This is a genomic window from Scytonema hankhaensis NUACC26, from assembly GCF_045865695.1.
Lineage (GTDB): Bacteria > Cyanobacteriota > Cyanobacteriia > Cyanobacteriales > Nostocaceae > Scytonema.
Genome location: NZ_BAACAP010000249.1, coordinates 114,662 through 160,884, shown reverse-complemented (window position 1 = coordinate 160,884; position 46,223 = coordinate 114,662). Strand labels below are relative to the sequence as shown.

The window sequence follows — 46,223 nt, the reverse complement described above, 5'->3', positions numbered from 1 at the left end:
GTGGAAAATCCGCAACGTTCGGCAGTGTTAAAGTTGCTCTCAACTTGGAAGATTAATATAGAAATCAGTGGTGAGATTGATGAAGAAGAGCGGAGGTTACTTATGACATTATCACAAGCTTACTTAGAGTGGGAGCAACAGACTGAGCGTCGCGGACTCGAGCAAGGAATTGAGCAGGGGCAGCGTCTTGTCGTTGAGAACCTTCTCAAAGTTCGTTTTGGGGAATTAGACGAACAGCTTGCTGGTATCATTCCATCATTGTTACGACTTCCAACTGAGGAATATACTCGTTTGCTACTACAGCTGTCTCGCGAAGAGTTACTGGCAAGATGTTAGTATTCATTCAACTAACTTCATCTAGCTATGGCGAGATAGGTGAAAAGAGTTTGTTTAAGAATTTGTACTTTTAGATTCCGATGAATGTGGTTGATGTGCCCTTTCAAGAGGGTTGCTGATTTCCTTGAGATTCTCAAGGGTACAGCGCAAACGGGGCGACTTGGGATCTGATAAATCCAGCTCGTTCCACACAACTCGATATCCCCCCCCATGGATCTTACGCGCTCCAAGTAGACGCAAGACACCCAAGCCAATTGTCCAGGCAGATAAACGCTCCAAGATTGCAGCAGGACCAATGAGATATTCTTGGATCACCCATTCGCCGTTTTGTTGTTCTGCTCGAACTTCCTCAATTCTTCCGATTGGTTTTCCTTGGGAATCGACAACTTTTCTACCCAGTAGTTTTTCTAAATGAATTTCGCGAGTTGCCATTATTTACCTCCTGGAATGCGTTCAATGATATTTTCCCGCAGCCAGTTCTCATATGCTAGGGCTGGTGTCTCGCGAGCATCAAGATCGACATCAACATCAATTCCCACATCCAACACCTTTGACCAGGGAATTCGGAATGGTTCGCTATGCTTGGCACCCCACTTTGACTGAATGGCTGCAACCCATTGTTCTAAACGGGGATGCAGGCGACGAGCCAGAACGGTCATCCCAACTTCAATATAAGCGAGACGAGGGGGTTGGTCATCGCGCAACTCAACCACAATGCCATCGACTCGACCCATTTTGTGTCGATCGCGATCGACCAATTGATTGTCCAGTACATCCCGGATAATATCCATCTCAGCCTCCAAAGACTTCTACATAAATTTCCAATGGAATGGCAATGATTGCCAGAATAAACGATACTCCGATAACACCAATTACCAAGGCGTTACTAAACCAACCGTTACGATGTTGACCTACATAGGATTCATCATTAAGCAAAATCAGAAAGGGAAAAACTACAAGCGGCAGAATGGCTGCTGTAATCGCCATTGTAAAGAGGGTAAGCTTTAGGGGATCGATACCGATCGCGATCAATGTTGCCGACGCAAAAAGAAAGACAGTGTAGAGGGTGCTAAACCGAGCTGCATCCTTCGGACGAAGATTTTCACCCCAATTCCAGCCAAAGGATTGTGCTGTCACATACCCAATATCGAGGGTGACTTCTACAATAGCACCAAAGCAGGTAATCGCTAGTGATGCGGCGAATAGGTAAAAGCCCCAAATACCAAATGGTGCAGTCAGTACTAGTGCCACCTGCTCGTAGCGATCGACTTCAATTCCCCTGGGACCGAGTACCAGCGCTGACACAATCAGAACTCCCAAAGATACCAAACTGCCAAAACTCATCCCAATTCCTGCTACGATGCGATTGATCCCAAGATCCTTCTCAGTCCAATGGTTTTCTACAGCACCGGACGAGTAGAAATAGAACAGGTAAGGACTAATTAATGCACCTAAAATGCCAACCGCAATGAATAAATAGTGAGCAGTATCGTGACGCGGTAAAGTTGGTAATAATCCAACACCAAGTTGCGACAAATTCGGATGAAGTTTAAAGGTGGCAACAACAAAGACCAATGTTACTAATCCTAGTAGAGAGGTGCCGTCCTCAATCGCGTCAAAGTTACCTTTCCAAACTAGTAACCAAGCAGCAAACGCAACGGGAAACGCCCACCACTGAAAGCTGATACCTGTAACAAGCTGAAGAGCAATACAAACTCCACCGATTTCAGCAGCCAAAACTAAAAAATCTGTGGCAATTTCAGCAATGAATGGAAGAATATAAAATGTAAATCCCAGACGTTCGCGAACGGCATCAACGAGCGTGTGTTTGCTGACGGCTGCTAACCGTCCTGACATTTCCACCAGTACAATTACGCAAATCGTACCAAGGACGATCGCCCAAAGGAGCTGAAACCCAAAGGATGCTCCAGCTTCTGCAGCAGTTGCGATCGCTCCGACATCCAGAAAACCTCCTATACTAGTTAGAATGCCGAGCGTTACTTGGAGGAGTTTCTGAGCCTTCATAGCTGCTCCCCGCTTGTTTTCATGAGGCGCTCGAGAGCCTGTTTTTGAGTTGATAGCCGAGCGAGAGAATGGGTTAAGGTTGTGCGATCGTCAGTTTCTACAGCTTTCTCTAAGCTAACGACTGATTGTTGAAGCTGTTGAAACTGTTCAATTACCTTCGTTCTGGCTTGTGCTGGAGCAACTTTCGCCACAGTTTTAGATTCCTTGTCCAGTTCTTTTTGAGTCGTTTGCAGCGTTTGCTTAGCATAAACTGTTGGAACGGAACCTTTGAGCCTTGCTTCACCAACCATTTGGGCTGTAGCCGTCCAAGAGGCAATTGTTTCTAGCTCTTTTGCCAAATCTCTTGCAGAGGGTTGGGAGCTACACGCTGTAATCATGGGAAGCAGTAGTACAAGCTTCCAAAAACTATCGGCTCGCATCTCAAACTATTCCTTGTTGTTGAGAAACTGATGACTCTATTCTCCTCGGTGCTGCTTCATTTATGAATTACCCGCAAGATAGGTATACCTGTGATTTCTTACAAAATTTAAGATCTTACTAAACTTATCTCCCGTTAACAATATCTATTTCCAGTTCCAGTTTTTTATTCTTTCCGGAGGCAGAGAGAGATGAAGGGGATATAGAGATGGTAGATGCACCCTAATTGCCGCCCTCAGTCTGTGGCTGAGGGTTTTTCTATCTAAAGATTTGAGGCAATAAACTTGGAGCCATCCACAAAGCGTAAAAAATAAATCCAAAGAATAAGCTTATTAAAATAGTAAAAACATAACCAACACACATTAATAATCCATCAGATTCTATCGTAGCTACTGCTAAAAGCAATATTCCAACGGTAGGAATGGGATTAGTTAGAGGAATTGGTGAAATCAAAAGAAGAATTAACCAAGAAATACAAAGCCCATTAAATCTCCAAATAAAAGGATGGTCTGCAATTTTTGCCATCCTGGGACGGGTAATTTTTTCTAACAATCTAGTGACTCGTCCCAAGTTTCGTAGAAGTATTTCAGCAAAAGCGCGAGGAAATTTATACTTAGCTATTTTTCGCGGTAGCCAAGGCGATCGCCTTCCCAAAGCCATCTGTACTGATAATATCAAACCAGCACCACCAAAGGGACCTGTTAAACCGGGCGGTATAGGAAATAAGAAAGGTAATACCAATAATATAATCACCAGGCAAAATCCTCGCTCTGAGGTTTCAGCCAAAATATCACCTAGACTGAGCGGCTGTTCGGATAACCGTTGTAGCAGAGACTTAATATCTTGAGAAAACTTAAGATGCATTGAGCTTGAGCAAATGGTCACTGGTCACTGGTCACTGGTCACTGGTCACTGGTCACTGTTTACTGATGGAACTAATACACTTAAAGATTGAGGAAGAACGCGGAAATGAGCCGGAGTATATGTTGTAATCTCGCCATCAGTATTGATAGGACGAGGTTTACGAGTATACACTTCAATTTCTTCACCTGAAAGAGAACGAACTCCAGACCAATGAATGTGTCGCCCTTGCCGCATTGTGGGTATGATGGGAATGATTTGCCACCAGTGTCGAATTTCTAAACTATACAAATCCAATCTGCGATCGTCAATGGTGGCATCATGAACTACTGCCATTCCACCACCATAATAACGACCATTACCTACGGCAATTTGCACAGTTTTCACGCGAATTGATTGACCATTTATATGAATTTCAGCCTTAAAAGGTCGCGATTCCCAAATGACTTCTAAAGCAGTCACAATATAGGCGAATATTCCCCATCGTCGCTTAGCTTCTTTTGTCAGTTTCTGGGTAATTTGTACGCTCAATCCCATGCTAGCAACGTTAAAAAAGTGCTTGTCATTGACTACGCCTAAATCAATGCGTGCGATTTCTCCTTTAGCAATAACTTTGCACGCCTCTGATATGGAGTTGGGAATGCTCAATGTTCGAGCTAGATCGTTAGCAGTTCCTAAAGGTAAAATTCCCAGTGGTAAACGAGTCTCAACTAAAGCATCTACCGCCGCATTGAGGGTTCCATCACCACCACCAATAATGACTAAATCGACTTCTTTTTGGTAGCGGAGAATCATTTCTTGGAGATCTTGTGGTTTTTGGGTGGTTTCTTGAATCAAAACTAAACCCAATTCTTCAAGACAACGAATTGCTTCTGCTAAGCGTTTTTCTCCTTGACGGGCTTGGCTATTAACTAACAGTAGTGCGCGGTTTTTCACGATCATTTTTCGACTCTCAATCCGAAATAGGTTAAAACTAATTCAGTAGAACCGCTATTCACGACTTCATGAAATTCTCCCGGTTCCACAGCAACACAACTTCCTGGAACGAGAGGGTATTCGCGTGAGCGAAGCGCAAGCTGTACCCAGCTTATCGCTCACGCGAATAAATCCAGAGCCTGATTCCACAAAGAAGACCTCACACATATCATAATGTGCGTGAGCTGGGGAAGTTTGTCCGGGAGCAAAACGAGATTGAGAAAAGTTAGTCAGGTGGGGTAAATCCCCAAGCCGAAGCATGACCTTTTTCTTAATTTCAGGATTGTGAGAAACGGGTTCTTCTGGTAAGTCATTGAGAGAAGTAAATATCATTCTGGTTCTTGTTCTGGTCTCAAATCGTCAGATATTTCTACGATACCCCTATATCCATCCATCCTTACTCTCTGACCATCTTGCAGTATCCATGTTACACTTTTAACGTCCATAATTGCGGGTATTCCGTATTCACGAGCAATAATGGCTCCATGAGAAAGCCTTCCACCTGCTTCAGCAATCAATCCACCCGCTCTAACTAACAAAGGAGCCCATCCGGAATCAGTATAAGGAACTACTAGAATCGTATCCTTATCAACATCTACGACGGTTTGTAAGTCTCGCAACACCTTCACTTTGCCTTCCACTTGTCCCGGACTCGCAGGAATCCCTTGCAGAACTCGATCGGGTAATGCGATCGCACTTCGGAAAGGAAATTTTGGGGGATCGTTACCGTAAACTAACAAAGGTACTGGCTCTAACTGACGATCGTGGTCGAGGTCAGTTCGTCGCCATTTTACCAAGTCGTGTAAGCGATCGACAAAATCAGGCTCGAAATCTTCAACAAGACGCCGTACTTCATCAAAATCTAGGAAAAATATATCTCCTGGTTCTTCAAGCAAACCCGATTTTAACCATACCTGTTCTAAAGCAACAAAACACCAACGCAATTCAGCTAAAAGTCGGGAGTATACCTCAGTCACTCGCCCCTTTAGATCGACACGGCTTTGTACAAAACCTCTTTTTTTCTTACCTAGTGGCTTGGGGGGTGCTGGTTCGGGTAACTGTAGGAACTGTACAAACAAATTTCTGACTGCTGATGGTTCTTCCTTCCAAGTGGGAATAGCAATATCGGTTCCTACTTCACTCAAATAACCGTATTGACTCAGCAACTTCTCAAATTGTGCGATAGTCTCTTGTCCTTCAGGTGTTTGCTCTAACTCCTCAAATGCTTTATCTGCATCTAACTCAGGCATAATTCTTCGGGAAGAAGCAGCCAATTTTTGGAGACTTCGCAACGCCGCTATTTCTGGAGTCTTGCTATTATCGAGTTCCTCATCTTTGACTCGAAACATTGCTTGCCGCAATGCCGTACTTAGAGGAGCCATAATACTATAGTAGGTGGCACGACGGAGCAACTCCAAAATATCTTCTATTCTGGCGACTAACTTCACTGGATCGAGGTCTTCTACTGACTCCTGGTTTAACTGAGACAAAGCAGGAGCAAACCGCTTGCGGTTGTCCCATTGAAAATCCATTTTTAAACAGATTTCCCGCCAAATCAGCCGTATCAATCCAGGTAAGTTTCGTAAAGTTGTATCTACCGCAGGCTTACTCATTTTTGATCCCCGTGTCAGGAATTCCAAACTTTCGGGAGGTAAACCCATACGTTGGAAAATTTCTCCCAACAACGAAGCGTTAAAGTAAGCTCTGGAGTAGTGCAAAGTCGCTGTTTTGTTGAAATCTAACCCTACGGAACGTTCGCCCAAAACCAATGCAAAAATTCCTCCCCAAACACCACAAGTTAACGGGCGATTAATCGACCAAGTGAGTGGACGAATCAGTCCGGGAATAACTTCTGCTGCGATTTTCCGAGTCCAAATTGGTAGCAGTGTTGTTATGGGGCGTGCTTGTAGTACCCAGAGAGTTTGACCGTCAAAAGTCCATTCTATGTCTTGAGGAATTCCATGATAACGTTGCTCTATCCGCCGACATAGATATGCAACTTGCTTGATTAAAGCTGCTGGAATGCTGCCTTGACCTTCTAGTTCTATGGAAGTCAGGTTATCTGTATCGGTAATGTAAGCGCGATACTGTTCTGGCGTAGTTCGTCCAGAAACCACCTGAGTTGCATTTCCTGGAAGTGCTTCAATGACGACAGCATCTCCTTGCTTAGTAATGGGATCGCGGGTAAAAGCAACTCCAGAGTAGACTCCTTGTACTTGTTGCTGAACGAGGACTGCCATTGCTCCATTGTACACTCCGCGATCGCTACGGTATTGCTCTGCTGATAAACTATTGTAGGAAGCCTGACAGCGTGCGATCGCATCGCGCAATTCCTTTTTGGTTGTCACATTCAACACCGAGACATACTGACCTGCTGCTGAAGCCTGTTCGGTATCTTCACCTATAGCTGAGGAACGAACGACAAGAGGAAATAAACGCGATGGCTGAAGCAACTCTATTAACGGTTCGGGATCGTCATAAGGAGCCAGTACCCATCCCTTTGGGACTTGATAACCCCATCGCTTCACTTCTGCAAGTCTAGCCGCCTTTTGTCCGACCAAACTAGCATTTAAATCGTCATCCAGAGTTAAAATATCTTGTTCGCCTCGAAAAAATTTAAATGCTGCTTGCGTGTCTGGTTGCGCCTGTTCGATTGGTAAATTCAAATCATCAGGCATTTGTTTGTAAATCCAACCCAGTAAAACTGCTAGCGCCACAGCAGCGACAACGTGAGACGGATCTTCGCTGTGCAATATCCCCACAATCAGTGGAAACAAAATTAAAATACCAAATTTTGCCAGTTGTCTGGAGCGTACAATCGTAAAACTAACACTAGCTAGCAAAAATACAAATGTTGCTGCTAGGGGATCGTGTATGGCAAATCCCCAAACCACATTAGTCGTACCCGCACCTCGACCTGCTATGTATCGACCTAATACTAAGGCAATTAAAGCAACTAACTCCCACGCCGAGCCATCTTTGAAAATAGCACGGGCAAGTAAGACCGCTACAATACCCTTAATCGCTTCCGATAAGACTGCCAGCACACCTACCAACGTACCACCGTGGTAGAAGGCAGATGAGACACCAATGTTGCCTGTCCCCAATTGTGCTATCTTCCGCCTAGCTAGGGCTTGGGTAATCCAGGCAATAAGCGGTAGCGCACCTAGGAGGGGGCAGATAATACAGATAATTACAATACCCCAGAGTTCTAGCATTTTTAATTCTGATTTTAGATTTATTGTTAATCCAAAATCTAAAATCTGAAATTTAAAATTTTCCTAAATTTATAAAATTACAATAGTCGGATCGCAATCTTATCCATGAGCTTTAGTCAGTCGTTCGTCGAACGATAAAACTTAAGCTACCAGTCATCCCGAACTTAACACCTGCGATTGAAAACAGCGAGGAAGTCGGTTCGAGATGACCTCTTAAGGATAACTTAGCTTCTCAATTGTCGAGAGTCCGCTAAATAAAAATTAGTGGACTGCATAGGCGGCTTGAAGCGCCCAAATGATGAGCGCTGCTATCGCTCCCAGGAGTACCACGGAGAAGGTGGTGACTACTCTTGGGGAATCAGCGCCATCGAATTTCATGATTCCTCGATTTAAGTCGGACATAGCTTTATCAGCCTACTCCATATAATTCGATTGACTCGATTTTAATCGTTCGGTTTGCATTTTTCGCAAACTTTCTGCTAATCATTATGATTCAAATTTAGTAGCGTTGACATCGACATATTTACTTATACCCAAAGATAGGGCAGTTTCTTTTATACAGGATATTACTTGGAACTTTTGAAAAAAATAGTGTAAGTTGGAACTCTTTGTATCTGATTATTGTTTACAAAAATTTACTAGGGAGGTTTGTGGTGGTGAAAGTTGTTCTAGTTGTCAGTTTAGCGGTGGTTGTGGGATTATTTGTTGTTCTGGAGGTAGGATTGCGCTGGTTGTTTGGTTTTGGCAATCCCCTCACTTACGTTACAGATGAACAAATTGGCTATTTATTAGCCCCGAATCAGCATACCAAGCGCTTTGGCAATCGTATCGAAATTAATGAGTATTCCATGCGGGGCGCACCAGTACAAAAGTCTCTTCCATCTTCTACCCTACGAATACTGTTATTGGGTGATTCTATTGTGAACGGAGGATGGTGGACTGACCAGGATAAGACCATTTCTAGCTTAATGAGTCATTCCCTACCATCAGCTATTGCTCGTCGTTTCTCACAAGTGGAAGTTCTCAATGCTTCTGCTAACTCTTGGGGTCCGAGAAATGAATTAGCTTATCTGCAAAGGTTTGGGAATTTTCATGCTAAAGTTGTGGTGTTGGTTATTAATACGGATGATTTGTTTGCAACGGCTCCTACCTCTTTACCAGTAGGACGCGATCGCAACTATCCAGATCGAAAACCACCTCTTGCTTTGGTGGAAGTCTTTAACCGTTATGTCTTAAAACCGCAGCCAATTTCGGAGTTAGAAGCTGTACAGAAAGAAGGCGGCGATAGGGTGGGTATTAATTTGGAAGCTATTGGGAAAATTCATGAATTTGCACGTCAAGCAAACAGTGGATTTCTACTCGTGATGACTCCTCTGTTACGAGAAATTGGCGAACCGGGACCGAGAGATTACGAAATTAAGTCACGCGATCGTCTTAGTAAGTTTTGTCAAGAACAAAAAATAAATTATATAGACTTTTTGCCAGTATTTAATTCGACTCAATCTCCTAAGGCTTTATATCACGACCACATTCACTTGAATTTACAGGGAAATCAACTCATCAATCAAGAAATTGAAAAAATTCTGGTTGAGATGTTGAGTTATGCAAGTAGGTTGGGTTGAGGAACGAAACCCAACAATTTGAGCCAATGTTGAAATTCACCATGGAACGAAACCCAACAATTCGATTAGATGTTGAGTTATACAAGTAGGTTGGGTTGAGGAACGAAACCCAACAATTCGATTAGATGTTAGGTTTAGATATAGTAAGAAATAATTAACCGCAGCCTGTAGCAGATGGACGCAGATAAATTTGTACTTCAGCAAACTAGGAAAGGCGATCGCACGCTCTTTATCAAGGAAATACTCCTCACTCTCAGGCTCAATGACGATGAACCAATTCTTATGCTTCTCAATTAACAAGGGTCGGAGACGTTCAAAAATTGGGCGACAACGCTGATAAAACACTTCTATCTCTAACTGGTGTTTTGCTTTTTCTTCATCTGAAATAGTACGTTCTGGAAATAGTTTTCCTCGATGAGGAGTGTGCTTGGAATCTAATTGTGTCATGACCGTAAGGATATTATCTTATTTTTATATTACAATTTATAATAAAATATAGACTTTTGCCAATAACTACGTTTTATAAAAAAAATAATTTTTTTATCTTTTATTCTGAAAACATCTACGTTTAAGATAAAAAATGTAACTAATTGATATCAATTGTATTCATATATTAAGTGTAGTTCCATTAAGGGAATGCTCTGAAATCAAAAAAATATATCAAAATAAATAATACTATAAATGCATTCTCAGAATTCAAGTTGCTAGCAACTCAGTAATTTTCTCTAGTGTGGTTTAAGAGGAAATTTCTTCATTCACTAATTGCGAGGCGGACAATATGGACGTTAATCAACTCCTGAGTCGATATGCAGCAGGAGAACGGGATTTTAATGGTATGAATTTGCATCAAGCAAATCTCAGCGATATTGATTTACGTGGTGCAAACTTTGGCGGAGCAGATTTAAGTGGCGCAAATCTCACGGGTGCAGATCTAAGTGGTTGCGATTTAAGCCGCGCAAATTTAACAGATGCCGATCTGAGTGGCGCAAACCTTATGGCTGCTAACTTAAGTGAAGTCAACTTAATTGGTGCTGACTTAATTAATATTAATTTGGAAAGAACTAACCTGAGTCGAGGCGATTTACGGAGTGCCAATTTAGTTAAAGCAAATTTGTGTGGTTCTAATCTTAGCGAAGCTGAATTGAGTGGTGCAGATTTCAGTGGGGCTAACCTCAGTCAGGCAAATTTAATTGGTAGCAATTTAAATGAAGCTGAATTGAATGGTGCAGACTTGAGCGGAGTTACCGTAGCTGAGAATGAAATGAGCAGTAGTAAGACATACACTGGCTTATCTCATAAATGGGTTACTTGGGCTGGTGGGTGTTAAATGAGGGTTAGTTGATAGTTGATAGTTGATAGTGGTTAGTAGTTAGTAGTTAGTTGAAAAATTTACTACTAACCAATGTACGGGCGCAATGCCTTGCGCCCCTACTAACCACTAACTACTAACTGTTACCAAACATTTATTCAGCAGTGATGTAATTTCTTGTCTATTTAAATTTCTGCCAATTACAACTAACTGATTTTTAGGTGCGGTTGTCCATTCATCAGCATATAAATGGTAACGAGGTCCGCTAAGTTGAAAGATATGGCGTAATTCACTATCATTGAACCAAAGAAAGCCTTTTGCTCGAAAGACTCCTGCTGGCATATCTTCTGTGAGAAATGCTTCAAATTTGTTAACATCAAAAGGGCGATCGCTTTGAAAGGAAATTGACATAAATCCATCATTTTCTAAATGATGGGAGTGATTACCGTGATGGTGGTGATGCTCGTGAGTGTCATCTTCAAAACTACAGACATCGTTTGCATTCAAACCTACGCCTAAAATTAATGCTAAAGGTACTTGACCATATGTAGAGTGCAGAATTTTTGCACTTACTTTGACATTATGGATGTATGCTTCTAGTTCTTGTAGCTTTTTTGGTGTAACAAGGTCAGTTTTATTGAGAAGAATAATATCTCCATATGTTAACTGTTTCAACGCCGCTTCACTTTGGAAGTGTTCGGAGTCAAAAGCTTCTGAATCAACAACAGTCAAGATAGAATCTAAGTTTGTCAGATCTCTGAGTTCTGTTCCTAGAAATGTCAGAACAATTGGTAGGGGATCGGCAATACCTGTTGTTTCTATGACTAAATAATCTATGCGTTCTTCTCGTTCTAAAACTCTATAAACTGCATCGACTAATCCATCATTAATCGTACAACAAATACAGCCATTACTTAGCTCTACCATGTCTTGGTCTACAGAAACGAGTAACTGGCTGTCAATATTGATGTCACCAAACTCATTCACAAGTACAGCGACTTTTAAGTTTTGTTTATTTTTTAGGATTTGATTCAAGAGTGTGGTTTTGCCACTTCCTAAAAATCCCGTAATGATGGTCACAGGCATTCCTCTTTTGGGAATATCGGTAACAGCATTCTTTTCTTGCGCGGTCAGTTGAGTCATGGGAAATTTATCTATGTACAAATAGAAAAGGAATCTTGGAGTTACCCATACCTATTGACCCCGAACCTTTAGTAAAAGGGTGCAGGGTGCATTGATATGTTATACGTTTGATTTTTAACTTGTTTTTAGAATTGCGTCAAGCATGATAATATTTATCGCAACTACTGAGAAAAGTATAGTAAAAAACACGCTAGCAAGAAATAAAGTGTATGCTGTAGCTGTGAGTCACCAAGGCTCCAAGACAAGAGTTATCCCTTGAAAATACTATGTCTCATGTCAGTATCCCGAACACAGTTCACACTTACGACATTATCTGCTTCGGAGATGAAGTTCCTGGCATTCTTGCCTTAGTTTGTGCGGTTAGGGAATACTACCGTCAAAAGAATCAATATCCCCGAACTCTACTCCTGTTTAAAGGAAATGCTAAGGTTGGGATCGGGGGTCATTTAGTACGAGGTCGATGGTCTTATCTCAATCGTTGTATCGTACCTCCTGCAATTCACCAATCACTAGATTTAGAAATGTTTGGCGATCCTCCTGCAATTTATCAGGAGTTCTTGCAACGGGCGGGGGTGGAACAGTATGCTCTCGATCCAGACAAAGCAGATGCTGTTTTGCGAGAGATGTTGTATGAAGCGCATGTGGATATAGAGAGTAATATAGAGATTGACTTTGCGATCGCGGAAGGAAAAAAAATCAAGGGGATCAAACTTACTAAAGATGAGACTTATTTGGGTAAACAGTTTATTGATTGCACGGTTAATGCGGAATTTGCGTTTTCATGCGGAGTGAAAAAACTCAAGGGATTTCAAACTTTTGGTTTGCCAGATTCAGAATTAGCCGTGACTTTAGTTTTTGAAACTTACGGGTTAAGTCTTGAAAAAATCCAGAGTTTAGAGTTAAATTATTTGCAATTTCTAACAAATCCAGTCGATCCAGACGCGAGAAAGTGGATAGATATTGCAGCAGGTGGTAATGCAGCGATCGCAAAACAGTTAAGAGAAGATTTGCTAGATGAAGAAGGTAATCTCAAAACAATGATAGTAGGCAAAGATTATATAGATATACGGAGTAGAGCGATATCTATTGCCTATCATGCTGTTAGAGGAACACCTATCGACTTAGAATCTGGCAATGCTATTTTTGACAAAGGTAAAGTCACAATTTTGTCTAAAGGTCGATTGTCTTGGAATGGATTGTTATATAAAGTCAACGCCGAACAAGCAGAAGGACTCGCACGGGCTAAAGCCAAACCAACATTAGAAATGCTCAATGAGATACTGTTTGTGAGAAAGTGGTTTGAAAGCATTGGTGCTTCTGAAGTTAAGCACGCACCAGAATTGTGTATTCCCCATGCAGGTAATATTTTAGGAGCAGTGAAACCTCTGTGTGGATATGAAATGCTAGCAGGTGGCGTACCGGAAAGAGAAGCTTTAGGAACCTTTGGCTATCATTTTAATACTCGCAATGAAATAGAAGGTTTAGCTCTTAAAGCAACTGAAAAAGGTTTCGATCGCAAGGTGTTAGAGCATCCACCGTTATTTAATATTGGCATTCAACATGCATTGATTAAAGATGTACCTAATTTGGCAGTGGTTAGTCCCGCATCTGGATTTGTTGGTTATGCTTGTCTTCCTGGAAGAATAGTAGAATTTAACTGTGGTGTCGGTCAGGGAGTGGGAATTGCTGCAGGAATTGCGATCGCACAACAGCGAAACCTTGCGGAAATTTCTAATTTAGAAGTGCGAAACGTGTTAGCACAAACAGGACGATTATCTCAAATTTACGGTACGAGCAACGCCCAGAAAGTAGAAGAACTCGAAGATTTTGAACTGGAAATGGCTGTTCAAATTGGTTCCAACTTTACTCTTAACTCAAGAATGTTGTAAAAATGTGTAAATTTTTATACGTAATGTATTTAAAGTAGTATTATGGATAAAAAATTTATTTCATCTTTTGCGAAATAGTCTCCAGTGAATGAGCAATATAAGATATAGTGTCACAAACTTTACCCAGTTTAAGTTTTCAATACTTTAATATGAATGAAGATGTTCAGTTCTTTCGTATATTCGGTTCAATATTTGCGGGTATTGGTAGTCTATTTGCTGCTATAGGTATAATGACTGGAGTAAGTACTCATTCCTTCGTAAACACGTCAATACTAACACAAGGAACAGTCATTACATTAGTGGAGCGTTTATCAACTGATAGCGATGGTAACTCTTCGTTTCTTTACCATCCAGTGGTGAGATTTACTACCAACTCTGGCGAACCAACAATTTTTGAAGCAGGGGGTAGCAACCCACCAGCATTTACTTTAGGTCAGCAAGTAGAAGTACGGTATAGTCCTCAAAATCCAAAGGAAGCCTCCATCGACTCCTGGTTTGAACTATGGTTTTTGCCAGTTATCATTACCAGTACAAGTTTAGTTTTTGTATTGATTGGAGGAATTGTACTTATCAAGTCGTTTCCGCGTTTGATGAAGTATAAGTCATGAAGGTCTGACTAAAGCCTTCTTTACTCCCTTTTCGCTCTAAAATTCCACTCAATTTGTAGGCTTAGTTTTTGCACCACAGGTGTAGTTTCACTAAATCCTTCTCAAAAATTCCAGGATTTGTTTGCTTTTAAACTCTTTCACCAATTGACGTAAATAAGTAGCAAAAGGTACATATTGCTCGTCCAATTTCTCTAATTCTACGGCTCGTTTAGCAATGCTTTTAAGATCGCCTTTCATTGCTAAATGAAGCAAAAGCGCTAGTTCTTCTGCTGGTGGAGTCACAAGGGATTGAGTATCAGCGATTTGGGAAGTGGGAGTATTCAGTTGTACGTTGTTATTTATTTCTTCATAAACCCATTCCAGAGCCAAATGAATTCTTAATTTTTCTAAAAGCTCAGCTTTTTTAATCGGTTTGGGAAGAAAATCATCGCAACCCACTTCTCGGCTTTGCTGTCGCTCGAATTCAAAAACACTAGCAGATACAGCTATCACAACTATATCTTGGAAGTTTGGTAACATCTTGAGGCGACGGGTAGCCTCAAAACCATCCATCACTGTCATCACTAAGTCCATAAAAATAATATCTGGCTCAAATTCCCGTGCTTTATGAATACCATCTAAGCCATCTGTTGCTTCTGCAACTTCAAACCCTAAAGGCTGTAGTAAATTTGCTAAAACAGAACGATTTGCCCATTTGTCATCTACAACCAAAACTTTTCGCCTAGCGCCTAAATAACCAATAATATTTGTCTGAACACTGTTGACACTAGATTGAAGGGTAATTTCGGGTAGCTCCAAATCAAACCAAAAAATACTACCTTTACCTAAAGTACTCTCCACCTTCAGTTCCCCGCCCATCATCTGAACCAATTGACGGCTAATTGTCAAACCTAACCCCGTTCCCTCAGTCTTGCGGCTATGTTCCCCAACTTGCTTAAATGGCAAAAATATTTCCTCTAATTGCTCTAGCGGAATGCCAATACCCGTATCTTCAACCTGAAAGCGAATTTTAGGGGTTGGCGATTGGGAATTGGCGATTGGGGATTGGGTAGACAAGGGAGAATGTGCTACCTTGTCCTCCTTGTCTTTATTCCCCAGTCCCCATTGCCCCTTATCCCCAGAGGGGGCCCCGAGTTCCCCAGTCCTCATTCCCCAGTCCCTAGTCCCCATTCCCCAGTCCCCATTGCCCCTTATCCCCAGAGGGGGCTCCGAATTCCCCAATCCCTCTACCGTAAAAGTTATACTGCCTTTTTCCGTAAACTTGATAGCATTGCTCAGTAAATTCATTAAAACTTGACGCAATCGTTTTTCATCAGCTCGAATAATTATTGGTAGGGGAGAAGGTGTTTGGTAAATTAATGAAATTTTCTTTTGTTCGGTACGGAGACGATAAAGTTGGACAATACTCTCAAGAAATTCTGGAAAATTAAACTCCTTAGAGTAAAGCTCCATTTCCCGCGCTTCAATTTTAGAGAGATCTAAAATATCGTTGATGAGTGTTAGTAGGTGTTCGCCACATTGATGAATAACGTTTATACCCTTCGTTTGCTTATCTGTTAAACTTTTATCTTTCTGAAAAATTTGAGTGTAACCTAATATACCATTAAGCGGTGTGCGAAGTTCATGACTCACGTTTGCAAGAAATTCGCTTTTAGCTTGGTTGGCAGATGCAGCTACTTCTTCTGCTCGTTGACGATCGCGAATTTCTTGTTGCAAGCGTGAATTTTTTACTTGTAGCTCTAAGGTACGCTCTTGTACTTTTGTTTCTAGAGTTCGATTGGAATCTTCTAAATCATTATACAAACGTGCATTCTCAATTGAGATTGCAGCTTGAGAAGATAAAAGTTGTAAAACTTCTAAACGCTCTGGTGTAAATGCTCCAGTAATCAAGTTATTTTCTAAATAAAGAATGCCAATCAGTTTACCTTGATTAATAATTGGCGTGCATAAAATAGATTTTGGTTGATAAGTAATGATATAATCATCTGCTGCAAAAACTTTCTCAGAAGTTGCATTATTTAAAACAACATTTTCATGAGTTCGATACACGTAATTAATGATAGATGTTGGTATGTTTTGACTGGAAGATACGGGAATTGCTCGCTTCACTATGATTTCACTTTGACCGTAATTTCTCGTCGCTTCTATAAATAGCTCTCCTGCTTTTTCTAAAATAAAAGCTCCTGATTCTGCACCAGCATTTTCAATTGCGATTTGCATTAATTTAGCAAGTAATTTGTCTAAAACAATTTCACTTGAAAGCGCCAAAGATGCTTTCATTACAGCAGCTAAGTCAAAAATTTTCTCGCTATTTGTCGTGGTAGAATTAATTGTACTATTTATCTCTAAAATTCTATTTTTTTGATTGTAAAATTGAGATAATAACTGTGGATATTTAGAAGCTAAATATTTAACTTTTGTCGTTGCTCCCCAACACATATATCCATAATAAGCATCAGTTAGATAAATCTGTGCTACTTTTTCTCTTCCACGCTCAAGATAAAATTTTGCTGCTAGTTCGTTAGAGAGTGCTTCCTCTTGAATATATCCCTGTTCTTTAGCTCCACTGATAGCGCGATCGTAAAACTCTGCTGCTTGCCAACATTGTCCTAAAACTCGTGCTTTTTCTGCCTCCACAAGTTCGTACTTGTGCTGAAAGTTCATAGGGGCATATTTTGCCCATTTTTGTATTTTTTCCTGGTTATTTATGACTCTACTTAAAAGGTATTCTTGTTGTAAATGCGATACTGAGCGATATATAGCAAGTTGTGCTAATGAATCGTAGAAATAGAATATTGGTACAATTAACCATCCTCTAACTCCATCTAAATACTGTTCGGCTTTAATGGCATTTTCTGCAGCTTGAGAAAATTCACTGAATAAATAACAGAGGATTAATTTGTTAAGAAACACATGGTAAACTAGCGTGCGCTCGTTAGATTGAATATGAAGTGGTAGAAATTGGTCTTCATTGTAAACATCACCAAGTAAATGGCAAGGATTTTCAGTAATTTTTATTAAATTAAAAACTGCTTGATGAAACATTTGATGTAATTTTAAAGCAGATTCTTGATTAACTAGAGCGATCGCTTGACCATATCTAGCCATATCCTGTTCGAGACTATTTAACTCAAAACCACTCCAATATGAATATTGACAATAATTACTTGCTGAATATCCAGTATGTATCAAATCTCCATGTTCCAATCCACTAGAGTAAGCATCTTCTAGAAGTGGTAAGGTTTCCCTAACATGATGTTTCCAATGGAGTATGAACGTTGCAACCTTAAATAAAGTTTGACTTCTGACCTCGCGAGCATCTAACCGTTCTAATAAATCTAATGCTAATTGTCCAAATTTATAAGCAGTATCAATATCTTCCAAGAATCCACCAAAAATAACTCCATAATCAGCAAACCCACTAGCAGACAGAGGAACATTACCATTTTGAATAGATAGCTTAACTTGCTCGCAAGCCATCAAAATAAATAGTGCAGGTGCAAATTGATAGGCAGCAGGAACCAAACTTGCTATCAGCCGAAAAGCTGCTAACTTATTTGCATCTCTCATAGATGGCAAATCAATTAAATCTTCTATACTTCTATCGGTCAAAGATGCCGTTATTTCCTCAATTGCTCGCTGAATATCCAGAGGAGTTGGCGATTCAGACAGTTCCACTCCCAGTATTTCCAAAGCTTGGAGACCGACCTTCACCGCTTCAAGGAGTTTTCTTTGTACTGCATAAGCTTTGATTCGTAACTCATAAACTTTCACTTTGTCCAGTTGAGTTTTAGCTTGTTGTAGCACAACTTCAACCAATTGCTCCATATACTCAAAATCACCATTAAGAAATACTGCTTCGGTAGTTTCCTGATATAAACTCAACGCCAATTCATAACGTTTCTGCCAACTAGAAGCAGGCAATAATTTTAACCCTAGATTTAAATAACGAACAGCAGAGTCATAAGCAGTTGCTGCTTTTGCTTTCTGACCAGCTATAAGATTGAGTTCAGCCAGTTCATATTTTTGTGACTCTAAAGTTAATAAATCCTGACCGTAATTCAGTTGATTGACTAAAGCAAAAATATCTTCTCTTCGTTCTTCAGGGGTCAAATTTTGTAGTAGCAAATCACCAATTTTTAAGTGAGTTTCCTTTTTCTGTGAATCTGCAATTAGAGAATAAGCTGCTTGTTGAACTCGGTCATGTAAAAACTTGTAAGCGATTGGGAATTCGGGATTAGCGATTGGTGAAGAGGAAGATTCTTGTCCAGCCTCCAGCCCCCAGTCCCCGGTCTCTATTGTTTCCGAATCAAATAGAAGGGGAATTTTATAATACTGACTCAAGGGCAAAACTAAACCTGCTTGTAGAGATTCCCATAAATCTGTAGCTGTTTCTGATAAAGATTTTTGATTAACAATACTGAGAATATCGAGAGTAAACTTATCCCCAATACAAGCAGCTAACTTTAAGACATTCTGGGTTCTTAATGACAGTTTTTGAATCCTAGAAACCATCAAATCAACGACATTTTCGGTAATATCAATATCTTTAAGCTGCTCGATATCCCACTGCCAGAAACCTTCATTAAAATTAAATATTAATAAATCTTCTTGAGATAGAGATTTCAGTAAATGAATTAAAAAGAAAGGATTTCCTTGAGTTTTATTAAATACTAACTCAGAGAATGGTTGTGACTTTTCTTCGTCAGTATGGAAAGCTTCGCTAATTAATTGGTTGACATGATAAAGTAGTAAAGGCTGAAGTATAATATTGTTAATAGTTATACCCAATGATTGAATTTCTTCTAACATCAGCATCAAAGGATGGGATTCATTAACTTCGTTATCTCGATATGCTCCTATAAGTAATAGATATTGGCTATCTAAGTTACTTATGAGCATTTGAATCAATTTTAAAGAAGCTAAGTCTGCCCATTGTAAATCATCTAAGAATATAACGAGTGGGTGCTCTTTTTGGCAAAAAACATGAATGAATTGTTGAAACACCCTATTAAATCGGTTTTTTGATTCGGTTAGCCCTAATTGAGGAACCTCTGGCTGACGACCAATAACCCATTCAACTTCAGGGATAACATCAATAATAATTTGACCGTTAGAATTAAGAGCATTTAGAATTTTTGTTTTCCAAATTGCTATTCTTTCATGACTCTCTGTTAAAATTTGTCGTGTGAGTTCTTGAAAAGCTTGAATTAAAGAAACATAGGGAATATTTCGCTTAAATTGGTCAAATTTACCAGAAATAAAATATGCTTGTTGGCACACAATTGCTTGATGAACTTCATTCACCAAAGAGGTTTTACCAATACCTGAATAACCGCTAACTAACATCATTTCAGTTGCACCAAGACTAACTCGCTTAAAAGCATTTATTAAAGCGGTAACTTCTTGTTCGCGACCGTAAAGTTTTTGAGGAATCAGAAATTGACTGTACAAATCGAGCTGACCGATAAGAAAATCTTCAATTTTTCCTGTTGTTTCTAATTTTCTCAGACATTCTTCTAAGTCAGCTTTGAGTCCCAAAGCACTTTGATATCTCTCTTCAGCAGTCTTAGCTAATAACTTCATGACAATATCAGAAATTGCTTTGGGAATTTTAGGATTCACTTGGCAAACTGGTATTGGTGTTCTAGCAATATGGCAATGAACTAATTCCAAGGGCTCTGTTGCTTGAAACGGTAGTTGTCCTGTTAGCAATTCATAGAAAGTGACCCCTAGAGAGTAAAAATCAGTTCGATAGTCAATGGAGCGGTTCATCCTTCCCGTTTGCTCTGGCGACATATAGGCTAGAGTGCCTTCAAGCAGATGGGAATTATCCATCGTTGAATTTTCCGTTAGCAGAAAAGATGAAAACCTAAAATCTATAATTTGAACTTGACCTGTTTTTATGTTAATGAAAATATGATAGGGTTGAATATCTTTATGAATAATATGATTTTGATGTAACTGAGCTAGAGTTGATGCTAGTTGAATTGCAATTTGCAAAAAACTTTTTAACTCAATTTTTCTTGTATTAATCAAATTTTTTAAAGGTTCTCCTCCAAAATCCGACAAAATAAGTGCCAAACCATTTTTGTAACTGACCTCGGCTAGGGGTTTGACAATTCCTTGTATGTCAAGGTTTTGCAAGATGTTATATTCGTGTCTTAATTGCGCGAGTTGTTTAATGCTTGGGTACTCCGCTTTGAGCGTTTTGATCGTTACCCAAGTTGGTGCAGTCTTCCTTAAAGCACGATAAATTCTGGTATTGGCATCTTCATAAAGGACTTCCGTAAATTGGTACTCGGCAATATTGAGACTCATTTTTATTAGTTAGCTAATGCAACTCGATATTCAGCAGTGCCTTCTATATTAGTTCCTCTAAACTCTAACTTCAGTAGGAGATGTTTCGGAGTAAATACTAGAAGTATAAAAACCAGAACAGGATATGCAATCCTAAATCATTTGTGAAAAGTTAGATCCCCCGACTTCTTTTAAGGATGCTGTTGACGAACAGTCAGTCCGACCTCTCACCTCGTTCCCAGCCAGAGGCTGGGAACGAGAAGCTACAGAGTATTAAATGGGGGAATACTCACTAAAAGATTTCCTATCGTGTTATTCTTGCAGCAGGAATGAGATGCTCGCTAATTTGTACAATCGCCATCGCTTTACCGTAAGCTTCTTCTACGCTAAAACCCTGCCAAACTAACCCTTCTGCATACCGACGACGCTTTAAACCTAGTTCTACATGGGTTCCAGGATTGCGATACAAGGACAGTATTGCGGGGAGTTCTTCCCATTGCTTGTTTTTGAGGATACGACGAATAGAATCAAAATCGCCCTCGGTCATAAATTTACTACCTAAGTTGTAACCAAAACAGAGCAATGCTCCTTTTTGGTTTTCATTCATCTGTTCCCAAAAAGGAACGCTTTGTTCTAAATCTCTCACGTACCGATCGCCTAGCTGCAAGATTAATAATTTATCTGCTCGCTCTTGAGTGATGCGATCGCCAATCTGCCATGAAGATCCATCTTCCTTGATAGTACATCCCCAGCCTATTGTGATAGGTTCATTACCTGAAAGTGGGTCGGGATAAGCATCAAGGAAACAGCTTTCAAACTTTCTGATAAGTTCTACTCCGACACGAGGAAGATTGTTTGAAACTTGAAGGACTGCATATACGGAGGGACAACTGCCAAGGTTCCAATCTACGTATAAGTATCTTGGATCGGTATCGCGCAACCACGCAACGACTTTTCTCATGTCGTTTAACTCATAAGTAACCGGACATCCAACAGAACCAGATTTTCCTTGGTTAGCATTGTGGTCGTTATGAATGACAATTGCAGAGCGTCCCGTTGTACCGGGTCCATCATAAGTTAAAGGAACGCTAACTGGACCAATACCCTCGCCGTGACTGGCATTCCAGTTGTCTTTACCACCAGCCCAAAAAAGATTTTCTATTCTCCAACGTCCTTCTGGTAGAGGTTCGCCACTACCTGAGATGCTATCTATTCCTTTGCGGAAGTACTGCTTTGATGGCTGTCCCGAACGCATATTTATTTCATCAACCACTTGACCATTTTTAAAATACTGGAGTTTAAGGGCTTGGCAACCAAACTGGTCTTTCTCCGGAGTTCGGGTTAATCTCAAGTAGTTCAATCCTAGTTGAGGTTGGGGGGTGGTAGTGTTCTTGAGTTTCAGTAATGCTTTAGCTGTGCTCGCTCCGAGATATTCAGGCTCTTGTAAGTACGATGCTGTTTTAAAGTCAGCAAATGCCTGCTGTGTAGCCGCGTCAGCAATGCCATTAATGGTTACAAAGTAACCTCCATCGCTTAAACATTCCTGCACTTCTATTATCAGTTCTTTAGGGAGTTGAGAGAGCTTTAAATTAGTAGAGTAGGTGGCTAAATCCATGTTGTCTTGTTACCCTGATGCAATATTTCCAGCATCAGAAATTACAGTATTTTTTGGCATCCGTGGGTATCGGGAATTTTACATAAGGATTGTGTGAGGAAGCAATGACCAGTTAGGATAAGATTGGTAGTGCAGTGCAATTAAGATTTATTGGGTTACTCCTAACATATGGCATTTGACATTTTACCGGGCAAAAGCTTTCCAATTGGTGCAACAATTCCGTATTTGATTTTAGTTAAGTGTGTTTGTTGACAAAGATGCTGTTTTACGCATTTTTTCTCAAAAAACTCCGAATTATATTTTAATAAAAAAAAATCTGCGTGAAAAATCGGAAATTGACCGACCAAAGGCTAATCTAATATGCTTAAAAAAGTAATTATTTCAATTTATTTCTCAAAAAAATATGTACCCCGAATTAATAGGCACTTATAACTTACCATTAGTCATACTTTCTTTCATAATTGCAGCGATCGCCTCATACACAGCCCTAGATTTGTCGGGTCGAGTCACCCTTGCCTCGAAATGGCGACGACTGCAATGGTTGCTTGGGGGATCTATTGTCATGGGTGCTGGAATTTGGGCGATGCATTTTATTGCTATGCTAGCTTTCCAGTTGCCTCAACCTGTTAACTACGATCTAAAGATAACCTTGCTCTCGCTACTGTGTTCGATTGTAGCATCCGGTCTGGCTTTGTGGTTGCTAAGTCAATCTGTCAATGTACCGCTTGTTATCACTGGTGGCATTTGCATGGGAATTGCAATTGCGGGTATGCATTACACGGGTATGGCAGCCATGCGGCTTCAAGCAAGCATAAAGTATGACTGGTGGTTGGTTAGTTTATCAATTGCGATCGCAATAATTGCTTCTTTTGCTGCTCTATGGCTGGCGTTTAGGCTGCAAAATCGTCAATTGAAAGGAGTGATTTGGCAAAAACTTGGCAGCGCCTTATTAATGGGAGTTGCCATTAGCGGTATGCACTATACCGGAATGAGGGCAACTCATTTTAAACAAGTTGTCAATATGCCAGTTCAAGCATCATCGCTAGTCACTCAGTCAAAGTTAGCTACGATAATTGGAGTTGCAACACTATTACTTTTGCTCCTAGCCCTGTTAACTTCCTTAATAGAGCAATACATAACAGCTCAATTATTTCAGCAACAAGCTTTGGAAGAGAGTGAAAAGCGCTTCCGGACACTCATTCAAAAGATGCAGGTGGGGGTTTTATTGCTGAACGCAAATGCAGAAATTCTCATTAGCAATCAAGCAGCTATTCATTTACTCGCTCTTCAGGAAGAAAATAAACAACCCCAAGTGTTTGGCGAGCAGTCATTGCTACGTGAAGATGGTACAAGCTTTTCAAAAACAGAATTACCCGTGCAACAAGCCATTGCTTTAAAAACTTCAATTCAGAATGTTGTCGTAGGTATCAAGCATTCTCAAAGCCAAAAAGAACGTTGGTTACTTGTCAATGCAGATCCCGAAATAGCCAAAGATGGAAGTGTTGAGAGGGTTGTTTGTACTTTAAGCGATATCACTCAAAGAAAACAAGCAGAAGAATTACTCGCCTCAAGTATAAAACGAGAAAAGGCTATTGCCTTCGTCATTCAACGGATGCGTCAAACTCTAGAAATCAAGCAAATTTTTAGTGCGACAACACAAGAACTGCGACAAGTGTTGAATTGCGATCGCGTGATGGTTTATCGTTTTAATCCAGACTGGAGTGGAGAAGTTGTTGCGGAATCAGTAGCCCAAGGATGGCGAAAACTGATATCATCTCAAAAAAATCAGCCAAAACTTACACAGAATGCGATCGAACGCGATAATTGCACTGTGAAAGAAATGGGCGATGCAAATGAAGTCATACAAGACACCTATCTATATGAGAACCAAGGTGGAATTTATCGTTCTGGAACAAGTTACCGATGTGTACCAGACATTTATACAGCAGGCTTTGACCGTTGCTATGTAGAATTCTTAGAACAATTTCAAGCACGCGCCTACATTATAGTTCCCATATATTGCAGCAATCAACTGTGGGGACTGTTAGCAACATATCAAAACTCTGGTCCCTATCAATGGAAAGAAGCTGAAATTAAAATGCTCGTTCAAATTGGAGCACAGTTAGGAGTCGCCATTCAACAAGCAGAACTTTTAGAGCAAACCCAAAAGCAATCCGCCGAACTCAAAACAGCCAAAGAAACTGCTGATGCAGCCAACCGTGCTAAAAGCGAATTTTTAGCAAATATGAGCCATGAGTTAAGAACACCGCTTAATGCCATTTTGGGCTTTACGCAACTTATGAACCATAACAACTCTATATCTGCCGAATATCAGCAATATCTCAAAATCATCAATCGTAGTGGCGAACATTTGTTGGACTTGATTAACGATATTTTACAAATGTCCAAGATTGAAGCAGGACGAGTCACGTTAAATGAAAATTACTTTGACTTATACCGATTGCTTAGTAGCTTAGAGGGAATGCTAGCACTCAAGGCACAATCTAAAAATTTACACCTCATTTTTGAGCGCACTACAGAAGTTCCTCAATACATTAGAGCTGATGAGAGCAAACTTCGTCAAGTACTCATTAACTTGCTTGATAATGCCATCAAATTTACTTCACAAGGAAGCGTCAAATTGCGGATTTCCGTAGTACTAGAAGGAGATAAAGGGACAAAAGGATACAAAAACAAGGTATTTCCCTCTGTCTCTTCCTCTCTCCCCCTTCCCCTTTCTTCTTCTTTCTATATCTTATTTGAAGTAATAGACACGGGACTTGGTATTCGCCAAGAAGAGTTCGAGCGGTTATTTCAAGCTTTTGGACAAACCACAACTGGTCTAAAATCCGGACAAGGAACTGGTTTGGGTTTATCCATCAGTTATAAATTTGTAGAAATTATGGGGGGACAAATCTGGGTTAGTAGCACGTTAGGCGTTGGAAGTCAGTTCAGCTTTACTATTTCGGCACAAGAAACAACTGAAGAACAAGTAAATATTTCTAATGAGTTGACACCCAAACAAGTTATTAGTTTAGCTCTAGGAGAACCGTCTTATAAAATTTTAGTTGTTGAGGACAGGCAAACCAACCGTTTGCTACTCGTCAAACTTCTTTCTAGTATTGGTTTCCAAGTACAAGAAGTGACCAACGGACAAGAAGCCCTAGCGATTTGGGAAAACTGGCGACCTCACTTAATTTTTATGGATATGCGGATGCCAATGATGGATGGTTATGAAGCAACTAGATTGATTAAGGAAAGGGAAAAGCAATTAATGTTCGGGAACTTCCAAGCCAAAACTATCATCATTGCCCTCACAGCTAGCGCCTTTGAAGAAGACAAACACAAAATACTGAGCGCTGGTTGCGATGACCTTTTAAGTAAACCATTTCAAGAGAAAGAACTCTTGGCAAAAATAAGCAAATATTTAGGCGTGCAGTATCTTTATAAAGAAGATTGTCAGAATGGAGATATTGGGTCATCTCATCGTACATTTATTTCTAGTTCTACTTCTTTGGCAGAGCAAATAGCAAGTATGCCTAGAGATTGGGTAGTACAACTTCACAATGCTGCTTGCCAAGGCAATGATGAACTCATTTTTCGATTAATAGCAGAAATTTCAGAGGAACAAACATATTTGAGACAAGCATTAAAAGTTTTGGTTGATAATTTTGATTTTGAGCAAGTTATGATGTTGACTCAATAGTTGTCAATTGTCATTTGTCATTAGTCATTTGTCATTAGTTATAGCGTTTCCCAGTCTGCTGAGGTACAAATTCATCCGCGTCCATCTGCGTCCATCTGCGGTTAATTATTTTTTCGATGTACCTCACGGAAGTGGGAATTGCTATATTAGTCATTGGTCATTAGTCATTGGTCAATTGTCATTAGTACTAGCTATCAAGCCTTTGAAATAAATAAAGCCATAGGGGAAGAGAACTGTTAATCGCAATTAATCGTACTAAATGACCTGCTGTGACGATTTCTACATTATGATGTAGAGCTAAAGCAACTAGAATCATTTCTGCCGAGCCACCAGGAGCAGTTACTAAAAGACAGGTTAACCAATCCCAAGAAGTTAATTGCATAGCAAGAACTGTGGCTGCAACGCCAGTTAGTAAGGTCATTGCTACAGACACAAAAGCATAAGCTATGCTCTTTTTGCCTAAAGTTGGTTTGTCACCCCAGTACTCGCCAATGGTAATTCCTAACAGCATTTGTCCTATTATGTTAACTAATGGTGGTAGAGCATAATCGATATGACCTGCCAAAGGCAATAGATTTAATGTTGGATTAAAGGCTATACCAGCAACTATTGCACCGAAAAACTCACCTGCAGGAATTTTGCAGAAGACAGCAATATAAACTCCCAAAATGCCAAATAAGAGGGATATTAATAATAATCCTAATTGTGTTGGTTCGAGGTTGAGCAAAGTTCCTGAAACTGGAAGTGTTGGTGAATAAATTTGATTTCCGGATAACATCCTAGCAATTAAGGGAATCAAAAAAACTACGGTAGTCACGCGAATCGCTTGAACCATTGCTACCAAAGGAACATTGCGGTTATAATCTGCTGCGATCGCTGACATCATACCAACACCACCTGGTACTGTAGCTAATAGCGCTGTTAACAAATTTGTTTTACTTAAACGAGAGTAAATATAACCAATAAAAGTACCACATAACAGCAAGAAAAAGGTCAGAAAAGCAAACACGGGAAAACTTGATACAGCGTTGGTCAAATGACCGTGAGAGATGGAAAACCCAACGTTGAGTCCCACAAGTGCCATCCCCGTCTTTCTAGCTGCCCGGTTAGGTTTTGGGGTATTATTGTAAATAATGCGATATGTCTGAAGTAGTATAGCCCCAGAGATAATGCCGCCAAATATCCAGGCGACTCCACCAATATGGAATTTTGCCAAGAGTATACTAAAGGGTAATGCTAAAAGCATTTCCAAAATCAAAATGATGAGTTGCTTCCCAGGTATTTGTTCTTTGGTAAGAACGTTTTGTGTTTCAGAACTAATGGGCTGGTTACCTGGTACTGTTAAAGTCGGATTCATTTATTTAAGTTTTTTAAATTAAAATAACGCACTATTTACTCAAACTAGCGCGATCGCGATCGCTTTACAGCGACTCTTTGGCATATATCCTCTTGAGGATTAGAAATTCGCGATTGGGAACTTGGGAACTTGGAACCACTCACGGAGTGAGGATTCGCGCTTATTAAGTATAAAATAATACGATTTTTAATTTGAACTGAATTTCACTCAACGAGTTGTAACATTCTTTTTTCAAATTGATATTACTCCCGAACCGCCAGCTATATTACCTATAGACACAGGGTGGCATTATCCACCCCACAAAATCAGTAATTTTAGAGCAGAAAGGGAGTAATTAAGCTGTTGCGCTAACATCTCAGCGTCGCAACAGCTTAAAACAGACTTGTCCCAGTTTTTGAGTATAAGCCAACTGAATCAGAAGCATCATAGCAGGTTCAACATAGCGTGCGTTCTTGAGTGGTCCGGCATCAATCGGCTCAACATCAATCTCGTGCAACAAATCTGCCACAACCTGTTTTGCTTCCTCGTCGTCGCCACTGTAAAACACTGTTGTAAGTTGGTCACCAAAGAGACGTGAAGGGGAATTGAGGACTTCTGCAAAAGTTGGCAGTGCTTCGACAACACGAGCACCAGGAGAAAGTTTGGCAATTTCTTCAGCGGCTGAGGTTGTCGTACCAACTGCCATTCCGCTCATATCAGGTAGCAAAGCATTGACGATACTAAAGAGTATCTGCTTAAACAGGTTGATTAGTCGGAACTACCAGCATTCGAGGAATCAGGACACCATCGGGCTGTTCCAGAATAAACCGGACACAACGAGCAATATTTTCCGGTTGCAAAGCACCCCCCGAAGTAACGTAGGTTTTGTCTTCCTGGCTCCAGCGATCGTATAAACCTGTAGCTACTGTACCGGGGGCGAGCGCTGACACTTTGACTCCGGTTCCTGCCAGTTCCATTCGTAAGGCGTCAGTAAACGCCTCGATTGCATATTTCGTGCCGTTGTATGCACCGTATTGAGACGCAGTCTTTAGCCCAGCGATGCTAGATGTATTGATTAGAAATCCACTGCCTATTGTTTTGAAATGACGCAAAACCGTGTAAGCCATCCGATAGACTGACTCCACATTGAGCCGCACCATCTCACAGATCGCTTCAATATCCACGTCTTCGATTGCCCCAACAGTCATTACACCAGCATTATTAATGACCACATCCAGTTGACCAAACGTTTCAAGAGTAGTGTCGAGCAATTTTTGAGGTACATCTGGATCGGTGATAGCTCCTGCAATGACTTTCGCCTGTTGGAGGGAGGAAGCCAGTTCATTAAGTTTGTCTTGAGAGCGGGCAGTCAACACCAGTCTCATTCCAGCTTTGTCAAGGTCTTGGGCGATGGCTTTACCAATGCCACTACTTGCACCTGTAATTAGAACAACTTTGTTTTGTAAGTCCATGTTTTTTCCTTTTTGTTGCAATCAATGCTAATTTGTTAAGCGCTCGCTAAATGGTTGCAAATTATGATAAGTCTACCCAAACAGTCTTGGTTTGCAGATAAAACTCCAACGCCTCCCAGCCGTTCTCCCGTCCGTAGCCGCTCATCTTGTAGCCTCCAAAGGGACTGGATGGATCGAAATGTCCCCAAGTATTCACCCAAACCGTTCCTGCTTTCAAACGAGTCGCAGCCCGATGTGCTTTCTTGATGTCAAGAGTATGCACACCTGAAACCAAGCCATATTGGTTGTTATTCGCAATGCGAATTGCATCCTCAAAATCGTCAAAGGGAATCACCGAAAGAATTGGACCAAATGTTTCTTCGCGAGCGATCGTCATATCGCTGTTGACATCCGCAAACACGGTCGGTTCCACAAAGTAGCCCTTACCCGTGCCAATATCTACTGCTTTACCGCCTGCAACCAGCCGTGCGCCATCTTGTTTGCCAATATCCATATATCGCAGCACGTTGTTGTACTCACTCTGATTGGCAATCGGTCCCATTTGACTGTCCGGATCGAGAGGCTCACCCACTTTGGTTCGCTTTGCCCACTCCACTACGCGCTCAAGTACTTCATTATACACCGAGCGTTCAATCAACATACGCGACCCAGCGTAGCAAATCTCACCTTTGTTGTAAAACATCCCGTAGTAAGCAGTTTCTGCTGCCGCATCCAGGTCTGCATCAGCAAAGATAATGTTGGCAGACTTGCCGCCCAACTCCATCGTTAGATGTTTCAGTGTGTCTGCTGAATCTTTGATTACCCGAATTCCACTTGCTGTTGAACCCGTAATAGCAACTTTATGGACATCGGGATGGGTCGATAACGTATGTCCAACCGTGCTTCCCGGTCCCGGAACTAGATTAAATACTCCATCTGGCACTCCTGCTTCCTGCATTATTTCCGCAACTTTGATGGCAGAGAGTGGTGTAGAGGAGGCAGGTTTGTGGACGATTGTATTGCCAGCCGCAAGCGCGGGGGCAAACTTGTGGACTGAGAGAATTAAGGGAAAGTTAAATGGTGTAATGGCAGCGATGACGCCTAAAGGCTCCCGGAGGGTGTAGGTGTGCAATCCTTTGGTGGTTTGTTTGACCGAACCTTCAATTTTGCTTGCCCAACCTGCAAAGTAGTGAAACACATTTGCCAGATGGGGAATATCGATCGCCATGCTGTCGGTAAACAGCCGTCCCATTTCTTTTGCCTGCAAAAATGCCAGTTCTTCACCGTACTTATGGAACAAGTCACCCACTCGCCAAAGGATTTCGCCCCGCTCGTGACCGCTCATTTGTCCCCAGGAACCGCGTTCAAATGAGATGCGAGCAGCTGCGATCGCAGCTTCAGTGTCCTCTTTTGTACCTTCCGCAATTTGGGCAACTACTTCCTCTGTGGTTGGGTCGATTACGTCAAACGTTTTGCCACTGGAAGCATCGCGCCATTCACCGTTAATGAATAGTTTGCCCGGTTTAATTGGAAAATTAGGGCGGGTGGCAGATGTGGCAACTGTGCCGTTCGGTAGAGAAGTGGCACTGGCTGGATCTGTACAGGTTCGCATGAAATCTCCTGTAAAATTTTCTAGATTGGCTTGCAAAAGTCACTTCAAAAAAGTGATACCACGAGCAATCAATTATTACCAAACGGTTACTAATGAAGTTATGAGTACGTTGAAGAAAAAGTATGGTTGTCCGGTGGAAGTCACAGTAGAAGCGATCGGCGGCAAATGGAAGTCAACAATTTTGTGGTGGTTAAGACAAAGCGCAAAGCGCCCCGGTGAACTAATGCAGTTGATTCCAGGAATTACTCAGAAAGTTTTAACCAAGCAATTACGTGAGTTAGAAGCGAATGGCTTGATTCATCGACAAACCTACCGAGAAACACCACCTAGAGTGGAATATTCCCTAACTTCTCAAGGTGAAACGTTGCGATCGCTCGTTGAATTGATGGCTGATTGGGGTAAAAAAAAATTGCCAGAATTTCAGTTTGGAATCGTCAACCTAAAAGGCGTACAGGTTTTGGCTGTGGCAAATGAACCCATAGCCCAAAAGTTGCGGATAGAACTTGGAGTCATTTGTCAAGCAACAGTGAGAATAGCATCTAGGACGATCGCTTCAGAACAAATCGGACAAGTTCAGCCAGATGTTGTTCTGGTGGATTTTGGTGCAGATGGCGAGGATTTCACTACGCTGATTCGTCATATCCAACAACTGGAGACGGAGTTAGCCAGACCCATAAGAGCGATCGCTCTGACGAATCCAAGTGACCGAGGACAAGCGTTCTCTCAGGGTTTCCGAGTTGTTCTCATCAAACCCGTTGAGACCATAGAACTTGTAGCCGCGATCGCTAGCTTTACTGGACGGCTGGGGTAAACCTTCTCAAAACCCCTACTCCCTACTCCCTACTCCCTCAGCAAACTGCTGTTCCAGTTGACGGTATTTAGGGATACCAATGAGTTCTTGAAAATCTTTAAAGCTAACCATGTCTTGAAAATCAGCTGTGGTTCCTTGTTCTTTCAACTGATGGAAACAAGCGCTCATGACTTTTGTGACTGCTAGCAAAGCAGAAACTGGAAAAAACACGATTTTAAAGCCTATCGCCTGTAACTCAGAAGCAGAAAGGTGAGGAGTTTTGCCACCTTCTACGATATTTGCCACTAATGGCACATCAGGAAAAGCCGAGGCTATGCTTTGCAGTTCCTCAACAGATTGAGGAGCTTCTACAAACAAGACATCTGCCCCTGCATCAATATAAGCACGACCTCGAAGAATTGCCTCTTCCAAACCCAAAGGGGCGCGAGCATCAGTACGAGCAATTATAACCAACCCACTGTCACCACGTGCTTGAACGGCTGCTTGAATTTTCCCAATGTGTTCTGCCATGGGAACAACACGCTTCCCCTCAAAGTGACCGCATTTTTTAGGCCACTCTTGATCTTCTAAAATCACTCCAGCAATTCCCTGTTGTACGGCATCTTTAACAGTCCTAATAACATTTAAAGCGTTGCCATAGCCCGTATCCATATCAGCAATCAGAGGAATATCGACTGACTGAGCAATCCGTCCCACGGTATACAGGGCTTCAGTAGCAGTGAGAAAACCATAGTCAGGCAAACCAAGTGTAGAAGCTGCAATACCAAAGCCGCTAGTTGCTAAGACTTCAAAACCTGCCTGTTCGGCAAGTTTTGCTCCCAAACAATCATAAACGCCAGGAATCACCAAGATTTCAGAACGTTGTAGTAATTGACGTAGTTGATTTGTAGAAGATGAGTGCTTAGCGCTCAAAGGCATAAAGTTGCAACCTGATAAAATCAAAAATTTGCCAAGATACTCTATCATACGACTAATTTTTACAAGAAACTGTGTTATCTTCGCTAAATTCTGGTAATATCCATCACACTATCTGTCATCGCTATTTACCTCTAACCTCTGTAGGGGCGTAATGCCTTACGCCCCTACTCACCCATAACCCCTTTGTAAATCCTACAAATTAAGGTGTAGCTTGTGAGTCAGCAAACAAAAACGAAATGGGATAGACGCAATCAACAGGTTGTCGCACCATCCACAGAACTGAGACGTAGACGTAAAGTACCTGACCCCAGCCGTCAGAGTTACGTTCAATCTCACAAACAGACAGCATACTCTCAAAACAGACAAGGGTATCCATCTGCACCTTTGAGAAGACAAGTTGCACCATCATCCTCTAAAACTCCAAGTTACGGACATAGGGAGTTCAGCAGCAGATCTGCAGTGCTTGAAGTTCCATATTCACAGGAAAACAATTTAGCGTACAGACAACAGAGACAAAGGAGTCGATCTACAGTTCTCGAAGTTCCCTATCCACAACCGCCATATCCACAAGGGACAAATCCTAACTACAGACGGAGAAGACGCCGCTACAAAGGTTCTCGCAAAAATCTTTTGATTATAAGATTGGTGGCTTTGACAGTGGTTGCTAGTGGATTGGCAATCATGGGTTTTGGGTTGTACACCTTAGTGGGGGGGTTATATGCTCTACTCATACACAAACCCGTGCAACAACAACCCATACAACAACCAACCCCACAACCTACTTCTCCATCTTTTGTTCCTCCATCTTCCCCTACCTGGTCTACAACAGAGTCACGACCTATTCCCACCCGTCAACTAGGGCATGAAAGTATAGAAGTTGCTTATAATCTCCGAACACCTCCTGAATTCAAGCAGAATCAGGAGTTACAAACAATTGTTAACAATGCTGTTAATTTAGCAGCAGATCGGGGTTTTCCCACAAACTCTTTATCAATTACTTTAATAGATGCTAAAACTGGTGAAATGGCTGGTTACCAGCAAGAGGCATTAAAATATCCTGCTAGTGTAGCAAAGATGTTTTGGCTAGTGTTGCTTTACGCTCAAATAGCTAACGGCATTTGGTCAGATGAAGAAGGTTTTTATCCGTATATTGCTAGAATGATTCAGGAGTCTGATAACGAAGCAGCTAGTTTTATTGTTGATAAAATAAGCGACACGCAATATGAGCGTAAGTTGGGTGATGAAGAATTTGAAACCTGGCGAAAGAAGCGCGAACAAATCACTCACTTTTTTGAGTTAGCAGGCTACGAAGGTATTAATCTAACTCACAAAACATATCCTATTGCTTCCCTGAAATTATCAGGACCAAAAGGAAGTGAAGTCCGTATAAGAAAGAATCCTGACAATCCCAAAGATCCTTTTCGTAATGAAATCACAACGTTTCATTCCGCAAGACTAATATATGAAATTTGTTATCTTCAACAAGCGATTTCACCAGAAATTAGCAAAAAAATGTGTGGTTGGTTAAAAAGAGATTTGAATCCTGACGTTTGGAAGAATCAGCAGCAAGGTTTTAACCCGATTATTGGGTTTCTCGGTCAGTCTTTAGCAGATACGGGCGTTAATTTTTATTCTAAAGCTGGTTGGACGACTGGTACTCGTCAAGAAGCAGCATTAGTAGCAACACCGGATGGGAAAACTGTTTATGTTTTGGCGATCGGTGCTGACGATTCCATGTATGCTAAAGATTGGCAAATTTATCCAAAAATGTCTCGTTTTGTTTACGAACAAATGGTAGCGCGTCAACCACAAATGCAAGGGAATAGGGAATAGTGTGTAATTTGTCGTTGCGATCGCACAATCTGTCGCTCTACAGCAAAGGGGATAGTTAAATGTTAAAAGAACTTCACCTCCAGCAAGTTGGTCCAACCGACCATTTTGATGTTGAATTCGCCGTTCGACTCAATATATTTACGGGTGATAACGGTTTAGGTAAAAGCTTTTTACTCGATGTTGCTTGGTGGGTACTGACTGGAAATTGGGTAGACCAACTTGCTTATCCACGTAGACATACAGATGAATTACCAAAAATTGTCTCCAAAATTGATACACGAAATGGGAGACTACTTTTTCATGAAATAAACTTTGAGAGCCACTTTGATTTTCCCGAGCAGAAATGGCAAGGGAATTGGTCCTTGGATAACTTCTCAAAAAGTGTAGTTATTTACGTGCAAGTTGATGGCAGTTTTTCAGTTTTTGACCCCGCACGTAAACGGGATAATGCTTATAACTTTAATCCAGATACTCTTTGGAATGGCTTAAAACAAAAGGGGAAAGTTCTTTGTAACGGTCTAATTCAAGATTGGGTAACATGGCAAAACCAACCCAACAAATATCCTTTTCAACTATTTGCTAACGTCATTAAAAAACTTGCACCTCATCCTGATGAATGGATAGAGATTGGAGAACCTACGCGAGTTTCTGTGGAAGACGTGCGCGATATTCCTACAATTAATTTGCCCTATGGTAATGTTCCTGTCACTCAAGCTTCAGCCGGGATGAAGAGGGTTTTGGGACTTGCTTACTTACTTGTGTGGACTTGGTACGAACATGAACAAGCTTCTGAATTGCGACAGCAAGAGCCAACAAATCAAATACTATTACTAATAGATGAAATTGAATCTCACCTGCATCCTCGTTGGCAAAGAGTCATTTTACCAGCTATTTTAGATGTGGTGACAGAATTCCAAAATAGTATAAAAATACAAGCTTTAGTCACTACTCATTCTCCACTTGTACTTGCTTCCTTAGAACCAAATTTTAATGAAGAAGAAGATAAATTATTTTTATTTAAATTAGACGATAGAGAAGTAACTCTCGATGAAATACCTTGGTCAAAACAAGGCGATACAGTCGGCTGGTTAACATCAGAAATTTTTGGACTCAAACAAGCCCGCTCCAAAGAAGCAGAAATTGCCATCGAAGCCGCAGAAACTTGGATGCGGAATGGTAATATGAATGAGTTACCAGAAAACTTAAGAAACCACACGCAAATACATCAAGAACTACAAAAAGTCTTACCCGGACATGACCCATTTTGGGCGCGTTGGATTGTCACATCAGAAAAAAGAAATTCTGGGTTATCAGGGGTATAACACAGATGATGCCGTTTGACCCTCCACCAGAACCACTAGATTTTGATAAAAAAGTACGACAACCAGGAAATGCTTGGTTGGCAAAAAATCCAGATCCAAAAAAAGGAACTAGAGATTATTGGTCGCCTTTCAAAAGTCATTTAGCCAATGGGTTTCATAATCTTTGTGCATATTCAGTTATGTACGAACCCGTTGGTACAGTAGAGCATTATCTCAGCCGCGAAAATTACCGTAGTTTAGCTTACGAATGGAGCAATTTACGCTTTGCTTCGGCTTGGATTAATAGTTGCAAAGGTACACTTGATGACCAAGTGCTTGACCCGTTTGATTTGGGAGAAGATTGGTTTGAAATTTTACTGCCTTCCCTACAGTTAGTGTTGACCGATAAAGTTCCTTCCCAACAACGTCAAAAAGCAGAATTTACCTTAGAACGGTTGCGGTTGCGGGATGATGAGCGAGTCCTGCGCCAGCGTCAATCATGGTATCAACTGTATTTAGATGGAGATTTAACTCTACAAGGATTAGAAAAAAAGGCTCCTCTTATCGCCCGTGCAATTAGAAAACAACAGCAGGGAGCTTCTGGGCAATAATGTAAAAATTAACTAATTTTACTTGATATCAAACGTTTGGTTCCTCTTGCAGCTAGTCATGGTTTTGACATCAATATTTCCCGGTACAAGATATTAAGTATAGTAATTCATTGGTTGCGCTTTTAATTTGCACAGATGAACGGGCGAGGACGCCCGTCCCACAAGAGTTAGGTTGACTCTCGGCTGTGCAAATTAAAGAATTATTAGCTTACTCCATTTTTCAGGGAAGTTGTTGTCTGAGAAACTGCTCAAATTCCAGAACAGCATCGTACTGGTCGGGCATGGCAATGTATTGCAGTAACGCATTTAGCTCTAAATCTGGGAAGAATCCACTACGGTTAACTTCTTCATATTCGCCTTCTTCATTTAAACGGAATATTCTTATAGTGTCCGATTTCCAAAACCAAACTTCAGGAATTCTTTTGGGTTTGTATAATTCCTTTCTGTTAATAGTGCCACTAGTAATGATGACCTCAATTACGATATCAGGAGTTTCTTTATCAGTGTCGATGCAATAAGATTCATCAGGTGTCCCAGAAGCATAGCCCGGTTCTTCCAAAGTGAACCCACCACTTTTATAAAATCGGATACCCAACACTTTCATGTAAGTTTCTAGTAGCAAGCCAAAAGTACTTTTTACACGCTCATGCTTTGGCCCAACAGGAGACATAATTTCTAAAGTTCCCAATAAATAAGACAGTCGGACACTGCGGTTATCTTTTAGCTGTGCCTCAATTCCTTTGAATTGCTCCCAAGAAACATCTCTCAGGGTTACCAGTTTTTCTTCTATAGGATAATCTAACAGTGAAATATTCATAGCATACTGGGAAAGCACACATTAACGACACCAACTTTATTTTGACACTTTGCAAAAAGACTTCAACCAATTGCCGTTACTTCAACCATTATTGAAGAATCTAAAATCTCTGAAACCCATGTATTATGGGAACGGAGAGGGAGGGATTCGAACCCTCGAACGCATTTCTACGTTACAGCATTTCCAGTGCTGCGCCTTGAACCGCTCGGCCACCTCTCCAAGTTGTCACGATTTACCATATTACAAGCAAGTCTAGGAAAACGCAATAGGTTTCCTCTAAAATAATTCAAAATCTCACTTGAAAATTCAGATGTCCCAAACTTACACTGTAAGAGTTCGCGATCGCGCTAAAAACATTGTTCACACGTTGCAAGTTCCCGATGACCGCTACATCCTGCATACGGCTGAAAAACAAGGCGTGGAACTGCCGTTTTCTTGTCGAAATGGGGCTTGTACCACTTGTGCTGTTAGGGTACTGTCGGGAGAAATTTACCAACCAGAGGCGGTAGGTCTATCCCCAGAATTAAGAAAGAAAGGTTATGCTCTGTTATGTGTGAGTTATGCCCGTTCCGATTTAGAGGTGGAGACACAGGACGAAGATGAAGTTTATGAACTGCAGTTTGGACAATATTTTGCTCGGGGGAGAGTTCGGAAGGGCTTACCGCTAGATGAAGAGTGAAATTAGCCTCACGCAAAGACGCAAAGGCGCAAAGGTATTTGGAATTATAACTTTACTGTGTTTATTGCTATTGGTAGGTTGTCAACCACAAAAGAAGGTGGAAGATCCAAACCGAGTGGTGGTTAAGGTAGCACAGGTTGTGAGCGGGCAAACGATAGAAGTGGTAGGTATAGGCGAACAACCTAGTTTAATCGCTCAAGTACGGTTGCTAAATATCGATGCACCAGATTTGCAGCAACGTCCTTGGGGTGATGCTGCAAAACAACGCTTGGAAGTGCTGATTGGGAACGAACAATCTGTCTCGCTAGAGTTTGATGTAGAAGTGAAAGACTCTTTTGGCAGAACTTTAGCTTATGCTTGGCAAGATAAGGTTTTGTTGAACGAACAGTTACTGAAAGAAGGACACGGGCTGTTTGCACCGCGATCGCCTAACAACAAATACGACCGCCGTTTGGAACGCGCTCAACAATGGGCGAGACTCATGGGAGAAGGCATTTGGAACCCGCAAAAACCTATGCGTCTCACTCCTAGTGAATATCGGCGTCAGTATCGTTAGAGAATGGTTAGTGGTTAACAACCAACTATTGTAAGGGCGCAAGGCCGCCGCGCCCCTACTAACAACCAACAACTAACAACCAACGCATGAATAACTTACAAACCTTCTTAGATATTGCTACGGAAGCAGCCCTTGCTGCAGGTGCAGTTTTGGAAGGTTACTTAGGGAAGATAGAAGACGCTGTTGTGGAAAAAGGGCGACCTGGGGATTTAGTGACGGTTGCTGATAAAGCTTCAGAGGTTACGATCTTAGATATTGTACGGCGTCACTTTCCCAATCATTCAATCTTGGCTGAAGAATCCGGAAAACTGGGCGATCGAGATAATGAATTTCTTTGGGCGATCGATCCTCTAGATGGTACTACCAACTTTGCCCACCAATACCCCTTCTTTGCTGTTTCTATTGGATTGTTGATTCATGATGTCCCACAAGTGGGTGTCATTTACGATCCTTTCCATGATGAATTATTCCGTGCGGCGCAAGGTTTGGGTGCTACGCGCAATCGTCGCCCCATTCAAGTTTCAAATACCTCTGAATTGAGTAAAAGTTTGCTAGTTACGGGATTTGCTTACGACCGTCGTGAAACTTCAGACAATAACTACGCAGAATTTTGTCACCTGACCCATCTGACTCAAGGAGTTCGACGCAGTGGTTCGGCATCTTTAGATTTGGCTCACGTTGCTTGTGGACGTATCGATGGCTACTGGGAACGAGGTATTTCTATATGGGATATTGCTGCTGGTGTGATTTTACTGAGAGAAGCTGGGGGAAAGGTAACTGCTTATGATAGAAGTCCCTTAGATTTAACATCAGGAAGGATTCTAGCTACTAATAGTTATATTCACGAGAGTTTGAGTCAAGAACTTATACAAGTGCCATCCCTATCTACGTGGAATCAATAAGTAGGTCAATTTTATAGCCATTTCTCAGAAGCAAAGTAAACTAGAGAAATCCTATAAACCTTATTGGGAAAACACCTGTTATATTTATGTCATTCAAGATAGAACGCGGACTTTTTAGATACGATTTCATCGACCATCATGCAATTCTTTGCGTGTGTGTTGATGCGGATATGAAGGAGATTCGCAAACGCTACCTCAAAATCGCTCGTCGCTTGCACCCTGATAGCTGTGATGCACAAAACAGTGCTGAAAAACAACTGGCTGGTGAATTGTTGTCAAAACTGGTTAACCCATCTTATGAAAAACTCTCTCAAGAAAAAAATCGAGCAGAGTACCTTTTAGTGATGTCGCAAATGGGCAAGCGCTTGGTTCAAGAATCGGCTTCGGTGGAAATCACAACTGATTTGGCTAAGCAGCTAGCTAGTACGCCTAATTTTGAACAAATTTATAGAAATGCGATCGCTAAAATAGCTGAAACTCAGTATGATTCTTTGCAGAAGGTACAACAGTTCGTAGGATTAGTGAGCGAGTTAAATTTGGTTTACTTAATGCGGACATCTGGTAAAACATTCGCCGCCCCAAAGCCTATTGCTCCACCCAAAGCCCAAACACCTCCTACGCCAACAAACAACGCACCCGTACCACAACAGCCACCTTCACCACCTAAAGAAGATTCAGCCGTCACTCATTATCTCCGTCGCGCTCAAGAATTGATGGCAAAGAATCAACTGGCACAAGCTAGGGTAGAATTACAAGATGCCCTAAAGCTAGAGCCTGGTAATAGTCGCTGTCATAGCACGATCGGGTTAGTGTATTTGAAGCAAAATCAAATCACGATGGCAAAGGTTCATTTTGACCGCGCCCTACAATTAGACCCAAAAGACCAAATAGCGTCGGATGGGAAGCGCAAAATTGAACAGATGACTGGTCAAAAACCCAATGGAACGAAGCCAACAGCAACGTCATCCAATGGGACTAAACAACCAGACAAATCTGGGGGTGGCGGTTTGTTTGGTGGTTTGTTTGGTGGGAAGAAGAAGTAATGGTGTATCAACCGCCTGCAGGCGCGAGGGATTTATTACCCCTCGATGTGGCTCAAAAACGCTGGATTGAAGAGAGACTACAACAAGTTTTTCACCGTTGGGGGTATCACCAAATTATTACCTCAACGCTAGAACGTATGGATACGCTCATGGCGGGCGGAGCCATTCAACGCTCAACGGTGATTCAACTGCAAAATTCTGAAGATGAGGATTTGGGGCTACGTCCGGAACTCACAGCTTCCATCGCTCGCACGGCTGTGACGCGCATGGCTGGCGTAACCTATCCGCAACGTCTGTACTACACTGCCAATGTTTTTCAACGCACGCGAGAGTTAAAACACAACCGCCAACAGGAGTTTTATCAAGCTGGTGTGGAATTACTGGGGAGTGGAGGATTGCTTGCAGATGCGGATATTTTGCTGTTACTCGCAAATTGTTTGCAATCGTTAGGTTTACAACGCTGGCATTTAATTTTGGGCGAGGCAGAAATTACTCGATCGCTCCTGACGGCATTTCCCGCCCATCTTCAAGGAAAAGTCAGGAGTGCGATCGCTGACCTCGATCGCATTACAATAGACTCCTTACCTCTAACCGATGAGCTTAAAGAACGTGCCAGAATTATGCTGGATTTGCGAGGAAATCCGGCTGATGTCTTGCAAAAAGCGAGCAGTTTAGGTTTAGACGAGCCTTTGCAAGCAGCAGTCAATAATCTAAAAGCATTAGTAGAATTACTATATCAGTCGGAAAAAATAAATACTAATTTATCTCATGGGACAGGGATGGAAATCATCCTTGACCTAAGCCTCATACAAACATTGGATTACTACACGGGTATAGTGTTTGAAGTGGTTACTGATACAGGCGGACAAGCAAGGGTAGTGGGACGAGGCGGTCGCTACGACCATCTTTTAGAGCTTTACCATCCCCAAGGAGAAAATATACCTGGAATCGGTTTTGCACTTCTCTTAGAAGATTTACAACAAGTTCTCCTCTCTAGCAGTCAGTTACCCCAAGCAACTCCACCGATTAATTGGTTAGTTGTACCAGAAGATGAGAGTGCATATACTGCGGCTTTCACTCATGCTAAGAAACTTCGAGATTCTAAGCACATAGTCAGGGTGGAAATAGATTTGGGAGGACGGGATGTAGATGAAATTCGGAAGTCCGCACGCGATCGTAGTATCGCCCAGATAGCTTGGATTAAAGCCGATGGTTCCACAACGATTGAATCAGCGATCGGTGACCAGTGACCAGTGACCAGTGACCAGTGACCAGGGACCAGGGACCAGTGACCAGTGAGCAGGGACCAGTGACCATCGATATACTGTATGAGATACAGCAATTTTAATCTCATACAGAGGGGAACTATGCCGCACACTATTGTAACTGACGTTTGTGAAGGCGTTGCAGATTGTGTAGATGCTTGTCCGGTAGCTTGCATTCATCCCGGACCTGGTAAGAATGTCAAGGGAACTGATTGGTACTGGATTGACTATGCCACTTGTATCGATTGTGGTATTTGCATTCAAGTTTGCCCTGTAGAAGGGGCGATCGTTCCAGAAGAACGACCCGATTTACAAAAAACTCCTTCCTAAGTATTTGTACGGTTGAATTGTTTTAAAAAACAGGCACAAAAAAACTTGCCTGTTTTTACCGTAAAATTACAGTTCAGTATATTTCTTTCATAAAAGCTTAACACTGAGTTTGTAAAAATTTGATAGAAAGGTAGCAATACGAACTTTAACTTTCCTGAAAAGTAGGTGGTTCTCTGTATTAATTACAGGGTCACTCCTAACTTAAAAACACTATGCCAAAAATTTCTCGTGTATTTTTGAAGAATTGCTTCAAGATAGGGTTTGCTGCTACTGCCATCAGTCTGTTCTCCGCTCACAGTGCAATAGCTGCAACATTTGATATTAATGGATTTATTAAGCTACCTGGTTCTACTGGTGGCAATCCTAAAGGCACTGCTGTTTACTACGCAGAAATATCTAATCTTCCTTCTGATATTAAATCTATTACGATCGCTGATAGTAATACAAAACAAGGTGGTACGACTGGAAGATTTAGTGGCTTTGATTTAGATGCTATTAAAATTAGCAACGTTTTAGTAAACAATGCAGATGATATCAACAGCGCTCCAGGGTTAAACGTATTCAATTTTACTCCGACTGGAGTTGTCTTCACTCCAGGAACGCAGCGTCCTCGCGTCAATCCCATAGATCCTGAAACTGGAGACGATTTATTTGGTGAATCAAACGGTACTATAGATAACTCAGTTGCGACATTACAAAGTTTTGACGCCAACTCCACATCCGCTCTCGTCACTGATTCCGCAAATCCTACAACAGCTTTTGGATTTGCCAGCTTAGGTGATGGTGGGAAAATATCGTTTAATCTGAGCAGCCCTATTCCTGCAAATACCAGTCCGTTATATCTTTACATTGGAGAAGTGGGTGATAACGGAGAAGTCGTTAACGGTGAAATTGCTTTATCAGATAAAGCAGTTCAAGTACCAGAGGCTTCTAGTGTAGCGGCTTTATCATTAATTGGTCTATGCTTTGCTATAAGGCAAGGTAAGAAAAGAAAAGTGGCTTAGAAACTCCAAATACAAGAATGCCCTGAAATTTCTTGTAGTGTAAGCTATGACTTAACTGCATTGATTTTGTGGGGCATTATAATAGCTGTGAGGGCGTTGCTAATTGATAGTATGAAAATCTCACGCCAAGGCGCAAAGGCGCAAAAAACTTGAGCGTCTTAGCGTCTTTGCGTGAGGCTAAAAAAATAATTCATAGTTATGCGCGTGTTGGGATTGCGTACTATGCAGTGTTTGACCCCCTACAACAGATTCAAGAAGCAGAGCAAATGAACGGCGCACTCTTGCAGGTATACGCGATGACAGCAGGAAAGTATGTAGAAATGACTTCACCTTTCTGGCTAGAAACAGTCGGGCTAGGTCTAACAGTATGGACGGGTACGTTTGAAGAACAGCCCGGTGTTTGGCTGAGGTGGTGCGATATCAATGGAAATGTCATTCCAACAGGAAAAGAGTTGAGCGAGCGAGAACGACAAAGAGCAACCTGATTGGCAGAACGGTTAAGAAAGATGGGTATTGACCCTGATACAATTTGAGTTCGGCGTGTAGGTAACATTTTCGTTTTATTAAAATGTTGTTCTCTTAAACATTTGCCTGGAGAACAACTAAGTGATGACGCGCACGAGAAGCACCCACATACATTAATTTCTGATGTTCTGAATTATTAGGCTCGGTTACTACTAAAATAACTACTTGACTCTCAAGTCCTTTGAAGTAATGAATGGTGTTACAAAGAATTTCATTTCGATTGGTGTCAGGATCTGCTTTGATACGAAATTGTCCTACCATTTGATTTTGAAGTGAGCCTTTGCGTCTAGTTGTTAGGATCGCAATGTCTTTGGCAGCGAAACCTTTATCAATAACTAGATAGTGAAGAAGACGACTCAGTAAGTTTTTTAATTGGGTATCTCCTGTATAACGATACATTTCTACATCTTGTCCTAATGGACATAATGATGCCATTGAATTCGGATTTGGATGAAATTTTAGAACATATTCGTGGATTTTTTGAGTATTACGACAATTTTTGTTTAAGGCAAAGGGAGCTTCTTCTAAAGGAGGTTTCCAACCAGCATCATAAATGTTTTGATTGCTGTCATAAAAGAAGTAGAAAATGCCATCATCTGGCTCATTAAGTAATAGTTTAAGTGCATACCACCAATTTTCATGAAAATCTTGTCCTTCATCGACTATCACTGCATCGACGTGCCATCTGATTTTATCAGCAGCTTGTACAAGACGCTCTGGATAAATTTCTCTAAAAAGTTGTTCTTGAGAAAATTCGTCTCTATTTGGTGCAAGAGCAGCTTGACGAGATAATTTTTCACATAATCCATGGAAGTTGTAGACGTGTAAATTTGGTTTCCAACCAAGAGTCTTATCCATGAATTGAGCCAAGCTTTTGTTGTAACAGGTTAGTAAAACGCTAAATCCCTGTTCTTGAAGGCGGCGAGCTTTTTCCATTGCCAATAAAGTTTTTCCCGAACCAGCGCAACCACTGATAGCTACACGTCGATAACTTGCTATAATATCCAGCATACCAATTTGTTGTTCGGTTAGCTCTATGAAAGCAGTATCATCGTGATGTGATGGTAGTTTGCGAGGATTAGGTGCAATTACTTTGATAAGGTCTTTGATACTTTTTGCATCGAAACTATTTCTATACCGATTAGTTGGTGGATTTTCACCGCGCCAATAGTTCAAAGTTTCCTGCACCCAACCTGATAAATTGTTCAAGTGGGTGCGATCGAGTATAATCTTGCGAGGAGCATCTAAAGGTAAACTACCATTAACTTCAACATCTGGAAATGCAACTGCGTGTCCTATAGGAATCCAAAGACTCCTCCAATAAGACAGTTCTTTAAGACGATTAATTAGATTGTGTTTGCTAGTACACGCTTGTTGAAAAGGATCTTTTATGCGCATTTGGTTGCTATACCAGTTGCCTTCTCTGCCGTTGTAGCAAATTTCGCCGCCTTTGACTTCTAGTACTAAAATACCTAAATCGGGAGAAGCTATAACAAAGTCAACTTCACCATCTTTCGCTCCGTTACGAATATTACGGGCTTGCCAGCGAACTTGATGAAAGACAGTGAAATTATCTGATAATTGTTTCTGAAATGCTTGATATAAAAGCTTTTCTGCCTTGCTGTTAATATCAGAACGCAGGGTTTCAGGGAACATCTTTGCCACAAAGTACCTCAAGCTCTATTTTGCGAGACAACATAGCCCTAACTCATCAAATTTAAATGGGCTATTTATAGAGTTCCCTCATGTTTGTACGCAGTAACAATTAGTACGAATTTTTACAATTTGTCGGAGTTCTCGCTGTACGTTCGCTTATTTCGAGATCTGGAGGGGTGCGTTCAAGACTGTTATGGTAAGGTTCCGATCGCCAAAGCGCATATACTTGAGATGTCTGTTCCTGAACTGACTAAGGAAGCTAAGTAAGTTGCTTGCGAAATTAAAGCAGTCGCGATCGCGCTTGCTTTATCAAAGCAAAACTTCCAATTCATTGGGATAATTTACAACTTGACGTAGACGATCGCGCTCAATAGACAACTTCATAATTAGGCGCAAGTTCCTGTTGCAGCTTCGGGCTTACCACCACATACATCAGGCGTAATTTCAATTAGAAAAAGAACTTTGCAAATACTCTTGACGCTACACTATCCGCTCATATTCCCACAACCTGTATTTGCTTTATGCTATGATAATTTACTTTTCAGCATTGATGTGCGATCGCGCTAGCTCGCTCGAAGCAAAACTTCCTATTTATTGGGACGCAACACAAAAATATTGCAACCGTGTCAAGTGGTTTTAAATAAATTCAACACGCCCACGCATATCTTCTACATCTAACCACTCCCATATTAGGACTAAGCTGCGTATGATTTCACCAATTGACCTACTCCCTTGGCTACAGTAAACAATGCCAGAGTGCTCAATTCCTAGCTGATGTAGACGGAGAAAATCAGCATCTTGAGTGAAAACAACTCTACTGCGAGCAAGTGCAAATACGACTTGTTCTTCATCTGTAATAGAAATTAGTCCTTCTTCCGGAGAAGTAGTAACATCAATACCACGACGGCGTAACCCATCTGCAACAGAATTACTAACATTTTCATCTAGGTGAAATCAAATCGTTCTAGGCATATCGATTTTTCAGCTTTTCTTGGAGAAGTGAAGAAGTTTGTGCTTGCATCTGTGCTGCCAAATCTTCATCTTCTTGAACCTGTCGTCTGATTTCCTCAAGATGATCGTGATAGTATGCCAATGCAGCATACACATCTGCTAGGGTAATGCTTGGATACTGAGACACAATTTCATCAGGAGAAAGTCCTAGTCTTTCGTACCAGATAACGATATCTTGCACTCGAATTCGATGTCCAGAAATACGGGGCTTCCCACCACATACACCAGGTGTAATTTCAATATGTTCAAAAATCACTGACTCCATAAATCAACCTATCCTTTAGAGAAAGAACTTTGCAAATACTCTTTACACCGCACTATCCGCTCATATTCCCATAACCTGTATTTGCTTTATGCTATCCTATTGCGCAACTGACAAGCCAGGTAGCTGAGGGGCTTTTTGACAATTTCATTAAAATGTTGTTCCTTTTTCCACAGACAACTTTACAGTTCGACGCAAAGTCTGGTTACAACTAATTTGCAGAGCAGCAAATGTTAATGATTTGAGCTTACAATAAGAGAGATGTCAGCGCTTTGG

38 protein-coding genes, 1 tRNA gene and 3 pseudogenes are annotated in these 46,223 nt (G+C 41.2%); 18 read left to right on the top strand and 24 right to left on the bottom strand.

Features of this window, described 5'->3' with window-relative positions:
- Positions 1 to 336 (top strand): annotated as a pseudogene (locus ACKTT2_RS46750) (flagellar assembly protein H); the annotation flags it as partial.
- Between the two features lie 54 nt (positions 337 to 390).
- On the opposite strand, the gene ACKTT2_RS46745 reads toward ACKTT2_RS46750, so the two are convergent.
- The 9 genes and pseudogenes from ACKTT2_RS46745 to ACKTT2_RS46705 all read right to left on the bottom strand — a co-directional run bounded on the left by ACKTT2_RS46745 (position 391) and on the right by ACKTT2_RS46705 (position 8,234).
- Positions 391 to 768 (bottom strand): hypothetical protein, encoded by a 378-nt coding sequence (locus ACKTT2_RS46745; protein ID WP_407899629.1) that lies wholly within the window; start codon positions 766 to 768, stop codon positions 391 to 393.
- Positions 768 to 1,127 (bottom strand): hypothetical protein, encoded by a 360-nt coding sequence (locus ACKTT2_RS46740; protein WP_407899627.1) that lies wholly within the window; start codon positions 1,125 to 1,127, stop codon positions 768 to 770. Before ACKTT2_RS46740 ends, ACKTT2_RS46745 begins: the two co-directional genes overlap by 1 nt.
- A 1-nt stretch (position 1,128) precedes the next feature.
- A complete protein-coding gene (locus ACKTT2_RS46735; protein WP_407899625.1) occupies positions 1,129 to 2,361 on the bottom strand; it encodes an Nramp family divalent metal transporter in 1,233 nt (410 codons plus the stop codon).
- A complete protein-coding gene (locus tag ACKTT2_RS46730) occupies positions 2,358 to 2,780 on the bottom strand; it encodes a hypothetical protein (RefSeq protein WP_407899623.1) in 423 nt (140 codons plus the stop codon). The genes ACKTT2_RS46735 and ACKTT2_RS46730 overlap by 4 nt, the downstream gene beginning before the upstream one ends.
- A 256-nt stretch (positions 2,781 to 3,036) precedes the next feature.
- Entirely contained in the window at positions 3,037 to 3,642 is a 606-nt protein-coding gene (locus tag ACKTT2_RS46725; RefSeq protein ID WP_407899639.1) for an exopolysaccharide biosynthesis protein, read from the bottom strand.
- Between the two features lie 45 nt (positions 3,643 to 3,687).
- Positions 3,688 to 4,575 carry a lipid kinase gene (locus ACKTT2_RS46720; protein WP_407899637.1) on the bottom strand — a complete coding sequence of 296 codons (888 nt, stop codon included), beginning with the start codon at positions 4,573 to 4,575 and terminating at the stop codon, positions 3,688 to 3,690.
- Between the two features lie 2 nt (positions 4,576 to 4,577).
- Positions 4,578 to 4,947 (bottom strand): annotated as a pseudogene (locus tag ACKTT2_RS46715) (cupin domain-containing protein).
- Positions 4,944 to 7,832 (bottom strand): glycerol-3-phosphate acyltransferase, encoded by a 2,889-nt coding sequence (locus ACKTT2_RS46710; RefSeq protein ID WP_407899621.1) that lies wholly within the window; start codon positions 7,830 to 7,832, stop codon positions 4,944 to 4,946. Before ACKTT2_RS46710 ends, ACKTT2_RS46715 begins: the two are co-directional and overlap by 4 nt.
- A gap of 261 nt (positions 7,833 to 8,093) precedes the next feature.
- Positions 8,094 to 8,234, bottom strand: coding sequence for a hypothetical protein (locus ACKTT2_RS46705; RefSeq protein WP_407899619.1), 141 nt, complete (start codon positions 8,232 to 8,234; stop codon positions 8,094 to 8,096).
- 254 nt (positions 8,235 to 8,488) lie between these two features.
- Between ACKTT2_RS46705 and ACKTT2_RS46700 the strand changes: the two genes are divergently transcribed.
- A complete protein-coding gene (locus ACKTT2_RS46700; protein WP_407899635.1) occupies positions 8,489 to 9,454 on the top strand; it encodes an SGNH/GDSL hydrolase family protein in 966 nt (321 codons plus the stop codon).
- Positions 9,455 to 9,490: 36 nt separating this feature from the next.
- On the opposite strand, the gene ACKTT2_RS46695 is transcribed toward ACKTT2_RS46700, so the two are convergent.
- Positions 9,491 to 9,901: a hypothetical protein gene (locus ACKTT2_RS46695; protein WP_407899616.1), complete on the bottom strand. Its 411-nt coding sequence runs from the start codon at positions 9,899 to 9,901 to the stop codon at positions 9,491 to 9,493.
- A 331-nt stretch (positions 9,902 to 10,232) separates the two neighbouring features.
- Here ACKTT2_RS46695 and ACKTT2_RS46690 point away from each other — a divergent pair, with 331 nt between their 5' ends.
- Complete coding sequence (locus ACKTT2_RS46690) at positions 10,233 to 10,781, top strand: pentapeptide repeat-containing protein (protein ID WP_407899614.1); 549 nt, start codon at positions 10,233 to 10,235, stop codon at positions 10,779 to 10,781.
- A 111-nt stretch (positions 10,782 to 10,892) separates the two neighbouring features.
- On the opposite strand, the gene ACKTT2_RS46685 is transcribed toward ACKTT2_RS46690, so the two are convergent.
- Positions 10,893 to 11,906, bottom strand: a complete 1,014-nt coding sequence (locus ACKTT2_RS46685) for a CobW family GTP-binding protein (RefSeq protein ID WP_407899612.1) — start codon at positions 11,904 to 11,906, stop codon at positions 10,893 to 10,895.
- Between the two features lie 266 nt (positions 11,907 to 12,172).
- On the opposite strand from ACKTT2_RS46685, the gene ACKTT2_RS46680 reads away from it, so the two are divergent.
- Positions 12,173 to 13,795, top strand: a complete 1,623-nt coding sequence (locus ACKTT2_RS46680) for an FAD-dependent oxidoreductase (protein ID WP_407899610.1) — start codon at positions 12,173 to 12,175, stop codon at positions 13,793 to 13,795.
- 149 nt (positions 13,796 to 13,944) lie between these two features.
- Positions 13,945 to 14,403, top strand: a complete 459-nt coding sequence (locus tag ACKTT2_RS46675) for a DUF3592 domain-containing protein (protein ID WP_407899608.1) — start codon at positions 13,945 to 13,947, stop codon at positions 14,401 to 14,403.
- 90 nt (positions 14,404 to 14,493) lie between these two features.
- On the opposite strand, the gene ACKTT2_RS46670 is transcribed toward ACKTT2_RS46675, so the two are convergent.
- Both ACKTT2_RS46670 and ACKTT2_RS46665 read right to left on the bottom strand, forming a co-directional pair.
- A complete protein-coding gene (locus tag ACKTT2_RS46670; protein ID WP_407899606.1) occupies positions 14,494 to 20,724 on the bottom strand; it encodes a hybrid sensor histidine kinase/response regulator in 6,231 nt (2,076 codons plus the stop codon).
- 283 nt (positions 20,725 to 21,007) lie between these two features.
- Positions 21,008 to 22,318: a lysozyme gene (locus ACKTT2_RS46665; RefSeq protein ID WP_407899604.1), complete on the bottom strand. Its 1,311-nt coding sequence runs from the start codon at positions 22,316 to 22,318 to the stop codon at positions 21,008 to 21,010.
- 403 nt (positions 22,319 to 22,721) lie between these two features.
- Here ACKTT2_RS46665 and ACKTT2_RS46660 point away from each other — a divergent pair, with 403 nt between their 5' ends.
- A complete protein-coding gene (locus tag ACKTT2_RS46660) occupies positions 22,722 to 26,024 on the top strand; it encodes an MHYT domain-containing protein (RefSeq protein ID WP_407899601.1) in 3,303 nt (1,100 codons plus the stop codon).
- A gap of 187 nt (positions 26,025 to 26,211) precedes the next feature.
- Here the strand turns inward: ACKTT2_RS46660 and ACKTT2_RS46655 are convergent, their stop codons facing one another.
- The 4 genes from ACKTT2_RS46655 to ACKTT2_RS46640 form a co-directional block, all read right to left on the bottom strand.
- Positions 26,212 to 27,381, bottom strand: a complete 1,170-nt coding sequence (locus ACKTT2_RS46655; RefSeq protein WP_407899599.1) for an AbrB family transcriptional regulator — start codon at positions 27,379 to 27,381, stop codon at positions 26,212 to 26,214.
- A 355-nt stretch (positions 27,382 to 27,736) separates the two neighbouring features.
- Positions 27,737 to 28,087, bottom strand: a complete 351-nt coding sequence (locus ACKTT2_RS46650) for an NADPH-dependent F420 reductase (RefSeq protein WP_407899597.1) — start codon at positions 28,085 to 28,087, stop codon at positions 27,737 to 27,739.
- Positions 28,088 to 28,115: 28 nt separating this feature from the next.
- Entirely contained in the window at positions 28,116 to 28,832 is a 717-nt protein-coding gene (locus tag ACKTT2_RS46645; RefSeq protein ID WP_407899595.1) for an SDR family oxidoreductase, read from the bottom strand.
- Positions 28,833 to 28,893: 61 nt separating this feature from the next.
- Positions 28,894 to 30,459, bottom strand: coding sequence for an aldehyde dehydrogenase family protein (locus ACKTT2_RS46640; protein WP_407899593.1), 1,566 nt, complete (start codon positions 30,457 to 30,459; stop codon positions 28,894 to 28,896).
- A 16-nt stretch (positions 30,460 to 30,475) separates the two neighbouring features.
- Here ACKTT2_RS46640 and ACKTT2_RS52475 point away from each other — a divergent pair, with 16 nt between their 5' ends.
- Positions 30,476 to 31,234, top strand: a complete 759-nt coding sequence (locus tag ACKTT2_RS52475) for a winged helix-turn-helix transcriptional regulator (RefSeq protein WP_500691435.1) — start codon at positions 30,476 to 30,478, stop codon at positions 31,232 to 31,234.
- A gap of 15 nt (positions 31,235 to 31,249) precedes the next feature.
- Here the strand turns inward: ACKTT2_RS52475 and ACKTT2_RS46630 are convergent, their stop codons facing one another.
- Positions 31,250 to 32,152 (bottom strand): isocitrate lyase/PEP mutase family protein, encoded by a 903-nt coding sequence (locus tag ACKTT2_RS46630; RefSeq protein ID WP_407899591.1) that lies wholly within the window; start codon positions 32,150 to 32,152, stop codon positions 31,250 to 31,252.
- Positions 32,153 to 32,365: 213 nt separating this feature from the next.
- Here ACKTT2_RS46630 and ACKTT2_RS46625 point away from each other — a divergent pair, with 213 nt between their 5' ends.
- From ACKTT2_RS46625 to ACKTT2_RS46615, 3 genes are read left to right on the top strand one after another with little or no spacing between them, the layout of a single operon-like run.
- Positions 32,366 to 33,985: a serine hydrolase gene (locus ACKTT2_RS46625; protein WP_407899589.1), complete on the top strand. Its 1,620-nt coding sequence runs from the start codon at positions 32,366 to 32,368 to the stop codon at positions 33,983 to 33,985.
- A 59-nt stretch (positions 33,986 to 34,044) separates the two neighbouring features.
- Positions 34,045 to 35,307, top strand: a complete 1,263-nt coding sequence (locus ACKTT2_RS46620) for an AAA family ATPase (RefSeq protein WP_407899587.1) — start codon at positions 34,045 to 34,047, stop codon at positions 35,305 to 35,307.
- 5 nt (positions 35,308 to 35,312) lie between these two features.
- Positions 35,313 to 35,897: an HNH endonuclease family protein gene (locus tag ACKTT2_RS46615; RefSeq protein WP_407899585.1), complete on the top strand. Its 585-nt coding sequence runs from the start codon at positions 35,313 to 35,315 to the stop codon at positions 35,895 to 35,897.
- Between the two features lie 220 nt (positions 35,898 to 36,117).
- Here the strand turns inward: ACKTT2_RS46615 and ACKTT2_RS46610 are convergent, their stop codons facing one another.
- A complete protein-coding gene (locus ACKTT2_RS46610; protein ID WP_407899583.1) occupies positions 36,118 to 36,714 on the bottom strand; it encodes a Uma2 family endonuclease in 597 nt (198 codons plus the stop codon).
- Between the two features lie 132 nt (positions 36,715 to 36,846).
- Positions 36,847 to 36,933: transfer RNA gene (locus tag ACKTT2_RS46605), tRNA-Ser, on the bottom strand.
- A 91-nt stretch (positions 36,934 to 37,024) separates the two neighbouring features.
- Between ACKTT2_RS46605 and ACKTT2_RS46600 the strand changes: the two genes are divergently transcribed.
- The 8 genes from ACKTT2_RS46600 (at position 37,025) to ACKTT2_RS46565 (ending at position 42,978) form a co-directional block, all read left to right on the top strand.
- A complete protein-coding gene (locus tag ACKTT2_RS46600) occupies positions 37,025 to 37,393 on the top strand; it encodes a 2Fe-2S iron-sulfur cluster-binding protein (protein WP_407899581.1) in 369 nt (122 codons plus the stop codon).
- Positions 37,383 to 37,949 carry a thermonuclease family protein gene (locus ACKTT2_RS46595; protein WP_407899579.1) on the top strand — a complete coding sequence of 189 codons (567 nt, stop codon included), beginning with the start codon at positions 37,383 to 37,385 and terminating at the stop codon, positions 37,947 to 37,949. The genes ACKTT2_RS46600 and ACKTT2_RS46595 overlap by 11 nt, the downstream gene beginning before the upstream one ends.
- A gap of 86 nt (positions 37,950 to 38,035) precedes the next feature.
- Positions 38,036 to 38,851 (top strand): inositol monophosphatase family protein, encoded by an 816-nt coding sequence (locus ACKTT2_RS46590; protein WP_407899577.1) that lies wholly within the window; start codon positions 38,036 to 38,038, stop codon positions 38,849 to 38,851.
- An 86-nt stretch (positions 38,852 to 38,937) separates the two neighbouring features.
- Positions 38,938 to 39,894 (top strand): J domain-containing protein, encoded by a 957-nt coding sequence (locus ACKTT2_RS46585; protein WP_407899575.1) that lies wholly within the window; start codon positions 38,938 to 38,940, stop codon positions 39,892 to 39,894.
- Positions 39,894 to 41,144, top strand: coding sequence for an ATP phosphoribosyltransferase regulatory subunit (locus ACKTT2_RS46580; RefSeq protein WP_407899572.1), 1,251 nt, complete (start codon positions 39,894 to 39,896; stop codon positions 41,142 to 41,144). The genes ACKTT2_RS46585 and ACKTT2_RS46580 overlap by 1 nt, the downstream gene beginning before the upstream one ends.
- 117 nt (positions 41,145 to 41,261) lie before the next feature.
- Positions 41,262 to 41,489, top strand: a complete 228-nt coding sequence (locus ACKTT2_RS46575; protein ID WP_407899570.1) for a ferredoxin family protein — start codon at positions 41,262 to 41,264, stop codon at positions 41,487 to 41,489.
- 212 nt (positions 41,490 to 41,701) lie between these two features.
- Positions 41,702 to 42,493 carry a PEP-CTERM sorting domain-containing protein gene (locus ACKTT2_RS46570; protein WP_407899568.1) on the top strand — a complete coding sequence of 264 codons (792 nt, stop codon included), beginning with the start codon at positions 41,702 to 41,704 and terminating at the stop codon, positions 42,491 to 42,493.
- A 149-nt stretch (positions 42,494 to 42,642) separates the two neighbouring features.
- Positions 42,643 to 42,978, top strand: a complete 336-nt coding sequence (locus tag ACKTT2_RS46565) for a hypothetical protein (RefSeq protein WP_407899566.1) — start codon at positions 42,643 to 42,645, stop codon at positions 42,976 to 42,978.
- A gap of 94 nt (positions 42,979 to 43,072) precedes the next feature.
- Here the strand turns inward: ACKTT2_RS46565 and ACKTT2_RS46560 are convergent, their stop codons facing one another.
- The 4 genes and pseudogenes from ACKTT2_RS46560 to ACKTT2_RS46545 all read right to left on the bottom strand — a co-directional run bounded on the left by ACKTT2_RS46560 (position 43,073) and on the right by ACKTT2_RS46545 (position 45,950).
- Positions 43,073 to 44,674, bottom strand: coding sequence for a nuclease-related domain-containing DEAD/DEAH box helicase (locus ACKTT2_RS46560; protein WP_407899633.1), 1,602 nt, complete (start codon positions 44,672 to 44,674; stop codon positions 43,073 to 43,075).
- A 191-nt stretch (positions 44,675 to 44,865) separates the two neighbouring features.
- Positions 44,866 to 45,006, bottom strand: coding sequence for a hypothetical protein (locus ACKTT2_RS46555; RefSeq protein ID WP_407899564.1), 141 nt, complete (start codon positions 45,004 to 45,006; stop codon positions 44,866 to 44,868).
- A gap of 304 nt (positions 45,007 to 45,310) precedes the next feature.
- A pseudogene (locus ACKTT2_RS46550) lies at positions 45,311 to 45,613 on the bottom strand (DUF5615 family PIN-like protein); the annotation flags it as partial.
- Positions 45,614 to 45,638: 25 nt separating this feature from the next.
- Complete coding sequence (locus ACKTT2_RS46545; RefSeq protein ID WP_407899562.1) at positions 45,639 to 45,950, bottom strand: DUF433 domain-containing protein; 312 nt, start codon at positions 45,948 to 45,950, stop codon at positions 45,639 to 45,641.
- Positions 45,951 to 46,223: the final 273 nt, after the last annotated feature.

Coding starts and splice junctions, on each gene's coding strand:
- ACKTT2_RS46745 (WP_407899629.1), bottom strand. CDS start 768: ATGGCAACTCGCGAAATTCATTTAGAAAAACTACTGGGTAGAAAAGTT.
- ACKTT2_RS46740 (WP_407899627.1), bottom strand. CDS start 1,127: ATGGATATTATCCGGGATGTACTGGACAATCAATTGGTCGATCGCGAT.
- ACKTT2_RS46735 (WP_407899625.1), bottom strand. CDS start 2,361: ATGAAGGCTCAGAAACTCCTCCAAGTAACGCTCGGCATTCTAACTAGT.
- ACKTT2_RS46730 (WP_407899623.1), bottom strand. CDS start 2,780: ATGCGAGCCGATAGTTTTTGGAAGCTTGTACTACTGCTTCCCATGATT.
- ACKTT2_RS46725 (WP_407899639.1), bottom strand. CDS start 3,642: ATGCATCTTAAGTTTTCTCAAGATATTAAGTCTCTGCTACAACGGTTA.
- ACKTT2_RS46710 (WP_407899621.1), bottom strand. CDS start 7,832: ATGCTAGAACTCTGGGGTATTGTAATTATCTGTATTATCTGCCCCCTC.
- ACKTT2_RS46705 (WP_407899619.1), bottom strand. CDS start 8,234: ATGTCCGACTTAAATCGAGGAATCATGAAATTCGATGGCGCTGATTCC.
- ACKTT2_RS46695 (WP_407899616.1), bottom strand. CDS start 9,901: ATGACACAATTAGATTCCAAGCACACTCCTCATCGAGGAAAACTATTT.
- ACKTT2_RS46690 (WP_407899614.1), top strand. CDS start 10,233: ATGGACGTTAATCAACTCCTGAGTCGATATGCAGCAGGAGAACGGGAT.
- ACKTT2_RS46685 (WP_407899612.1), bottom strand. CDS start 11,906: ATGACTCAACTGACCGCGCAAGAAAAGAATGCTGTTACCGATATTCCC.
- ACKTT2_RS46680 (WP_407899610.1), top strand. CDS start 12,173: ATGTCTCATGTCAGTATCCCGAACACAGTTCACACTTACGACATTATC.
- ACKTT2_RS46675 (WP_407899608.1), top strand. CDS start 13,945: ATGAATGAAGATGTTCAGTTCTTTCGTATATTCGGTTCAATATTTGCG.
- ACKTT2_RS46670 (WP_407899606.1), bottom strand. CDS start 20,724: ATGAGTCTCAATATTGCCGAGTACCAATTTACGGAAGTCCTTTATGAA.
- ACKTT2_RS46665 (WP_407899604.1), bottom strand. CDS start 22,318: ATGGATTTAGCCACCTACTCTACTAATTTAAAGCTCTCTCAACTCCCT.
- ACKTT2_RS46660 (WP_407899601.1), top strand. CDS start 22,722: ATGTACCCCGAATTAATAGGCACTTATAACTTACCATTAGTCATACTT.
- ACKTT2_RS46655 (WP_407899599.1), bottom strand. CDS start 27,381: ATGAATCCGACTTTAACAGTACCAGGTAACCAGCCCATTAGTTCTGAA.
- ACKTT2_RS46645 (WP_407899595.1), bottom strand. CDS start 28,832: ATGGACTTACAAAACAAAGTTGTTCTAATTACAGGTGCAAGTAGTGGC.
- ACKTT2_RS46630 (WP_407899591.1), bottom strand. CDS start 32,152: ATGCCTTTGAGCGCTAAGCACTCATCTTCTACAAATCAACTACGTCAA.
- ACKTT2_RS46620 (WP_407899587.1), top strand. CDS start 34,045: ATGTTAAAAGAACTTCACCTCCAGCAAGTTGGTCCAACCGACCATTTT.
- ACKTT2_RS46615 (WP_407899585.1), top strand. CDS start 35,313: ATGATGCCGTTTGACCCTCCACCAGAACCACTAGATTTTGATAAAAAA.
- ACKTT2_RS46610 (WP_407899583.1), bottom strand. CDS start 36,714: ATGAATATTTCACTGTTAGATTATCCTATAGAAGAAAAACTGGTAACC.
- ACKTT2_RS46600 (WP_407899581.1), top strand. CDS start 37,025: ATGTCCCAAACTTACACTGTAAGAGTTCGCGATCGCGCTAAAAACATT.
- ACKTT2_RS46595 (WP_407899579.1), top strand. CDS start 37,383: ATGAAGAGTGAAATTAGCCTCACGCAAAGACGCAAAGGCGCAAAGGTA.
- ACKTT2_RS46590 (WP_407899577.1), top strand. CDS start 38,036: ATGAATAACTTACAAACCTTCTTAGATATTGCTACGGAAGCAGCCCTT.
- ACKTT2_RS46585 (WP_407899575.1), top strand. CDS start 38,938: ATGTCATTCAAGATAGAACGCGGACTTTTTAGATACGATTTCATCGAC.
- ACKTT2_RS46580 (WP_407899572.1), top strand. CDS start 39,894: ATGGTGTATCAACCGCCTGCAGGCGCGAGGGATTTATTACCCCTCGAT.
- ACKTT2_RS46575 (WP_407899570.1), top strand. CDS start 41,262: ATGCCGCACACTATTGTAACTGACGTTTGTGAAGGCGTTGCAGATTGT.
- ACKTT2_RS46570 (WP_407899568.1), top strand. CDS start 41,702: ATGCCAAAAATTTCTCGTGTATTTTTGAAGAATTGCTTCAAGATAGGG.
- ACKTT2_RS46560 (WP_407899633.1), bottom strand. CDS start 44,674: ATGTTCCCTGAAACCCTGCGTTCTGATATTAACAGCAAGGCAGAAAAG.
- ACKTT2_RS46555 (WP_407899564.1), bottom strand. CDS start 45,006: ATGAATTGGAAGTTTTGCTTTGATAAAGCAAGCGCGATCGCGACTGCT.
- ACKTT2_RS46545 (WP_407899562.1), bottom strand. CDS start 45,950: ATGGAGTCAGTGATTTTTGAACATATTGAAATTACACCTGGTGTATGT.